The organism is Marinicella marina (assembly GCF_030065545.1).
Taxonomy (GTDB): Bacteria; Pseudomonadota; Gammaproteobacteria; order Xanthomonadales; family Marinicellaceae; genus Marinicella; species Marinicella marina.
In genome coordinates this window covers 1-54738 of sequence record NZ_JASJNC010000002.1, presented here as the reverse complement: position 1 = coordinate 54738, position 54738 = coordinate 1, and the positions used below count along the sequence as shown (strand labels likewise).

General features: G+C 44.1%; 72 protein-coding genes and 1 tRNA gene (1 of these 73 only partly in view). 24 read left to right on the top strand and 49 right to left on the bottom strand.

What is annotated here, in order from left to right:
* Both QNI24_RS02965 and QNI24_RS02960 read left to right on the top strand, forming a co-directional pair.
* Positions 1-43 carry the final stretch of a GspE/PulE family protein gene (locus QNI24_RS02965; protein ID WP_267174796.1) on the top strand. The gene continues 1727 nt to the left of window position 1, outside the view, so 43 of the gene's 1770 nt are visible here — the last part of the coding sequence; the start codon falls outside the window, past its left edge; it ends in the stop codon at positions 41-43.
* 3 nt (positions 44-46) lie between these two features.
* A complete protein-coding gene (locus QNI24_RS02960) occupies positions 47-775 on the top strand; it encodes a glutamine amidotransferase (protein ID WP_267174795.1) in 729 nt (242 codons plus the stop codon).
* 48 nt (positions 776-823) lie between these two features.
* Here QNI24_RS02960 and QNI24_RS02955 read toward each other — a convergent pair whose 3' ends face one another.
* From QNI24_RS02955 to QNI24_RS02930, 6 genes are all read right to left on the bottom strand, one after another.
* Positions 824-1540: a YebC/PmpR family DNA-binding transcriptional regulator gene (locus QNI24_RS02955; RefSeq protein ID WP_267174794.1), complete on the bottom strand. Its 717-nt coding sequence runs from the start codon at positions 1538-1540 to the stop codon at positions 824-826.
* A 79-nt stretch (positions 1541-1619) separates the two neighbouring features.
* Positions 1620-2390, bottom strand: a complete 771-nt coding sequence (locus QNI24_RS02950) for a hypothetical protein (protein ID WP_267174793.1) — start codon at positions 2388-2390, stop codon at positions 1620-1622.
* Between the two features lie 39 nt (positions 2391-2429).
* Positions 2430-2822, bottom strand: coding sequence for a RidA family protein (locus QNI24_RS02945; protein ID WP_267174792.1), 393 nt, complete (start codon positions 2820-2822; stop codon positions 2430-2432).
* Positions 2823-2887: 65 nt separating this feature from the next.
* Positions 2888-3754 carry a KPN_02809 family neutral zinc metallopeptidase gene (gene ypfJ, locus QNI24_RS02940; protein WP_267174791.1) on the bottom strand — a complete coding sequence of 289 codons (867 nt, stop codon included), beginning with the start codon at positions 3752-3754 and terminating at the stop codon, positions 2888-2890.
* 53 nt (positions 3755-3807) lie between these two features.
* On the bottom strand, positions 3808-4038 hold the full coding sequence (locus tag QNI24_RS02935) for a hypothetical protein (RefSeq protein ID WP_267174790.1): 231 nt from the start codon (positions 4036-4038) through the stop codon (positions 3808-3810).
* Positions 4039-4230, bottom strand: coding sequence for an ATP-binding cassette domain-containing protein (locus QNI24_RS02930; protein WP_267174789.1), 192 nt, complete (start codon positions 4228-4230; stop codon positions 4039-4041).
* A gap of 96 nt (positions 4231-4326) precedes the next feature.
* Here QNI24_RS02930 and QNI24_RS02925 point away from each other — a divergent pair, with 96 nt between their 5' ends.
* The 3 genes from QNI24_RS02925 to ispF are packed head-to-tail and all read left to right on the top strand — an operon-like array spanning position 4327 to position 5799.
* Positions 4327-4617, top strand: coding sequence for a septum formation initiator family protein (locus QNI24_RS02925; RefSeq protein WP_283708486.1), 291 nt, complete (start codon positions 4327-4329; stop codon positions 4615-4617).
* Positions 4607-5329, top strand: a complete 723-nt coding sequence (gene ispD, locus QNI24_RS02920; RefSeq protein ID WP_267174787.1) for a 2-C-methyl-D-erythritol 4-phosphate cytidylyltransferase — start codon at positions 4607-4609, stop codon at positions 5327-5329. Before QNI24_RS02925 ends, ispD begins: the two co-directional genes overlap by 11 nt.
* The gene (gene ispF, locus QNI24_RS02915; protein ID WP_267174786.1) at positions 5326-5799 is read left to right on the top strand and encodes a 2-C-methyl-D-erythritol 2,4-cyclodiphosphate synthase; all 474 of its coding nucleotides are present in this window, start codon (positions 5326-5328) and stop codon (positions 5797-5799) included. Before ispD ends, ispF begins: the two co-directional genes overlap by 4 nt.
* Here the strand turns inward: ispF and QNI24_RS02910 are convergent.
* On the bottom strand, positions 5785-6636 hold the full coding sequence (locus QNI24_RS02910; protein ID WP_267174785.1) for a hypothetical protein: 852 nt from the start codon (positions 6634-6636) through the stop codon (positions 5785-5787). The genes ispF and QNI24_RS02910 overlap by 15 nt on opposite strands.
* Positions 6637-6716: 80 nt before the next feature.
* Between QNI24_RS02910 and QNI24_RS02905 the strand changes: the two genes are divergently transcribed.
* Together QNI24_RS02905 and folK are read left to right on the top strand one after the other, a co-directional pair.
* Positions 6717-7085 (top strand): SirB2 family protein, encoded by a 369-nt coding sequence (locus tag QNI24_RS02905; RefSeq protein WP_267174784.1) that lies wholly within the window; start codon positions 6717-6719, stop codon positions 7083-7085.
* A complete protein-coding gene (gene folK, locus QNI24_RS02900; RefSeq protein WP_267174783.1) occupies positions 7082-7612 on the top strand; it encodes a 2-amino-4-hydroxy-6-hydroxymethyldihydropteridine diphosphokinase in 531 nt (176 codons plus the stop codon). The genes QNI24_RS02905 and folK overlap by 4 nt, the downstream gene beginning before the upstream one ends.
* On the opposite strand, the gene QNI24_RS02895 is transcribed toward folK, so the two are convergent.
* Both QNI24_RS02895 and QNI24_RS02890 read right to left on the bottom strand, forming a co-directional pair.
* The gene (locus tag QNI24_RS02895) at positions 7584-8252 is read right to left on the bottom strand and encodes a hypothetical protein (RefSeq protein ID WP_267174782.1); all 669 of its coding nucleotides are present in this window, start codon (positions 8250-8252) and stop codon (positions 7584-7586) included. The two genes, folK and QNI24_RS02895, sit on opposite strands and share 29 nt — an antisense overlap.
* A 52-nt stretch (positions 8253-8304) precedes the next feature.
* Positions 8305-8859, bottom strand: coding sequence for a pseudouridine synthase (locus QNI24_RS02890; RefSeq protein ID WP_267174781.1), 555 nt, complete (start codon positions 8857-8859; stop codon positions 8305-8307).
* Between the two features lie 129 nt (positions 8860-8988).
* Here QNI24_RS02890 and QNI24_RS02885 point away from each other — a divergent pair, with 129 nt between their 5' ends.
* From QNI24_RS02885 to QNI24_RS02875, 3 genes are all read left to right on the top strand, one after another.
* Positions 8989-9633, top strand: a complete 645-nt coding sequence (locus tag QNI24_RS02885) for a TonB family protein (protein ID WP_283708485.1) — start codon at positions 8989-8991, stop codon at positions 9631-9633.
* Positions 9634-9723: 90 nt separating this feature from the next.
* Positions 9724-10359, top strand: coding sequence for an energy transducer TonB (locus QNI24_RS02880; protein ID WP_267174778.1), 636 nt, complete (start codon positions 9724-9726; stop codon positions 10357-10359).
* Positions 10360-10476: 117 nt separating this feature from the next.
* Entirely contained in the window at positions 10477-10914 is a 438-nt protein-coding gene (locus QNI24_RS02875; protein ID WP_267174777.1) for an energy transducer TonB, read from the top strand.
* 61 nt (positions 10915-10975) lie between these two features.
* Here QNI24_RS02875 and QNI24_RS02870 read toward each other — a convergent pair whose 3' ends face one another.
* The 7 genes from QNI24_RS02870 to hutF all read right to left on the bottom strand — a co-directional run bounded on the left by QNI24_RS02870 (position 10976) and on the right by hutF (position 18259).
* Positions 10976-11200, bottom strand: coding sequence for a hypothetical protein (locus QNI24_RS02870; protein ID WP_267174776.1), 225 nt, complete (start codon positions 11198-11200; stop codon positions 10976-10978).
* A 66-nt stretch (positions 11201-11266) separates the two neighbouring features.
* Positions 11267-13774: a B12-binding domain-containing radical SAM protein gene (locus tag QNI24_RS02865; RefSeq protein ID WP_267174775.1), complete on the bottom strand. Its 2508-nt coding sequence runs from the start codon at positions 13772-13774 to the stop codon at positions 11267-11269.
* Between the two features lie 86 nt (positions 13775-13860).
* Complete coding sequence (locus QNI24_RS02860; RefSeq protein ID WP_267174774.1) at positions 13861-14406, bottom strand: isochorismatase family protein; 546 nt, start codon at positions 14404-14406, stop codon at positions 13861-13863.
* A 58-nt stretch (positions 14407-14464) separates the two neighbouring features.
* Positions 14465-15232 (bottom strand): SPOR domain-containing protein, encoded by a 768-nt coding sequence (locus tag QNI24_RS02855; protein ID WP_283708484.1) that lies wholly within the window; start codon positions 15230-15232, stop codon positions 14465-14467.
* A 65-nt stretch (positions 15233-15297) separates the two neighbouring features.
* On the bottom strand, positions 15298-16386 hold the full coding sequence (gene aroB, locus QNI24_RS02850; protein ID WP_267174772.1) for a 3-dehydroquinate synthase: 1089 nt from the start codon (positions 16384-16386) through the stop codon (positions 15298-15300).
* Positions 16383-16937 carry a shikimate kinase gene (locus QNI24_RS02845; RefSeq protein ID WP_267174771.1) on the bottom strand — a complete coding sequence of 185 codons (555 nt, stop codon included), beginning with the start codon at positions 16935-16937 and terminating at the stop codon, positions 16383-16385. The genes aroB and QNI24_RS02845 overlap by 4 nt, the downstream gene beginning before the upstream one ends.
* A gap of 74 nt (positions 16938-17011) precedes the next feature.
* Entirely contained in the window at positions 17012-18259 is a 1248-nt protein-coding gene (gene hutF / locus QNI24_RS02840) for a formimidoylglutamate deiminase (protein ID WP_267174770.1), read from the bottom strand.
* Positions 18260-18323: 64 nt separating this feature from the next.
* On the opposite strand from hutF, the gene hutI reads away from it, so the two are divergent.
* The 3 genes from hutI (at position 18324) to QNI24_RS02825 (ending at position 21675) form a co-directional block, all read left to right on the top strand.
* Positions 18324-19523: an imidazolonepropionase gene (gene hutI / locus QNI24_RS02835; RefSeq protein WP_267174769.1), complete on the top strand. Its 1200-nt coding sequence runs from the start codon at positions 18324-18326 to the stop codon at positions 19521-19523.
* 4 nt (positions 19524-19527) lie between these two features.
* Entirely contained in the window at positions 19528-20235 is a 708-nt protein-coding gene (locus QNI24_RS02830; protein WP_267174768.1) for a hypothetical protein, read from the top strand.
* A gap of 114 nt (positions 20236-20349) precedes the next feature.
* Positions 20350-21675: a NupC/NupG family nucleoside CNT transporter gene (locus QNI24_RS02825; RefSeq protein ID WP_267174767.1), complete on the top strand. Its 1326-nt coding sequence runs from the start codon at positions 20350-20352 to the stop codon at positions 21673-21675.
* Between the two features lie 288 nt (positions 21676-21963).
* On the opposite strand, the gene QNI24_RS02820 is transcribed toward QNI24_RS02825, so the two are convergent.
* Positions 21964-22311 (bottom strand): hypothetical protein, encoded by a 348-nt coding sequence (locus QNI24_RS02820; protein ID WP_267174766.1) that lies wholly within the window; start codon positions 22309-22311, stop codon positions 21964-21966.
* Between the two features lie 368 nt (positions 22312-22679).
* On the opposite strand from QNI24_RS02820, the gene QNI24_RS02815 reads away from it, so the two are divergent.
* Positions 22680-23228: an HNH endonuclease gene (locus tag QNI24_RS02815; protein WP_267174765.1), complete on the top strand. Its 549-nt coding sequence runs from the start codon at positions 22680-22682 to the stop codon at positions 23226-23228.
* Positions 23229-23263: 35 nt separating this feature from the next.
* On the opposite strand, the gene QNI24_RS02810 is transcribed toward QNI24_RS02815, so the two are convergent.
* The gene (locus QNI24_RS02810) at positions 23264-23587 is read right to left on the bottom strand and encodes a hypothetical protein (RefSeq protein WP_267174764.1); all 324 of its coding nucleotides are present in this window, start codon (positions 23585-23587) and stop codon (positions 23264-23266) included.
* A gap of 144 nt (positions 23588-23731) precedes the next feature.
* Here QNI24_RS02810 and QNI24_RS02805 point away from each other — a divergent pair, with 144 nt between their 5' ends.
* Entirely contained in the window at positions 23732-25369 is a 1638-nt protein-coding gene (locus QNI24_RS02805) for a DUF885 domain-containing protein (RefSeq protein WP_283708483.1), read from the top strand.
* 69 nt (positions 25370-25438) lie between these two features.
* Here the strand turns inward: QNI24_RS02805 and QNI24_RS02800 are convergent, their stop codons facing one another.
* Together QNI24_RS02800 and QNI24_RS02795 are read right to left on the bottom strand one after the other, a co-directional pair.
* The gene (locus QNI24_RS02800; RefSeq protein ID WP_267174762.1) at positions 25439-26257 is read right to left on the bottom strand and encodes an RICIN domain-containing protein; all 819 of its coding nucleotides are present in this window, start codon (positions 26255-26257) and stop codon (positions 25439-25441) included.
* 59 nt (positions 26258-26316) lie between these two features.
* Positions 26317-26865, bottom strand: a complete 549-nt coding sequence (locus QNI24_RS02795; protein ID WP_267174761.1) for a hypothetical protein — start codon at positions 26863-26865, stop codon at positions 26317-26319.
* 377 nt (positions 26866-27242) lie between these two features.
* Here QNI24_RS02795 and QNI24_RS02790 point away from each other — a divergent pair, with 377 nt between their 5' ends.
* Positions 27243-27788 (top strand): hypothetical protein, encoded by a 546-nt coding sequence (locus tag QNI24_RS02790; protein WP_283708482.1) that lies wholly within the window; start codon positions 27243-27245, stop codon positions 27786-27788.
* Positions 27789-27796: 8 nt separating this feature from the next.
* On the opposite strand, the gene QNI24_RS02785 is transcribed toward QNI24_RS02790, so the two are convergent.
* The 3 genes from QNI24_RS02785 to QNI24_RS02775 all read right to left on the bottom strand — a co-directional run bounded on the left by QNI24_RS02785 (position 27797) and on the right by QNI24_RS02775 (position 30633).
* Positions 27797-29644, bottom strand: a complete 1848-nt coding sequence (locus tag QNI24_RS02785) for a tetratricopeptide repeat protein (RefSeq protein WP_267174759.1) — start codon at positions 29642-29644, stop codon at positions 27797-27799.
* Positions 29645-29784: 140 nt separating this feature from the next.
* Complete coding sequence (locus QNI24_RS02780; RefSeq protein WP_267174758.1) at positions 29785-30210, bottom strand: VOC family protein; 426 nt, start codon at positions 30208-30210, stop codon at positions 29785-29787.
* 9 nt (positions 30211-30219) lie between these two features.
* The gene (locus QNI24_RS02775) at positions 30220-30633 is read right to left on the bottom strand and encodes a VOC family protein (RefSeq protein ID WP_267174757.1); all 414 of its coding nucleotides are present in this window, start codon (positions 30631-30633) and stop codon (positions 30220-30222) included.
* A gap of 78 nt (positions 30634-30711) precedes the next feature.
* Between QNI24_RS02775 and soxR the strand changes: the two genes are divergently transcribed.
* A complete protein-coding gene (gene soxR, locus QNI24_RS02770) occupies positions 30712-31185 on the top strand; it encodes a redox-sensitive transcriptional activator SoxR (protein WP_267174756.1) in 474 nt (157 codons plus the stop codon).
* A gap of 22 nt (positions 31186-31207) precedes the next feature.
* Here soxR and QNI24_RS02765 read toward each other — a convergent pair whose 3' ends face one another.
* The 9 genes from QNI24_RS02765 to QNI24_RS02725 form a co-directional block, all read right to left on the bottom strand.
* The gene (locus tag QNI24_RS02765; RefSeq protein ID WP_267174755.1) at positions 31208-31897 is read right to left on the bottom strand and encodes a hypothetical protein; all 690 of its coding nucleotides are present in this window, start codon (positions 31895-31897) and stop codon (positions 31208-31210) included.
* A 24-nt stretch (positions 31898-31921) separates the two neighbouring features.
* Positions 31922-32197, bottom strand: coding sequence for a hypothetical protein (locus tag QNI24_RS02760; RefSeq protein WP_267174754.1), 276 nt, complete (start codon positions 32195-32197; stop codon positions 31922-31924).
* A gap of 37 nt (positions 32198-32234) precedes the next feature.
* Positions 32235-33146: a subclass B3 metallo-beta-lactamase gene (bla, locus tag QNI24_RS02755; protein ID WP_267174753.1), complete on the bottom strand. Its 912-nt coding sequence runs from the start codon at positions 33144-33146 to the stop codon at positions 32235-32237.
* Positions 33147-33272: 126 nt separating this feature from the next.
* Entirely contained in the window at positions 33273-33632 is a 360-nt protein-coding gene (locus tag QNI24_RS02750) for a hypothetical protein (protein WP_267174752.1), read from the bottom strand.
* Between the two features lie 80 nt (positions 33633-33712).
* On the bottom strand, positions 33713-33931 hold the full coding sequence (locus tag QNI24_RS02745) for a hypervirulence associated TUDOR domain-containing protein (RefSeq protein WP_267174751.1): 219 nt from the start codon (positions 33929-33931) through the stop codon (positions 33713-33715).
* A gap of 38 nt (positions 33932-33969) precedes the next feature.
* Positions 33970-34632, bottom strand: coding sequence for an START domain-containing protein (locus QNI24_RS02740; RefSeq protein ID WP_267174750.1), 663 nt, complete (start codon positions 34630-34632; stop codon positions 33970-33972).
* 51 nt (positions 34633-34683) lie between these two features.
* Positions 34684-34899 (bottom strand): helix-turn-helix transcriptional regulator, encoded by a 216-nt coding sequence (locus QNI24_RS02735; RefSeq protein ID WP_267174749.1) that lies wholly within the window; start codon positions 34897-34899, stop codon positions 34684-34686.
* Positions 34899-35321, bottom strand: coding sequence for a hypothetical protein (locus QNI24_RS02730; protein ID WP_267174748.1), 423 nt, complete (start codon positions 35319-35321; stop codon positions 34899-34901). The genes QNI24_RS02735 and QNI24_RS02730 overlap by 1 nt, the downstream gene beginning before the upstream one ends.
* A 153-nt stretch (positions 35322-35474) precedes the next feature.
* Positions 35475-35942 (bottom strand): nuclear transport factor 2 family protein, encoded by a 468-nt coding sequence (locus tag QNI24_RS02725; protein WP_267174747.1) that lies wholly within the window; start codon positions 35940-35942, stop codon positions 35475-35477.
* 166 nt (positions 35943-36108) lie between these two features.
* Between QNI24_RS02725 and QNI24_RS02720 the strand changes: the two genes are divergently transcribed.
* Positions 36109-36381: a hypothetical protein gene (locus tag QNI24_RS02720; RefSeq protein ID WP_267174746.1), complete on the top strand. Its 273-nt coding sequence runs from the start codon at positions 36109-36111 to the stop codon at positions 36379-36381.
* A gap of 362 nt (positions 36382-36743) precedes the next feature.
* Here QNI24_RS02720 and QNI24_RS02715 read toward each other — a convergent pair whose 3' ends face one another.
* The 6 genes from QNI24_RS02715 to QNI24_RS02690 form a co-directional block, all read right to left on the bottom strand.
* Complete coding sequence (locus QNI24_RS02715; RefSeq protein ID WP_267174745.1) at positions 36744-37451, bottom strand: CPBP family intramembrane glutamic endopeptidase; 708 nt, start codon at positions 37449-37451, stop codon at positions 36744-36746.
* On the bottom strand, positions 37451-38005 hold the full coding sequence (locus QNI24_RS02710; protein WP_283708481.1) for a hypothetical protein: 555 nt from the start codon (positions 38003-38005) through the stop codon (positions 37451-37453). Before QNI24_RS02710 ends, QNI24_RS02715 begins: the two co-directional genes overlap by 1 nt.
* The gene (locus QNI24_RS02705; protein ID WP_267174743.1) at positions 38005-38367 is read right to left on the bottom strand and encodes a hypothetical protein; all 363 of its coding nucleotides are present in this window, start codon (positions 38365-38367) and stop codon (positions 38005-38007) included. Before QNI24_RS02705 ends, QNI24_RS02710 begins: the two co-directional genes overlap by 1 nt.
* A 119-nt stretch (positions 38368-38486) precedes the next feature.
* On the bottom strand, positions 38487-39281 hold the full coding sequence (locus QNI24_RS02700) for a VOC family protein (protein WP_267174742.1): 795 nt from the start codon (positions 39279-39281) through the stop codon (positions 38487-38489).
* A gap of 35 nt (positions 39282-39316) precedes the next feature.
* Positions 39317-39571: a hypothetical protein gene (locus QNI24_RS02695; RefSeq protein ID WP_267174741.1), complete on the bottom strand. Its 255-nt coding sequence runs from the start codon at positions 39569-39571 to the stop codon at positions 39317-39319.
* A 108-nt stretch (positions 39572-39679) separates the two neighbouring features.
* Positions 39680-40039: a DUF2200 domain-containing protein gene (locus tag QNI24_RS02690; RefSeq protein ID WP_267174740.1), complete on the bottom strand. Its 360-nt coding sequence runs from the start codon at positions 40037-40039 to the stop codon at positions 39680-39682.
* Between the two features lie 547 nt (positions 40040-40586).
* Between QNI24_RS02690 and QNI24_RS02685 the strand changes: the two genes are divergently transcribed.
* Positions 40587-40660, top strand: a tRNA-Gln gene (locus QNI24_RS02685).
* Positions 40661-40787: 127 nt separating this feature from the next.
* On the opposite strand, the gene QNI24_RS02680 is transcribed toward QNI24_RS02685, so the two are convergent.
* Positions 40788-41033, bottom strand: coding sequence for a hypothetical protein (locus tag QNI24_RS02680; RefSeq protein ID WP_267174739.1), 246 nt, complete (start codon positions 41031-41033; stop codon positions 40788-40790).
* A gap of 313 nt (positions 41034-41346) precedes the next feature.
* Here QNI24_RS02680 and QNI24_RS02675 point away from each other — a divergent pair, with 313 nt between their 5' ends.
* The 4 genes from QNI24_RS02675 (at position 41347) to QNI24_RS02660 (ending at position 45498) form a co-directional block, all read left to right on the top strand.
* A complete protein-coding gene (locus QNI24_RS02675; protein ID WP_267174738.1) occupies positions 41347-42480 on the top strand; it encodes a slipin family protein in 1134 nt (377 codons plus the stop codon).
* 124 nt (positions 42481-42604) lie between these two features.
* Complete coding sequence (locus QNI24_RS02670) at positions 42605-42832, top strand: hypothetical protein (RefSeq protein ID WP_267174737.1); 228 nt, start codon at positions 42605-42607, stop codon at positions 42830-42832.
* A 185-nt stretch (positions 42833-43017) separates the two neighbouring features.
* Complete coding sequence (locus tag QNI24_RS02665) at positions 43018-44751, top strand: autotransporter outer membrane beta-barrel domain-containing protein (RefSeq protein WP_267174736.1); 1734 nt, start codon at positions 43018-43020, stop codon at positions 44749-44751.
* Between the two features lie 147 nt (positions 44752-44898).
* A complete protein-coding gene (locus tag QNI24_RS02660) occupies positions 44899-45498 on the top strand; it encodes an ECF-type sigma factor (RefSeq protein ID WP_347177851.1) in 600 nt (199 codons plus the stop codon).
* A gap of 5 nt (positions 45499-45503) precedes the next feature.
* Here the strand turns inward: QNI24_RS02660 and QNI24_RS02655 are convergent, their stop codons facing one another.
* Positions 45504-48368, bottom strand: a complete 2865-nt coding sequence (locus tag QNI24_RS02655) for a serine/threonine-protein kinase (RefSeq protein ID WP_267174734.1) — start codon at positions 48366-48368, stop codon at positions 45504-45506.
* Positions 48369-48654: 286 nt separating this feature from the next.
* On the opposite strand from QNI24_RS02655, the gene QNI24_RS02650 reads away from it, so the two are divergent.
* A complete protein-coding gene (locus QNI24_RS02650) occupies positions 48655-48876 on the top strand; it encodes a hypothetical protein (RefSeq protein WP_267174733.1) in 222 nt (73 codons plus the stop codon).
* 444 nt (positions 48877-49320) lie between these two features.
* Here the strand turns inward: QNI24_RS02650 and QNI24_RS02645 are convergent, their stop codons facing one another.
* The 9 genes from QNI24_RS02645 to QNI24_RS02605 all read right to left on the bottom strand — a co-directional run.
* Positions 49321-49932: an HD domain-containing protein gene (locus QNI24_RS02645; RefSeq protein ID WP_283708480.1), complete on the bottom strand. Its 612-nt coding sequence runs from the start codon at positions 49930-49932 to the stop codon at positions 49321-49323.
* Between the two features lie 49 nt (positions 49933-49981).
* Complete coding sequence (locus tag QNI24_RS02640) at positions 49982-50341, bottom strand: hypothetical protein (RefSeq protein WP_267174731.1); 360 nt, start codon at positions 50339-50341, stop codon at positions 49982-49984.
* A gap of 104 nt (positions 50342-50445) precedes the next feature.
* Positions 50446-50796, bottom strand: a complete 351-nt coding sequence (locus QNI24_RS02635; protein ID WP_267174730.1) for a VOC family protein — start codon at positions 50794-50796, stop codon at positions 50446-50448.
* 58 nt (positions 50797-50854) lie between these two features.
* Positions 50855-51496, bottom strand: coding sequence for an NAD(P)H-binding protein (locus QNI24_RS02630; RefSeq protein WP_267174729.1), 642 nt, complete (start codon positions 51494-51496; stop codon positions 50855-50857).
* Positions 51497-51610: 114 nt separating this feature from the next.
* A complete protein-coding gene (locus tag QNI24_RS02625; RefSeq protein WP_267174728.1) occupies positions 51611-52012 on the bottom strand; it encodes a CPBP family intramembrane glutamic endopeptidase in 402 nt (133 codons plus the stop codon).
* A 429-nt stretch (positions 52013-52441) separates the two neighbouring features.
* Positions 52442-52741, bottom strand: a complete 300-nt coding sequence (locus QNI24_RS02620; RefSeq protein ID WP_267174727.1) for a DUF3817 domain-containing protein — start codon at positions 52739-52741, stop codon at positions 52442-52444.
* An 86-nt stretch (positions 52742-52827) separates the two neighbouring features.
* The gene (locus QNI24_RS02615) at positions 52828-53322 is read right to left on the bottom strand and encodes an anthrone oxygenase family protein (protein WP_267174726.1); all 495 of its coding nucleotides are present in this window, start codon (positions 53320-53322) and stop codon (positions 52828-52830) included.
* 102 nt (positions 53323-53424) lie between these two features.
* Positions 53425-54159 (bottom strand): penicillin-insensitive murein endopeptidase, encoded by a 735-nt coding sequence (locus QNI24_RS02610; RefSeq protein WP_267174725.1) that lies wholly within the window; start codon positions 54157-54159, stop codon positions 53425-53427.
* A 208-nt stretch (positions 54160-54367) separates the two neighbouring features.
* Positions 54368-54738, bottom strand: a 371-nt coding sequence (locus QNI24_RS02605; RefSeq protein WP_283708479.1) for a hypothetical protein, incomplete at its 5' end; no start/stop codon positions are given.

Here is a 54738-nt window from a genome sequence, read left to right as displayed (position 1 = left end):
CTTGGAAGAAGCCATCAGGCTGGCGCCACCAGACGCGCATTGATTGATGTTCCTGATCATTCAAACGGGTGACCCTGTTACCCCTGCGCTCAACCAATTTGGTCGCTTTGACCAATGGTTCACAACGGCAATGGAGTTAACTCATGAACAAGTTCAGGTGGTTAATGTCCATCGCGGAGCGCCGTTACCCAACGACCCAGAAGCTGCAAACTATACAGGAATCATCATTACAGGCTCACCAGCCATGGTCACTGATGGCGATGAATGGCTGTTGTCCACACAAAATTGGTTGGAGGGCACATTTAAAAATCGCATCCCAACTTTAGGTGTTTGTTTTGGTCATCAACTGTTGGTTGATTTATTGGGTGGAGAAGTGGGATACAACCCCAATGGCAGAAATTTAGGCTTAAGTGAATTTACGCTACAAGCTGCTGCTGATCAGGATGCTTTGTTAGGACATTTAAAACCAGCATCAACCATTGACACATATGCTTCCCACCTACAAAGCGTTAAGAAATTACCAGCATCAGCGGTTCGATTGGGACATTGTGACTTGGATAAAAACCATGCCTTCCGTTCGGATGACTTTATTTGGGGCTTGCAGTTCCACCCTGAATGGAATGCTGCCATCACTGCCACTTATATTGAAGCCCGCCATGAGGATTTATTGGCAGAGGGTCGAAAACCTGAGCATATGAAACAAGCACTGAAAGCTTGCCCAGATGCCTATGATTTGTTGCCTCGATTCAGAGATTTAGCAAAGTCTTTCAACTGAAGCTTTATAGACCATTGGGCGTTGAACTAAAAACCTGTTAACGGCCAATCAGACTTCGGCGTTGTGGTACACGTTTTGTACGTCATCCAATTCATCCAACATCTCTATGAATTTTTCAAAATTCGGCATGTCATCGGCTGAAATTGGCGTGGTGGTTTGTGGTACGAATTGGATTTCGTCAACATCAAAATCAATCTCAGGATAAGCTTCTTCCAACGCTTGTTTGGCTTTGAAGTATTCTGTGTGCGGGGTAAAAACAGTTAATTTGCCGTCCTCTGATTCAATGTCAGTGACATCCACATCGGCATCCATCAACACTTCCAAAGCAGCATCTTCATCATCACCTGAAAAAACCAAAATAGCGGCATGATCGAACATGTGCATGACCGTTCCTTGGGTACCAATTTTGCTGTCGGTTTTGGTAAAACATAAACGCACATCACCAAAAGTGCGGTTTGGGTTGTCGGTCAGACAATCAACAATCACCATACATCCCCCTGGACCGTAGCCCTCATACCTGGCCACTGCAAAATCTTCACCGCCGGCTCCTTGTGATTTGTCCAAGGCATTTTTAATCACATGTGCTGGTACTTGTGCTTTTTTAGCGCGATCTAATAAGCTGCGCAATGACAGGTTACCGTCCGGGTCAGGGCCACCAGCTTTGGCACAAACATAAATTTCTCGACTGAACTTACTGTATATCTTGGCGTTTTGATCTGATGTTTTCGCCATTGATTCTTTGCGGTTTTGAAATGCTCTGCCCATAGTGATGCCCTAGATTTGATGAATGTGTTGTATTTTAACGCGAACGCTGATTTTTGCAAAACCACGCTCGCAGTATTTTCTATTTCTTGATGTGTAAACCAGTGGTTACCCGATTCAAATCAAATGTAATTTGGTGTGGTTGTTCATTGTGGGTGTATTCAATCACCAACAACTGCGGTAAAGGCACAGCAGGGAAAAATAAATCTACCGCCGAACCACTTTGACTGACTGTCAGAGGTAAAATGGTTTTGCGTGCTTGGATGCGGTTATTGACCTTGGTGTTATAGACCAATTTGGTCATACCAGAAATAACCAATGCAGGTACTGCAACAGCCACCCCAACACCGACAGAAGTCAAAGTACCTATGGACCCTGTGGCAGTGACCGCACCGGCCAAATACCCACTGCCCAAAGCAATCGACACACCAGTCACTGAGGCATGGGTTGAACCCTGACCCAGCTTGACTTTATAGCCTGCTTTTTTGTATTTTTTCTTCAGCACTCTGGTGCTTCTATTTAAGGCTTTGCGGCTCTCTTCATGACCATGCCATTCACCCATTTTGTCTTCAATGTGAACTGACTGCAGCACGATTTCACCGCTTCCTGCTTGCGCCCTAATGGTCAACAAATACTCATCCCAATTGGCATCCTTAACCCATGCTGTGGGGTTGTTCCTGACCAAGATTTTATCCAATGAAACGATGACATGCGCATCAGCGAAAACATCCAAAGGATCTTCGCTTTTATCAACCGCGGGTTTGTTATTGATTCTGGGACCGCCACAGGCACAAAGCAACAACACCATGGTTGTTATCACTAAAGGTGAAGAATTCAGATTTTTCTGAGACATGAGCCGTTCCGTCGAAAATATCGCAGTGTATCACTTTTATCAGTTGTTGTTTGCTTTTGAGGTGGCCATGACCTCGATTTCTATCTTTATTTCATCATTCATTAAGTCAGCGATGATCAGTGTGGCAGCTGGTTTGGCTTGACCTAAGTACTGGCGCATGATGGGCCAACAAGCCTCAAAGTCATCGGCATCAGCTAAGATATACCGCACCCGCAAAACATCAATTAAATTAACCTCAACAGCTTTAAGGGCCAATTCGATATTTTTAAAACATTGGATGGTTTGTGCCTTAACACAAGACTCAATCTGCATTGATTGATAGTCATAACCAGTGGTGCCAGAAACAAACACATAGCGGCCATCATCCACCGCCCTGGAATATCCAATGCGGTTTTCAAACTCAGATCCGCTGTTGAATCTTTTGATATTCACAGGCTTATTTTATGGCAATTAAAGAAAAAAACCATTTCAGCCCAGCCAAACATGATCAGCTTTCATCATGCACCTTCGGAAAATACATTGCATGAATCATAGTTGCCGGTTTGTAGCCCGCGTTTTAACCACTTGACCCGTTGCGCTGAGGAACCGTGAGTAAAGTTTTCAACTTTAACTTCACGCCCAGCTCGAGATTGGATGGTGTCATCACCAATCGATGCAGCGGCGCGCAAACCTTCTTCTACATCGCCTGCTTCAAGCATATTTTGTTGTTTATTGGCATGATGCGCCCACACCCCAGCCAAACAATCAGCCTGCAATTCCATCATCACTGATAACTGATTCACTTTGGCTTTGCTGCCAGCTTGTTGTTGCCATTGACGCACTTGTCGCGCTGTGCCAGTGATGTTTTGAATGTGATGGCCCACTTCATGGCCGATGACATAGGCCCGGGCAAAGTCGCCGGGAGCACCCATGCGTTCTAACTGCCTGAAAAAATTCAAAGACAGGTAAACCTTGCTGTCAGCAGGACAATAAAACGGTCCAACGGCTTCAGAATTGATGCCACAACGTGATTGTACCTGGCCCTCATACAGCACCATGGATGGGGCTTGATACTGTTGATTAGAATGGCTGAAAATTTGATTCCAGATGTCTTCAGTGGAAGCGAAAATTACCGATGAAAATTCCGCTTGTTCCTGCTCAGCGGCAGACCTCTGTTTGGGGATTTGTACCTTTTGTTGACTGCTGCCACCGGTTTGTTGCATCATGCCACCCAACAGCGTCAATGGGTTCTGACCCGTGACAACAGCATAAATCAATGCCAAAACTATCATACCACCAGAAAGTTTTGCGCCGCCTTTAACCACACCACCGCGACCGCGTCGATCCTCAATTCGGGTACTTCTTCTGTTACCTTTCCAACGCATATTTAAATCCTAAATACTGAAAACCAAACAGTATAACTGATAAATCAGCTGGGTTATTTGACTTCATGGTTAAATTTTGTAAACGCGAAGTACAAAGCGATGATTGCCAGCGCATACAGTGCCAACTGGTGATTGATGACATCTTGGTAATTTCCACCAAAATACATCAATTTGTGTAACGCATCCATGACCCAGCCAGAGAGCAAGAACATGGCCAATGTTTGCATCCATTCAGGCGCCACCAAACCCAAGGACTTTTTGGCTTTTATCGGTTCACCAATCACTCAATGGTGGTTGATAGACACCTCACCCATTGTCGGTTTTAACAAACCTGATATGCAGTTGATGGTGGTTGATTTGCCGGCACCATTGGGTCCCAATAAACCGAATATTTCTCCCGACTCTACCGTAAAGTTTATGTCCTCAGCCGCTGTGAAATCGCCATAATTTTTAGATAATGACTGAATTTTGATCATTTTTTATTTGCCATGGTTTAGTGTTTACTCTCTATTAACTATTATAGAAGCAAAATGTTACAATGTGGATCACCTTATTTTTGAGCCTTATTTCCCTTGAAGTGGTTGAATATCATATTGGCAATCCTGATTGTTTGGGCCTTGTTCCAACAACAATTCGGTGATGGTGGCAGAAAAGAGCTCAAAGCCAAACAACTGTTGTTGGAATCACAACAAGTAGAAATTGAACAGCTGAAGCAGCGCAATGAACAACTGGCTGCTGAAGTTTCCAGCCTAAAAACCGGTTTAGATGCCATTGAAGAACGCGCCCGATCTGAGCTGGGCATGATCAAAGAAGGCGAGACCTTTATCCAAGTCATCAACCAATCAGATCAAGATGGCAACTGATAGACCCAAGCGACCGCACGTAATTATTGTTGCTGCAGGCACCGGTGATCGGTTCCAAAAAACAGCCGAACAACCAACCTCAACACCAAAACAATACGCATTGATTGATGACAAACCGGTACTTTGGCACACCATACAAGCATTCAATGAGATTGAGGTTGAAGCCATAACAGTGGTGCTACACCCCAAGGATGAACACTGGTCACAATTTGATTTCAGTGGTTTCAAACCACCTCTACAAACCTGTATCGGTGGCAATGAACGACACGATTCAGTGCGCAATGGCCTGTTATCAATTCCTGACTCCGATGACACATGGGTACTGGTCCATGATGCCGCCAGACCTTGCGTCAGCACAGCAGAGATCAAAGCTTTGATCCAAGCCTGTCAACAGCAGTCGAAAGGCGGTTTGCTGGTTAAACCATGCAGTGACACCATCAAAAAATCACGCAACGGTGAAACGGTCTACAAAACCATCAACCGCGATATGCTCTATGCGGCCCTGACGCCACAAATGTTTTTACGCAAAGACTTACTCCAAGCCCTGACACTATTTGAGGCCGACAGCATCACCGATGAGTCATCAGCTATAGAAGCACAAGGCCAACACCCCATCATGGTTCAAGGCCAAACCAGTAACATCAAAATAACCACTTATGAAGATTTGGCGCTGGCGAGGTTCATACTGCAACAACAAGGGAGAATTCAATGAGAATAGGCAACGGCTTTGATGTACATGCTTTTGGGCCTGGTGATTATGTAACATTGGGTAACATCAAAATCCCCCATGATCATGGTTTCATCGCACACTCTGATGGTGATGTATTGATCCATGCCATTTGTGATGCTTTACTCGGTGCTTGTGCACTGGGGGATATTGGTCAGCACTTCCCGCCTTCCGACCCTCAATGGAAAGGTTGTGACAGCGTGGTTTTTCTCAAGCACTGTCATGATTTAATTGGCAAACAAGGCTATCAAATTGGCAACATTGACTGCACCATTATCTGCGAAGCACCAAAAATCGGCCCACATGTAAAAACCATTCAAGCCCGACTGGCTGAAATATTAAATACTGAAACCAACCAAATCAGCATCAAAGCCACCACCACCGAAAAACTGGGCTTCACCGGTCGAGGTGAGGGCATTGCTGCTCAGGCGGTTTGTTTGTTACTCAAACAGTGATTTAAATAGGGTATCAAAGCGGTACCTGAAGTACTGATCAAAAGTATTCTGCACCAACACATCATAACCCTCGGCGCCTAAGTGGAAACAATCAACCACCACACCCGCATTCAAACGCATTGATTGCACGGGGCTGGGCAAACTCAAATCGCCGGGGGGCTGAATTTGTCCGGGTGGAATCACCGGATTGGCATCAGGGAAACCAAAATAATTTTGCATCAATCCTGAGTGACTCACTTGGAATACTTTGGGATTGGTGGTAGCTGAGGATGCAAAAGCTTGTTCGAATGAGACTGCGATGGTGTTCAATTCCAGTGGCGTGGGATTACCTAAATCATTGTGTAGGTTGGCACATATGATGCCTGTGAAACCACCGGTGGTGTCCTCAAAGTTGGGATAATCATAAAAACTCAAGACGATTTCCATGTTGATGTCTTGGGCCAAAATATGATCAACCACTATTTGTAAATCAATGATGATTTGGTTTTGAATCGCGGTCACTGCCATCGGTGTTAATGCCACGTTCCACTGGGCCAAGAAATCATTGCCTCCCAAGGTAAGTTGTACCGTGTCGATGCTGGGGTTGGCGGTCAAGGCGTCGGTGATTTTTTGTAATTCACTGGGCACCACCCAATCGGCTGCGGTTGAGCCACTGATGGCCACCACGTCACCCAATGCTGTGAACTCTGGGTAATTGCTGTCAGCAAAAACCACATTGTGAATGCCATCATTCCATTGTTGTTCGGCCCAGCTGTCGCCAACAATCAAAACCTTGGTGGTTTGCGCCATCAGCGCACAGGAAACCATCAACAAAAGCACTGCTGAAATCTTCTTCATCTTTATAAACCCTCTGTTTTTTGTGTTTTATAAACTGTTACAATGTGAGCTCAGTCAGTCACCTTGCCAGTCCTTTTTTTATGTACCTTATTGTAAAACAAATACACATCATTTTGGTTATTATCAGTGTGTCATTGTTTCAGCTGCGCTATTGGCGATTCAAATACCCCAACCACAAACCGAGTCGACTGTATAAAATTGCACCGCACCTGATTGATACTTTATTGCTGACCAGCGGTGTCTTTTTGGCTTGGTTGGCTGGATTTTCACCATTTCATGTTGGCTGGTTTGGGATCAAACTGTTGGCCGTGCTGAGCTACATCATACTGGGCTTTGTGGCCATGAAAACCACTGGCGTCAAACAATGGTTGGCCTATGTCCTAGCCAGCTTTACGGTCTTGTATGTGATGTTGGTGGCCCACTTCAAGACACCCACACCACTGCCATGACCACAGCCAGAAAACACAACTACTTCCTGGGCATCGGCAGCAACCTTAACCGACGTCATAACATCCAATCATGTTTGCACTTTTTTCGTGCGTCATTTGCCTTGACTGAAGTTTCACCAGTCTATCGTTCTGCTGCTTTCGGCTTTGAAGGGCATGATTTTTTTAATTTGGTGATTAAAGTCAGCTCCGCATTCAAACCACATCAACTCAAACTTTGGCTACAACAACTGGAAGACAGGCATGGCCGGGATCGTTCCAAACCCCGTTACTCTGATCGCCAACTAGACATTGATTTGTTGCTGTGTGATGACTTAATCATCGATGATGGATTGGTGCAAATTCCACGCCGCGAAATCATTCACCGCAAATACGTATTAAAACCACTACAGGACCTGGCTCCCAATTTACTTCATCCCCAGGCACAAAAAAGGCTCACCGATTTGTGGCAAGCCTTGAGTCAATCTGACCAGACCAAGCTGGAGTTGGTCGATGAAAGCTTTACATCTCAACCACATTATCGCCTTTGATTTCACCTACTTTGGCAGAATCAGCGATGTACAATTTCACTTTTTTCTTAAAAATAAGATCTCCCTTAACCACCACATTTTCCCCAATGTGAATTTCAGGGACTTTCTTGTTGCTGTTGAACCAGCCGGATGATTTTTCTACGATGATATCGCCGTTGACCACCGTGCCCTCATCTAACTTGATGTTGCCATTGACGGTTTCAATATTACCATCCACTTCGGTGCCCATCGCGGTGATTTTGCCGTTGACTGTTTCCATGTAACTTTCAAGCACACAACCGCTACCAGCCGTGATTGAACCATTAACCGTTTCCGCATGGCCTTTGATCATACAGCTCGCGCCCAAATCGATTGAACCATTAACGGTTTCGGCATGATCTGCCACCACACCATCTTTGAATTTGATGCTACCATTGACCGTCTCGGCTTGACCAACAATGGCATTTTCACCGACTTTAATGGAACCATTGACGGTGTCTAAATTATCAACATGGGCTTTTGCACCAACGGTGATGCTGCCATTAACAGAATCATAATCTTTTTCCGGCGAAACCGTGCCTGCCGCTACTTTCTCGCTGCCGAAAACCCCTGCATTGGCAGTGATGGTGATTGCCAGTAATATAATTATTAAGTATTTCATATTTATCCTCTGATCGGTTATTTGTAGTTATAACGAACTGACTTCACAAATGTTACTGCTTGCTTGGGTATTTTTCTATTTTGTATTCACCCGGTTGCATCTGGCCCAATTCATAGGGACCGATTTGGGTGCGAACCAAACGCAAAACCGGTAAACCCACCGCTGCGCTCATGCGTCTGACTTGGCGGTTTTTACCTTGGTTGATGGTCAACATCATCCAGCTGGTTGGGATGTTTTGTCTGACTCGGATGGGTGGATTGCGCTTCCATAACCAAGCTGGTTTTTTCGCCAGTGTCTCAGCATGAAGTGCTCTGGCCACGTAGTCTTTGACTTTCACCCCTTGGCGTAACTGCTGTAAATGTTTGGCTTGTACACGACCCTCAACCTGAATCAAATAGCTTTTGTGGGTGTCGCTGCCTGCGACATGGTGCTGTATTTTTCCATCATTTGTTAACAGCATCAGCCCCTCAGAATCGTAGTCTAAACGACCGGCTGCATAAAACCCGGGTTCGTTGATATAGTGACCCAAATGCTGCCGACTCGCCGTATCAGTGAATTGTGATAGCACGTGATAAGGCTTATTAAATAACAGGATATTCTGGCTCAATGTCAATGCTGGGATTGTGATGTGATTCCATTGTATCAAAGCAAAACGCAGTATTCAGATTGTATTCAGTTTTATCTGATTAATATAACTAAAAAAACAGAACGCGTTTCAGCTTTGGGATTCAATCGCATGGGCAAAGTCAAAAGATACATCGCAGCAGCCCTGGTCGGCTCAGTCATCACCCTATCACTGGTGTTCTTTATGATTGCCCTAATTACTTTAGATGATAAAGAAGAACCGATACATAACATACTAACCACCCAGGTGAAAGTCAGTTCACCACCAGGCCTGGCGCCATCCAAAAAAATCAATTCAGAAAGTAAGCGCAAACACAACCAACTGCCATCCAAGCGCAAAGTCAAACTACCAATTGACCATAAAAAGTTACTCAGTAACATCAAAGCACAAGAAGCTGATGGCAACCAATCAGACCGATTCGCAGCGGCGGCCAACCAACAAAAACTGCTTGAATTGGGTAGTCAATCTCAGGCCAAAGTGGTTTTGGCTGGGCAGTTTAATGTCATAGGTCCTGACCCACAGTATCCTTATGAAGCTTTGGTAGCTGGACAAGAAGGCTGGGTAGAGGCGATGATTAAGGTTAAACAAGACGGTTCTGTTGATGACATCGAAATCATCGGCGCTGGCCCTGCAGGTATTTTTGAGATGGCTGTGGTTACCGCAGTTTTTGATTGGCAAGTGCAATACGACCGCATTGACCAAGCCCAAGTACAAAATGAATACTTCCATCGCTTCGAATTCAAGATTGCTGATTGATCTTCTACGAATATATTAGTAAATAAATTTGAACTAATCATATAGGCCAGAAGTCACACTCCTTACTAATAATAAAAAAGGAGCAATCACATGACAGCCAAAATAAGATTTTCAGTTTCTGCCATCATCGGATTTTTTATCACAGCAACATTGTTCATTGGTATGTTGAGTTTATTAAAACAGTCCAAAGCAATGCCGGTTGGAACTGATGCCAACATTAAATTTTCATTCGTGCAAGACTACAAAGCACCCGCTGAAGAACCCAAGCCAACTAAGACGCTCCCCGAACCCCAAAAAGTCAAACAACCACCTGCCGCACCTTCCATTGCTGTAGATATTGATCGTGCACCCGTTGTTGCCTTACCGATTGATGGAATTGGCAAAGACACCCCTGATTTGTTACCCGGTATTGGAATGCCTGGTTTGCCAGGTGCTGGAGGGGTTTACCGTGAAAACCAATCAGGAGGCATCAAAGCAGCCATCGCCCCCATGTACCCTCCTAATGAATTGATGAAAAAAACCGAAGGCTGGGTCAAGCTACAAATCACTGTCAATGAATTCGGCGGCGTCAGTGCCGTCAGTGTGATTGATGCACAACCTAAAAGGGTGTTCAATGCAGCGGCCACGAAAGCCATCAAAAAGTGGAAGTTTCATCCCAAGATGGTGGACGGTCAAGCGGTCTCTTTTATTGCCACCCAAACCATTGAATTCACCATTGATGAGTAATTGATTATTTTTTATCTGATCTTAGGTTTGGCATTGAATACTAAAAACATTTATTCTCAATGCCAAACCAGCCACCAACCGGCATTCATTGCCAATACCTTATTCTGGAGCGTACACATGAAAAATACTGCAAAACTAATTGTTATCACCACCATTGGAATTATCAGCACAAGCGCTTATACCGCGCCCTTAGAACAGAAAGTCGACCCTCAGAAAATCATGATCAATCAGGACGGTGGTGTTTTATCAGCTGTCAAACCACACTACCCCAAAAAAGCCCAACGAGAAAGCATCGAAGGTTGGGTTAAACTGGTCGTTGATGTCAACACTGCTGGCGAACTGGCTGAAGTAACAGTGGTCAGCGCCTATCCCAAACGAATTTTTGAGAAAGCCGCCGAACAGAGTTTACATGAATGGCAGTTCAAACAAAAGATGGTGAACGGACAAGCCGTGCCTTACCAATTGACTCAAACAATCGATTTTAAATTAATCAACTACACCATGAAAGATGGTCAAATTGTGATTGATGAGGAAAACCACAAGGAAGACCTATGACACCATAATGGATTGTGTGTCAGGACAAGGATGTCCTTTTCTCATCTATGACCGAGGGCGCTTAAGAGACCCAGCAAAAGGGCAATAACAACAACAGCAACAAAGGCAACAACAACACTTTCAGCATCAACAGCAACACCCCACCAATCATCGCAAAGATAAATAAGGGTATTGATATCAACAAACCCAATATCAAAATAAATGGACTGAAGATTAACACCGCCAACCAAAACACCAGCTTGATAACCAGTAACAGTATTAAAATGCCTATAAAAGCTTCAATCAATGCCTTTTCCTCAATGAACCAATAACTAAAATAGCAAGTTTCAGTCGGAAAAGTGAGTGCCAGAAGTCAGGTTTCAGCAAACTCCGATACCGATTTGGGTCTGGCCACATCCGAATGCAGCTCCCAGAAAAACTGATGTGAATCATACTGTAGGTAGTCAAGGTCGACACTGACCATGGAATTGGGGTCAGAAACATGGAATTTAGCCGGCGGATAGTCAGACAAGGGTTTTTCCTTGTGCTTCGCCTGGCTGGATTTAGCGGCAAAATAAGCGGTAAAATCATGCGCCAAATCAACTTGCATGGGATAACTCAAACGGTCATCCGGCATACACAGTTGATTGACTTCTAAAATGGTTTGCAGCCCTGAATCAGCTTCAATACCATAAGCAGTTTTGATGAAGTCGGCCACTTGTTGGTAAAACAATGACCAACCACCTGGCATGCTTTTGTCTTGGTTAAAAAATTTTACCGCCCAAGCAATTTGAGGGTAAAGATTGGGCTCTCTTTTGATTGCTTTTAACAGTTTTTGCAGAAAATCGATGCCTCGAATGTCATGTTCCCATTGTAAATATCGAATCACATACCGCAACAAAGAATAACCATCTGCCATGGTATAAATTTGATACATGGCTTTCATCATTTGCAAATCTTTCTCGGTAAAGCTGTAAGAAGCAATCACAAAATCCTTCTCATCGGTCTTGATTTGATATTTTTCAATGTACTCTGGATCAGCCATGGGGCTGTTCGGTAATAACTGGGTTGGATAGGCTTTGACCGACACATCCATGTCGATGTATTTCTGTAAATCATTGTTAAAGGCTTCGACCGTGATGCCCGGTAATCCGATCATCAAATCAGTTGAAAGCGGTAATTTCAGGTCATAAAAAACTTTGGTCAACTCATCATACTTTTCAGTTTTGATGTTTTTTCGATTGATCACTTCAAGGGTTTTTTCATCGGTGGTTTGAATCGATATGATACCTTGAGAGATGATGCCACCGGCGGTAAATATTTTGATAATTTCAACCAAACGCCAAGTTGAGTTTTTGGTGTAATTGACCACCACCTCTTGCGGGAATCCGTATTTTTCTTTGGTATCGACAATGAACTGCGACAATTCGATATCACGGTCATACAAACCAAAATTGGCATCCGCAATCCAGATCACCCTGACTTTGTTTTTGCCAATCCATTCAATTTCCTTTTTGACCCTATCTAAGTCAAATTTTCTTACCTTTTGATTGGTGGCTGAACCCCAATCACAAAAAGTACAACCAAACGGACAGCCGCGATTCGACTCAATGATGGCTGCTTCAACCCGACCGTCATACACATCAAATATGCCATCCAGATAAGGCGAAGGCACCGAATCAGGCGCTGCCATTCGTTGTCTTTTTGCGGTGCGGGTGATTCCACCAAACAGCTTGTCTCTGAAACTGACGCCAGTCACTTCTGACATGGCCTCTTGCTGATAGGTAACGTCACCTTCGTTGGAACGGTAAATTTCAGCAAAAATTTCAGTGATCGCGACTTCACCCTCACCCATCACCGCAATATCCACCGAAGGATGTGCTTGCATAAAATCTTGATTGGCTTGTTTGTACTCAGGTGTGCTGGGGCCGCCATGGATAGTCAGGTTTCGTTTGTCATGTGTTTTAACCGCTTGACTGACCTGTAGGTTAACATCCATTGACCACATGTAATTTGAGAACAACCACACCCCAGTTTTGAACTTTCGGTAAGGTCCGTTCAATAAATCATTGGGGTTGAGAAATGTGATGGGAATCAACTGAAACTTTTCCAGCAGCTCGCCATCATTGTGATTGGCTAACGCACTGTAAATGACGCCCAACGCCATCGGAAAGTGGTTTTCCATATGCGGCACAAAATAAACCGGGATGCGACCATCTGGTTTCAGGTCCTGCCAGCGCATGGTGGGTTGGGTAGGCTTGACCTCAGCGAACTGATTCAACTCCTCAACTTTTTTTCCGGCTTGTTTTTGTGGAATCAAAAATCCATGATGCAACAAAGTCGCCAGCACTTGCTGCGGCTCAGCACCGTGTAAAAAACCGCGCTCAGTCATGATTTTTTCATGGGCCTGGCCATCACCAAAAGCCAACATCAATATGACCCAAGCAACGGGCAGTTGATAACATTGATTATCTATCGCTGAGTACGCAAAAAAACCATCATCATGAATTGATACCGCAGCATGACTGCTCAAAGCCAGATTTTCGGGCAACGGTTTTTCTAGCTGTGCTGGCAATAATTCGATGGATTTTAATTTAAGCGCTGAATTGGGTTTTAAGCTGCGGTTAAAAATTCCGGCTTGTTTGAATTGTTCAATGCGATGCAAAACTGCTTGGCTTGCTGCATGAGGCAACCATTTTTTTACCCACTCATTGTCTATGAATTGATCTGCAGCCAACTGTGCATCAACATCATTGAAAAACAAGGACAACAACAACACATCAGGTTCGTGAATCATAAAAGGTTGGCTCACCCCTGAAATCTGTGAAATCATGGATTGGCCTTTGCGATTCAATAACAGGAAGTCTTGGTTCAGTTGCATACTTATGGGTTGGGTCAAATCCAATATTATAGCGACAATCGCACTTTCATCCCAACTATTATGGGCAGGAAGCTCTCAAAATTACCTCATTTAAGCAGTTTTGATATGGCTTTGAACTGGGGGTGCTCGGCGCTGTGCATCAGTTCAAATAAAATCATTTCTGTGCTGGCAATCTCAGCGCCAGCTTGTTGCATGTTGCTCAGGCCCAAAGCTTTGTTACTGGCCAGTCTGGATGAAACGGCTTGTTGGTTGAGCTTCACTTGGTAGTTATTGGCCAATAAATCCAAGGTGGTTTGGTAAACACACACATGTGTTTCTATGCCAGTAATGATGCATTGGGTTTTGCCACTGGCTTTTAACGCATCCAGATAACCATCAGCGCCACAGCCACTGAAAGTCATTTTTTCAAAGTACTCGGCATCACCTAAAAGTGCTTTGATGCTGTCTTTGGTGCCGCCCAAGCCTTTGGGGTATTGTTCAAACCAATGAATCGGAATCTCGAGTAAGGCGGCGGCTTTGAGCATGATTTTGAGGTGGTCAAATAAATCCTCTTTCTGATGCATCAGTTCAGCCAAACGGCCTTGCACATCTATCACCAATAAAGCACATTTTTCAATTTCAAATCTGTTCATGGTTATTTACTCAGTCGTTAGATACAGCAGTTGAGGACATTACCAAAAAAAACATCACTTAATCAGCTTTGCCATCGATGCTTTTTATTTGTCGCACCCAAGCCTGACTGGCTAATTGACTGGGCAGGCTTTGGCGCTGTGCGAGCGCTGCATCGCGACTGTCATACAAACCAGCCAAAACCACCCACCAATCAGCGCCATTGGCTGAGGTTTTGACGATTACATGTGGTGAATTTTGTAGGCCATTGTCGCTGATGAATGCATCCAATTGGTGCCGGTTTGAGGTGCCGATCACTTGGAAAGACCATTGCTCAGCATGGTTAAGTTGCCAGTCATTGAAATTGTTTTTATTGCCAGCAACGGCTGTCGCTGCTGGGCTTGCAATGGGTTTTGTTTGTTGTTCAACAGCTGCGATTGTTGGTTCTGGCTGTTGTTCGACAACAGTTTCACTGACAGTGGCGGTTTCAACCGTCACATCGCTATTGGGTTCGTTAGCTTCTGCCCTTGGGATAAAATCTTTGATTTGTTCATTGATGTTGACTTGGTTGTCAACCACTGGCGTCACAGGCTGCGCTGCACCAGGCGTGGGATTGTTGTTAAATGCTGCGGGCTGAGTCACAACTGCGGTATCATCGTTTTCTGTCACATCTGGTGGTTGTTTATTAACCAGCTGCATGGCTTTTTCTTGCGCCTTTTCTTGCTCATCAGCAGGCGCACATACCCATTGTTTTTTGGCTGCGATACAAACAATTTTATTTTCTGGCGGTGGCGTCTCCTCTTCTTCTTGTGCCCATGCCATCGATGTGAGCATTAAACTGAACAGCATGACAAGTGCATTGAAATGTTGTGTTGAAACTTGAAGTCTGGGCTGCTTTAGAATCATCTCGGTTTTCAGGTGTGGGTTAAACAACATTTTAGCGCAGCTGTTATTTCGGAATCTTTGATGTCTTCCGCAATAAATGCAGCGCCTAAACCTTTCATTAATATCAAGCGATGCTGATTATTGATTACTTTTTTATCTGCCTTCATCAGCTGCAACATACCATCACTTGTGACATCAGCATCCAGCTTAATTGGCAAATCAAAGGCTTGCAACAAGTTTTCCAGCATTTTTCGTATATCTGAATCACAGTGTCCTAACTGTTGTGATAATTCAGCTGCCATGACCATGCCCAATCCCACAGCCTCACCATGCAAATATTGATAATCAGTGATGGTCTCGATGGCATGCCCAAAAGTATGCCCCAGATTCAATAAAGCCCGCACTCCCTGTTCTTTCTCATCCTGCTCAACAATGTCTGCTTTGAATTGACAACATTGTGCAATCAGCTCCTGCAAGATCAATGGGTCACGTTGTTTGATGGATTCAACATGCTCGCTCAGCCAGCCAAAGAAATCAGGCTGATTGATGCCACCATACTTTATCGCCTCACCGATGCCTGCATTGAATTCTCTGGCTGGCAGCGTGTTCAAGGTATCGACATTGATAATCACTGCTTTGGGCTGATGAAAGGCGCCGATGAGGTTTTTCCCTTGGGGGTGATTGATACCTGTTTTGCCGCCCACTGACGCATCAATTTGCGACAACAAGGTGGTTGGCATTTGAATAAAATCTATACCGCGCATCCAACTGGCAGCAGCAAAGCCGGTCATGTCACAAATCACCCCACCTCCCAATGAGACCAGTAAATCAGAGCGATTGAACTGATGGGCGGCCAATTGATCTAAAATGTGTTGCCAACTGTTGATATTTTTATGCACTTCACCATCCTCAAGCACACAGGAAAATACCTTGTTCTCAGGAAACAACGCAACAACCTGTTTCAAGTACAAGGGTGCGACAGTGGTGTTGCTGACCAGCATGATTTTTCGCTTGGACACAACATTAGTCAATGCCTCCAAATTGAAGCGGTTGGCATCAATGATGATGGGGTAACTGTTGTCATTTAAAGTTATTTTGAGTGTTTGTGGGTTATTCATGACTGTTGTTTACTTTGGGTTTTTTCTCGTAAATAAGCGACTATTTTATTCGCCATGCCGTAAGAACTGGTACGACCACTGGCAAATGCCAAATCAGAGACTTCGTCATACAATGGATTCCTGACGCGAGCCAAATTCAACAATTTCTCACGTCTGCCTTTACCCTGCAACAAAGGCCTTTGTTTGTCACGTTTGAGTCGTTTGAGCTGGTGCTTGACTTCGGTTTTCAAATAGACCACTAAATTATCTGTGGCTTTCAGAATATCTCGGTTCTCCGGCGTCACAATGATGCCACCACCGGTTGCAATCACGGCATTATCAAGTGCCATCAGCTCTGCCAACATGGCTGTTTCTCTGGCCCTGAAACCAGCCTCTTTTTCAATTTCAAAAATCAAATTGATTGAAACACCCGTGCGTTTTTCCAACTCTTGGTCGACATCAACAAAACGCTTACCCAGCTTTTGGGCAATCTGTTTGCCCACTGTGGTCTTGCCGGCGCCCATGGGGCCGACCAAAACGATGCTGTTAGGAATGTGGTTGATGTTGGTCATATGGCGGTCATTCTATCACGATGTTTTGGCCCAGCAGGTGAGATTATCACCGCAGTTGTCCACAGAACTTATTCTTACAACAAGTGAGCGATTGATTGGGTGCGATCAGAAAAAACCCAATCATCCAACGCCAATTCAGCTTGCTTCTCTGGGTCTTCAGGGAACAATTCAATCACCGCAGCACGGCTGCCTTTTGTGATGCCATGACCGATGCCACCGCTGGCTTGGCTGCCGGCACTGAGCGCTTGTAACCACATCCAGGTGCCCACGTGAGGTTGTTTTTCATCACAACACACATTACGCTGCTGGTATTTCAACCGTTGTGAGTATTCCAACATTTTAAATTCTTGCTGCGGCTTTATTTCAATGTGTGAATCTGAGCCTATGGCCCATCGCCCCTCAGCCGCTTGGTAGGCTGGCATCGGAAAAATGCCATCACCCAAATTGGCTTCGGTCAACGGACACAGCACCGCAACAGCACCAGATTTTGCCAGCATGGACACCTCTTGTTCATCCAAATGAGTGGCGTGCACCAGCGCCCACCGTTTATCTACTTTAAAATGCTCAAACAACCAGGCCACCGGGCGTTGGCCCAAGTGTTTTAAGGTTTGTTCAACTTCTGCTTGTTGTTCTGCAATGTGGATGTGAACCGGTGCATCGTTTGGCAAAGCCTTCAGCACCTGCTGCATTTGTTGTTGATTGACTGCCCGCAAAGAATGAAAACAAATACCTAGCTGTTGCTGTGGCTGCAATTCTTTCTGCAGTTGTTTAAACAGGTTGATGTATTCTTTGGTGGATAACTCAAAACGCTTCTGTTCAGCCGATAACGGCCTTTCCCCAGCGCCAGCATAGGCATATAAAACCGGTAAAAAGGTGATGGGTAACCCCACCTCATCGGCCGCTTTGAGCAATGTTTTTGAGTGGGTCAAGAAATCTTGTGCATCCTCACGCGATCGATGGACGTAGTGAAATTCACAGACTGAGGCGTAACCCGCCTGACGCATTTCGGTGTAACAGGCTTTGGCCACAGCGTATAAGGTACTGGTATCTAAGCGGTTTGCCAACCGATACATCAAATCGCGCCACGACCAAAAATCATCGCCCTCACTGCTCCTGAACTCTGACAAACCAGCCATGGCTCGCTGGAACACATGCGAATGGGCGTTGGGCATGGCAGGAATCACATGTGTCATGGATTGATCGTTGTCTTGCGGTTTTGCATTCAGTTCAATCCGCTCAAAAATACTGTCCTTTACGGTCACCCGAACATGGCGATGCCAACCATCTGATAGCAGAGCGCTTTGTAAAAAATAACTGTTCATTGCTGTTTAAATTTCAGATAATGATTTAATCATAAAACTGTAGGACAAAGCAGGCACCAACACAATGAAAAAAAACTGTGATTTGCTGATTCATAACGCCCAAGTGATTACTTGTGCAGAAAATGGCCAACCCTATGGCCTGCTCGAAAACGGCGTGGTGGCCTGTGCTGGTGGAAAAATCATCGCCGTTGAAGCTGCTGGCAGCAGCGATGATTTTACCGCAGCCCAATGCATTGATGCCAAAGGCCAGGTATTGACACCGGCTTTGATTGACTGTCACACCCATTTGGTCTTTGCTGGCTCCAGAGCAGGTGAATTTGCACAGCGCTTGGCCGGTGTCAGCTACGAAGAAATTGCCCGCTCTGGTGGTGGCATTTTATCTACCGTTAAGGCAACGCGAAAAGCCAGCATGGATGCTTTGGTGTCATCGGCTTGTGAGCGCTTGGCTCACCTGAAGTCACAAGGTGTGATGACTGTTGAAATTAAATCAGGCTATGGTTTGGATTTTGACAACGAGATCAAAATGCTACAAGCCGCCAAGAGGGCCGCTGAGAAAATGCAAATGACGGTCCAAACCACCTTATTGGCCGCACATGCTGTACCTACTGAATACCAAGATGACCGCGCAGCTTATCTTAAAATGATTTGCCAAGAACTGATTCCATACGTTGCCAAAGAACAGTTGGCAGATGCCGTTGATGCCTTTTGTGAGGGCATCGGTTTTTCACCGGAGGAAACCCGCTTGGTTTTTGATGCCGCGGCACGTTGGGGCTTACCGGTAAAACTACATGCCGACCAACTTTCTGATTTAGGCGGGGCAGGCATGGTTGCTGAGTACGGCGGTTTATCAGCCGATCACGTCGAATACACCTCCATCGACAGCATCAAAAAAATGGCTACATCTGACACCGTTGCCACCCTATTGCCTTATGCTTTTTATGCCTTAAGCGAAACTCAATTACCGCCGATTGCAGCCTTCAGGAAACACGGTGTTGGAATGGCCATTGCTACCGATTGCAACCCCGGCACAGCGCCTACCACCAACCTTTTACAGTGCCTCCACATGGCTTGTACCCAATTCGGTTTAACCGTGGAGGAAGCCATTTTAGCCGTCACCATCAACGCCGCCAAAGCCTTGGGGCTTGATCACAACAAGGGCAGTATTGAAGTAGGCAAAGATGCCGAACTGGTGTTGTGGAACACCACTGAAGTGGCTGATTTAGTTTACTGGCAAGGTCAGCGGCAAGCACAACATTACCCTTGATAGCATGAAAACAACGACTTTCAGTATGATTAAGAAAACAACAACACTCCTTTTACTTTTGTTTGTAGCCATAACAACCCTCGCTGAATCATCCGTCTCATTTGATCGCACCGGCCAACTGCGCCTGCCTGATGCCGAACTGCTGAATAAAGCCAGGCATGCACACCAAGACAATCGCCCAGATGAGGCACTTGGTTACCTGCTGCAAGCCGCTCGCTTTGGCAGCAATCAGGCCAAAGCATCCGTAGCCCAGCACCTGCTAGAAGACCAAACTAAAGAGCACGATCAATGGCTTGATGCGCTGGCTTGGTTGCTGTTATTGCAACAAGAGAACACCGGCTATGACCCAGCCACATGTCATCGCATCATTGATTCGCTGAAACAAAAGCTGAGCAGCGAGGAGCTGGCAGCAGCAGAGCAAAAAACAACACTACTGCATCACACTTATGGTGCAGCCGCAGCTTTGCAGTATCGCCAAGATTGGCGACAGAATCTGCGCTTCACGGGCAGCCGCATCGCTGGATACATCCCCAATAACTTAACAGTTATACCGGTCGAAGACGGTCGTCCCGGAACCCTTACCATCAACCTCACCGGTCAACAAATTCGTCAACAGTTGGACGCATTTGTTAATACCTATCCAAACCACAACCAAGTGAAAAAGCAGACAATGATGGCTTTGATGAAGTTGTCCCAAACAAGTAAAAAGTGAGTTTTGATAGCCACCCCCTGATTGCACCGCACGCTGTGTATAATAAAATTAAATGAACAGCCCAATACAATCCGCTATAATCAGCGCTTCCAAACAATAAAAAAAGGGTCATTCATGGAAATCATTCCTTCAGCGGGTTTTTCTCTCGAGTCTTTGATGCGCGGTGCCATTGGTATGATTACCTTGGTGGCGATTGCTTATGCTTTCAGTAACAACCGCAAAGCGGTCAGTTGGAAAGTAGTTGGCATTGGCTTGGGCATGCAGTTGATTCTGGCCATCGGTGTGTTGTACGTACCCTTTGTAGGTGCCATTTTTGATGCGGTCGGTAAATTCTTTATTTTGATCATGGACTTCACCAAAGAGGGCACCAACTTCCTGTTCCGCTCCTTTGGTAAAGGTGAAATCGAGTCACCATTGATAACTTTTGCGGTGATGATTCTGCCCACCATCGTGTTTTTCTCTGCATTAACCTCGGTATTGTTTTACCTTGGAATCATTCAAAAAATTGTCAAAGGCCTGGCATGGTTATTGACCAAGGCCTTAAAAATTTCAGGCGCTGAAAGTTTATCTGTGGCCGGTAACATTTTCTTGGGCCAAACCGAAGCACCGCTTATGATCAAGAAATACTTAGAGGCCATGAATAAATCTGAAATACTGCTGGTGATGATTGGGGGTATGGCCACCGTAGCCGGTGGTGTACTGGCGGCATATGTCGGTTTCCTCGGTGGCGAGGATGAAGTGATGCGACAGTTCTACGCCAAGCACTTGCTGGCAGCTTCAGTGATGGCCGCACCTGGCGCCATCGTGGTGGCCAAAATCTTGATGCCACAAACCGAAGAGATCAACTCAAACATTGAAATCAGTCACGATGAAGTGGGCTCCAACGTACTGGATGCCTTGACCAACGGCACCACCGAAGGTTTGAAATTGGCTTTGAATGTGGGTGCGATGTTACTGGTGTTTTTCGCATTCTTGGCGATGATTAATTATTTCCTCGGCGCCATCGGTGGCTGGGTTGGCTTGAATGAAATCATTGCTGCCAGCACTGATTATGATGGCCTGTCTTTGGAGTTTTTACTGGGTTATTTGTTTGCACCGTTGATGTGGTTGATAGGCGTGGCGACTGAAGACATCACTTTATTGGGTCAGCTGTTAGGCGTGAAGATCATAGCCTCTGAGTTTGTTGGTTATGAAAACCTCGCCAACATGAAAAACACCGCCCAAGACGTGCACCTGATGTATGACAAATCCATCTTGATGGCCACTTATATGCTGTGTGGTTTTGCTAACTTCGCCTCCATCGGCATCCAAGTCGGCGGCATCGGCTCACTCGCCCCTGGGCAACGAAAAACCTTGTCAGAGTTCGGCATGAAAGCCCTGCTCGGCGGCACCCTCGCCTCCCTGTTTTCAGCGACCATGGCTGGGATGTTGGTGGGTTAAGTTCAATATGGTTTATCAGCTGAATGCGTCATCCTCGGGCTCGTCCCGAGGGTCCGATTGAGACTTAAGTGCAAAGCCCACTGTCTCACGTCATTATCGGGCATGACCGGATAGTTCAAGGGTATGAGTTATAAATATAATTCAAAAGTAAGATGGGCTCCGCCCATCATGATGAACTTTAAATTGAGGAGGAATTTTCAATTTTCAAAAAATGTTGTCCAATTTAATCACTCTAAGCCTTACAGGCAGTAATGTGATGGGCGAAGCCCTTCCTACATGACTTGTTTTTTAGTACCGATTTACAAAATTTTCTACCCAACTACTTTCTGCTTTTTGTGGGTTATTTAAGTACTCACCTATATCAGATTTCATACTTTTAAATATGGCAACACCTTCGCAAAGACTACCCATATAAACGGTATGAAAAAAAGAGCCATAGACCCCAACGGTGATTGAGAATGGTGCAACATCACCATTTTTCTCTAATGTGACCCTAGCCCCTAGAGAGTGTTCATAATCGTTGATAATTTCTCCACCTTCGCTACCAATCCTATTTTCACCTTTAATTTCCGACCACATTTCTATTCTCATGAGAAGCTTAAAGTTTATTATTATTGCATCAATGCCATCTATCAAGGTATTGGCTTGAATTCGTGCACGCTCAATTCAACGAGTTCATTGTCAGTCATCACTTTCTACACTTTTTAAGAATTTACTCCCAGCATCGTTAACAGGAGATGAGACAATAGGAGTGCCTTAGTGCATTAATTTATCGCTATAGGCAATCAATTTAATATAAATGTAATCTACCCCCTCTGCACTCTAAAAAAACAGCGCACTTTATTAAAATTCTGTGAAATGGTTATGATATTTAGATGACAGCTTTCATAAATGCTTGCAATTTATGCTGAGGTGGTTTGTAATTATATAAACCACTTGAGGAGAATTTAGTTATTCATAACCACCTTGGGTCGCATCAAACCCTCAGAACTGATGCATCGGGCATGCCACTGGAGTGGCTGAACAGCGAACAAGTCGCTAAACTCATGGCCCTGGACATGGTTCAATACCAGTTCGGCGCCACCATCACCCGCCTCCACGGCGGTATCAATGCCTTATCAGGCGATCAAAGCTACTTTGACATTCCTGCCATCATTGGCACCAAAGGCTATAACAACCACATCCACAAACAACTGGCTCAATACATTCCACCATTGAACAACCAAACCTTGTTTAAACGCGATCAGAACTTGTGTATGTACTGTGGCCAGGTGTTTCACCGCCACCAGTTATCACGTGATCATGTAACACCGGTATCACAAGGCGGTAAAGATTTATGGACCAATGTGGTCACCGCATGTAAACGCTGTAACAACCACAAAGCAGACCGCACGCCATTGCAGGCCAACATGCGCTTACTGGCGATACCTTTTGCACCAAATTATGCCGAATACATTTTCTTGCAAAACAAAAACATCATTGCCGATCAAATGAATTTCTTGATGAACCACTTCCCCAAGAAGTCGCCATTCAGAAAAATGATGGGCCAATGAAATAGGGCTGAGTCAACTACCAATTCAGCAAAATGTTATTGCTGACAGCTGGCCACTGCATCAGTATAGGCTTGATAGAGCTTTTGGCTGTTTTCTTGTGCTTGGCCCGGCTCTAACTTCAGTTGGTTGATTTCACCCAACCCATAAACGCCATCCGCCGTTAATTCATCAACCACACACATCGCTTGGTCGCGGTTCATGCCAGCGTTATAAACCATTACTTTCTTGATTGCAGCATCTTTGAATTTATTACCAGTAGTTAGTTCTGTGACCTCTTGTGCCTCTGTAACCGCAGCTTGTTCACTGCCACAAGCCGTTAAAAGAATAAGGCCCATACAGATAAAAATGATATTTTTCATGACGCTTCCATAAACAAAAACAGTATTCTAGCAGGTCTTATGAAATAAGTTTATCCCAAGCTTTGAATCAACTTCAAAACAATAAAGCGCCCATAACAAGGTTCCCTCTGCTATATTAATGTAACTTAAAAACCAGGCCTGATGATGCTAAAAAAATCCTTATTCTTGATGTTGTTCAGTTTTGCGCTTAACTGTCATGCCAACAGCAATTTTGCTGATCTTGAAAAACTGTTCAGCCAATGGCGTGCTTTTGAACTGGCACCATTACATAATTCGGCACCCGATTACCGCCAAGAAACATTTGCCAAGCGGCGACCACAATGGGCTGAGTTCAAAGCCCAATTACTCAGCTTTGACAAGTCTGACTGGTCCACTCCACAGCAGGTTGATTGGTTTGTTTTTCTGGCAGAGCTCAATGGTTACGACTTCAATGAGCGCATCCTCAGGCCTTGGCAACGCGACCCAGCTTTCTACAGTCAAGTATGGACCTATAAAAGTGATGTACCGGCACACGAAGGACCCACGCCGCATTATGTGACCGAGTTATGGACCTATGAATTCCCCCTCAGTGATGCTGAACAACAGCGTCTGACTCAAGATTTAAGTCGCATCAAGCCCTTTCATGCCCAAGGCAAGATCAACTTAACCGGTAATGCCAAAGAGCTGTGGGTGGCAGGCATACGAGACATCAAAGCCCAACACCAAGTACTGCTCGAGCTGGCTCCCAAACTCAAAGACACGGGTAATAAAAAACTGCTCGATACCCTCCAGCAAGCCACCGAATCAACGGCTGAATTTGCCCAGTGGCTGGAACAACAAAGTACCTCGAAAACTGGCCCATCCGGCTTGGGCGCTGAACAATATACTTGGTACCAACAACACGTCCACTTGCTGCCGATGACCTGGGAAGATGAAGTTCGCCTGTTACAAAGAGAACTCGATCGGGCTTGGTCCTCACTGAAACTTGAGGAGCACCGCAACCGCGATTTACCGCAACAGGTGGCCGCCAAAAATGCCGAAGAATATGATGCCTTGGCCAACCGATCAGCGGCTTATTTCCTGCAATGGTTGGATGAAAAAGAAATCGTCACAGTGGCTGATTATTTCAAACCGGCCTTGTATGCCAGACTGGGCAGCTTTGTGCCTGAAGCAACCCGTAATTTTTTCTACATCGGATCCCACTTTGACCCCACGCCACTGTATTCACACTTTTACCACTGGTTTGAGTTGGCCATCATGGAAAACGACCCCAACCCCAGAGCGGTAAGAACAGGTGCTTTACTCTATAACATCTTTGACAGCCGCAACGAAGGTACGGCCACTGCAGTTGAAGAAATTTTCATGCATGCAGGTTTGTATGACAACAACCCCCGCAGTCGTGAAATTGTTTACATTATGTTGGCCCAAAGGGCGGCCAGAGGCTTGGGGTCTTTATATGCCCACGCCAATCAGATGACCATGGAAAAAGCCGGTGAAATTCATATGAACTACACCCCAAGAGGTTGGATGAAAACTGAAAAAGAACTGCTGATCTTTGAACAGCATTTGTATTTGCGCCAACCAGGATACGGCACCAGTTATGTCACTGGCAAGGCTCTACTCGATCATGCCATGGCTGAGAAAGCCAGAATCGATGAAGAACAAGGCAAAGCCTTCAAACTCAAAAATTTCTTCGATGAACTGAACCGCATCGGCAGTGTTCCAATTGCCATGGGTACTTGGGAAATGACCGGTATCAAACCAGCCTTTTTGGATCAAGTTGAGGCTGAAGCCAGAAAATAAGACCACCCAGCCCAAACACAAAAGCGCCGCTGTTTAAAGCAAACAGCGGCGCAATCAGTAAGCAGTGTATCAATACTCCTCAAACTCGAACAACATGTCCGGGTTATTCCAACAACCAAACTGGCGGATGAAGCCACCGTCATCTGGACTGCCATACAAACACATGTTATTGGATACATTGCGCAGTCTGAATTGATCACCGCCCATGTCCTGAATATCAAACAAGGTGTCACTGGCAGCGCAACTGCCCATGGTCACTGGGTGGTAATTAACACTGTTCATTGGTTTGATACACAAGCCGGTGGTGGCAGATTGTAAGCGCACCTCATCGGGAGCTGCGGTAGCAATCACTGTAAATGCCATATAGGGGTCATTCCAGCACACCCAGTTGTGCATGCGCAAACCAGCCAAACCAGACGCAGTATAGGGATACATACAGCGACCAAAAGAAACGCTCTTGATGCGCACGTATTCACTCAAGTCACCCTGCGGCGGGTTCAACACACCTTTGGGTTGGTAGGTGAACTCATCATCACCCAACAAACGCGATCTGACCATACCCCGACAACCTGGTCGTTTGCCATAATACCTGACCCTAACTTTGTAAGTTTCCCCAACCTCAAATTCGCTGCTTGCATAGGTGTAATTGGTGCCGCTGGTATATTTCGGATCGCTCCAAAATAAATCACCCACACGGCGGTATTTGACTTTATAAAAGTGACCATCCCAACTGTCTTTACCGCCGGCCCATTCAATGATGCATTGTGCATCCCAGGTGACTTTAACGTTGTCATTGGTTTGTACTGTAGCCAGCACACTGGCGTTGGCAGAAAAGTGCCAACACAACAGCAGACCAGTCAGCCACAACATGATTGTTTTGTGTTTCATTTTTTGCTCCTGAAAATCGCCCAAAGCCTGACTTTGGGCGAGTTGGTTTTAATGATGAATTAACGGCGAGGACTGGTTTTTTCCCAGTAAGCATCCAACTCTTGCAAGCGCTCAAGTGGTCTGACAGATACTGGATTGTCTTGTCCGCCTGGACTCCATGGGAGTTCTAACTCACGTAATTCTTTAACTGCCACCATGGGTGGAATGGTGTAGCATTTTTTCAGTTTGAATTGCACCCCCTGTGCGGTGCTGTAAAGACTGGGAGCGGTGATGTAGTTATAAGGCGCATAGGCGTATACTTTGACCTGACCAGAGCCCGGCACACTGTAGCCACCAAAACCACCGCCGCCGCCGGCGAAACCACTGGCATACGTATGGGTAGCCATGAATGTGATGTGCATGTCTACATTACCTGTGACCCATGGTGGGATGTCAGCTGGTATGCTGCCGGGGTAATTGGCGATGATGCTTGATTCGCCCCAATTGACATCAGCGATTTGTACAATGGTACCTTGATGACACCATGGCACTGCGTGCGCCAACGATGCTGATAAGCCGGTGATCACCAGTGCAGCGGTGATGGATTTTTTTAAGTTGAATTTTTTCATGTTTATCTCCTCTCGAAAATTGTTTAAAGCAATACATTTCAGGGCAAGTACCCCCATTTTTCGCACCGCAGCGTCCCAATGAGACACAGCAGTTGACCCGACCCAGTTTGTGCCACGAGACAGTAAAAACCCAGTCAATTACCGGCACAAAATGGTTCATTTCTATTTGTTCCAATTTGTTCCAAAGATAAAACTGCCAGTCACAACACCCTTTGCTACAATGCCAAGAGCACTTTTTATGACCTTTTAAGTATTCATTACAGAACAATGACTTACGTCACATTTTTCCAATTTGTTCCAAAATTTTGTGGCCAATGACCACCACCAAGCAACACCAACACTTAGAATTAAAACAATTCATAATTCCGAGAAACAACATGCAAACCAAAGCGCTTTTTACACCGATTATCAAACCGACTTTATTGGCTTTAACCTTGGCTTTTTCATTACCGATGAGTTCGGTAATGGCTCATGATTTGGCCAACACCTCAGGCGCCACATGGGTGGCCAGTTATGATTTATCAGGGACTGAAATTTGGAATGGGTATTTTTTACCTGAATACCGCTTGTTGGCAGTGCCACGCGGCGAGGATCAGAGACAATATAAGTTCATCAATCACCCACCTTACAACAAACAAAACTTACCAGCACACCGCCAGGTTTGTGAACTCAGTGGTCGGCCTGATAATGATGCGCAGGACCGCTGTAAGGACGAGTTCCCACATGTACACATTGATGATTTTAAAATGGCTTTGAATTTAGCCAATGACATATGTGCCAGCTACGGCGCCTCAGTGGTGCCTCAATTCACCGGCCCAGGCACATTTGCCGGTTTCGATAACACACCAGCTTTATCACACCACTACCATTATGCCTTGGCCCAAGGCATTCAATTTGATTGTGTGGCATTGGCGGTTGAATAGGTTTTAGCTTATTTGACTGAGGTGCCATAAAAGTCTTTGATCATCTGCATCAAAGCTTCCAGTTTTTGATTCAACTGTGCCCGCTCTGTTTCGTTTAAAGCGGGCTCAGCCAGAACAAAATGCCCGGTCCTCACCACATTCCGCCAACGTGGCTTGGCTGGCATTTTCTGCATCGACAGATAGCGATCCAATGACCTGGTCCTGAGGGTGCCATTGTCGTTGGTTATGGTCCATACTTTACTTCGATCAGCTAACTCCAACAGCGTTTCCCCAGTGGTTTTTAACCACAGTTCGGTGGCATCAATCATCAGCCTGACCAATGCCTCATTGATTTGTTCTTGGGTCAATTCACTGTGCTCATCGCTGACTGCTGGCTGACTCGACAAGGACAACACCGCCAATTGGTTTTTGTGGTAATTGATGGTGGCAGTCAATGCAGCCTGTTGCCGGCGTTTTTTAATCATCAGATAAACCACCCAAGTACCCAATAACAGCAGCACCAAAAGCGACCACAAATAGCGGTTGTTCAGTGTTTGGATTTGGGCTTTTTGTTGCAGGTTTTCCACTTCACTGCGCATCAATTTGTTGTGGTTTTTCTCCAGCTCAATTTGATGTTGGATGGTTTTTAAGTCGCTGTTGTACTTGTTGCGCAAAAAAGCTTCTCGGGATTGGTTGTATTGCTGGGTGTAGTACAAAGCTTTGGTGACATCTTCATCGGTGTACAGCTGGCTCAACAGCAGTTGATTTTGACTGATTATGAGCGAACCATTTGGCGTGTTTTCTAGGTTATGCTCAACTTGATGTGCATAACTTAATGCCAGTTGCTGTTGTTTCAATTGGGCATACGACTCTGCCAGCAATTGCAGTATCTCCAGCGGCTGTTCGACGCCACTGTGATGATACAGGTGTTTGGCCTCCAATAACTTTTCCACCGCCAAATCGTGGCGCTCTAACTCGTTGTGTTGCTTGGCTTCAGTGATCAAGGCATTGGCACGGTCATGGTCATTGACGGTATTTTTTCCGTTCTGCGCCATTAAGCTCTGGTAATGAGTCGCTGTGGTCTCATCATTCACCATGCGATGAACCTCCATCAAACCTTCGTATACACTGTGCATGCGATTAAACACCCGCTGATCAAAATCCGTTGTTTGGGTGTAGGCTTGATAGGCAGCCAACGCTTCATTCAAAAAGCGAATGGCAGCATCATACTCCTCCAACTTGACATAAACATTGGCCACACTTTTAAGTGACAAGCCGATGGCATACCAATCATTTTGTTCACGGGTCAAATCTAAACTGGTGCGGTAATGGCTTAAGGCTTTTTTGTAATTTTCTTGCGCCGAGGCCGATATGCCCAAATCAATGTTGCTGTCTGAAATTTTACCGCTGTCATTCATGTCAATGGCTAACCTCAGTGCGTCGGTGAATAACTGCTCTGATGCCACAAAGGATTTCTGGTGGTGTAGCTCAATGGCTTTCATGCGTAACAATTTATAGCGTGACTCAGGTGCCAAAGGCAGCATAGGATGGCTCTCAGCACGCAGTAAAAACTGTTGATACAAGTCACCTTTTTCGGCTTGTCGGTAGGTATCCACCAAAGCAATAATCAAGTGCAGGGCCAATTGTTGGTCATTGGCTTGCTCGGCTTGAATGAGCTGTTGTTGACAGATGACTGCCGCCAACTCAAAATCTTCAGACCGTACGGTGTGGGTACACGACTCCAATGCACTTAACTGGATATTAGCCACAACAGTTTTTGTGTTCAAAAACAACGCAGCCCATAGCAGCACATACAGCCAACAACCCATACGCTTACCTGTATTCAAAACCCTCATTTTACTAAAGTTGACTGACATCACCCCACCTTTATAACCCATCGACCCAATAAGCAAAGTTTGGGGCCTTCGTAAACACCATGAGTGATTATAGTCACAAACTGTCTTTCAGTCTGCCGAATGGTTCTCAATTCAGCAAACTGTAGCCTCTACAACTTGCTCTATTTCATCCAATTCACCCGACTTGTTGCCAAGCCCTCAAACCATTTGTTTTGCTTAACCCGCCAAGGTGGGAATTGACGGTTATTACCGGCTGTATAGATGACTAAGCGGTGCCCGTCAGGATCATACAATTCAGCTTCTCGCCACAGCCACTTTTGATCGGTGGCTGCTGCGGTGAACTGGATGCCTTTGTGCTTGAGTGTGGCACATGTTCTGTCGACATCATTGACTTCAAAGTAAACCGTGGTTGAACTGCTTGGAGCCTCATCACAGTGGCTGATTGAGAAGGTACTTGTGCCCACCGGACAAGCCAAGCGCACATAGCGAGGGGCGGCATCAACAATCAGCACTAAACCCAGTTTTTGATAAAAGTTGAGTGCGCGGTTGACATGGGTTGAATGTAAGGTGATTTGGTTCAAATCCATAGCGTACTCCTATGCGTTGCGTTGGTCAGGTAAATCAGAGGCGTACTCGGTGAATTCAACTTCAAATCCATCGGCATCAAGGAAGTAAATGTTTTTTCTAAAGTCAGCATCAGCGCCAGGTTTGTGCACAGCATAACCCGCAGCAACCAATCGATGTATCAAAGCTTCTAAGTTATCCACCGCAAAAGCGATGTGCGCCAAGCCCACACTGTGACCACTCAAATCACGGTTTTCACCCTCACCAAAATCGCTGATTGCCAGGTACTGATAATCATCACCAAAGTGCACCCAACGTCGTGATTTACCGTACCATTGGCCGCCGCCTTCTGCCCTGATTTTCCAATGAGGAAATGCCGCTTGATAAAAAGCCAATGACTTTTCGATGTTTTTGCCAACCAAGTTGACGTGCTCTAAACGAACCATATTTTTACTCCTGTGTGATTGCTTATTTCAATTCATGCACCGATAATAAAACCTCAGGTTAACTTGAGGTCAAGCACCATGACAAAGAAAGTAAAAACAAGGAAAATCAAACCAGCCAATCTGGCTGTTGGCGATGTCGCCAAACGCAGCGGGGTAAGTGTGGCAACTTTGCATTTCTATGAAGAGAAAGACTTGATTCACTCGGTTAGAAATGCGGGAAACCAAAGGCGCTATACCAAAGATGTGTTGCGGCGCATTGCGGTGATAAAAGCGGCACAACAAGTGGGCATCAGTTTAAAAAACATCAAACAAGCGATGTCTTTTCTGCCCACCAAACATGCCCCTGATAAAGGTGATTGGCAAAAACTATCTAAACAATGGAATGATGAACTGAACCAAAAAATTCAACAACTCTCGGCCCTGCGGGACCACTTAAGCAGCTGCATTGGCTGTGGCTGTTTATCACTCAAAGCCTGCCCGCTTTACAACCCCAATGACGAATTAGGCGAGCAACAAGCAGGTGCGGTTTTGTTGCAACAGAAAGCCCAGTGAACTGACATTAAACAATCAACTTTCAAGCAGTTTTTTTGCATTTCACATAAATTCGATAAAAATAAATAATCAAAGTTATCGGCAAAGTGATGTAAGCAAAAACACTCAAAAACAGCACCATGAAGTAGGCCTTGTCTGAGGCTGTTTCTGGAGATGTCGCGTTACCTGCCATGATTTCAAACACCGCGTGTTCAAGATTGAGCGCAGACAGCGCCACCAAAATAGCGCTCAATGGCAACAGCATCGCAACCACCCAATCCAGACCCTCCAAGCCGGCAACCGTGTGCAAGAAAAAACCATACAGCGCGACGCGCCAAGATGCCACCAAAGTCAAAGCCCATGCATTGATACTTTGGGCTTGTTCCATAGGCACATATTGTTCAAGTGGAATGGCATACAGGATGGCTGGTAATGAAGTCAAACCAACAAAAATCAAAACTGTTTGGTATGACCAATTGTTGGGTTTTAACGGCCAAATCAGAACAAACAACAGACTGGAAAGAAAGAACATGTAAAGCACCGAGCCCAAACCCAGAAGCTGCCACCAATCGGCAGATGGACTGTCCCAATAACGGCCCATACCCACCACCCAAGTGATGATCAGCACATAAATGAGGTAAGCATAAAAATCAGTGGCTAAGGTCGGCCTGATGCGATGGAATAACAGCAAGCGCATTTGTTCTTTGAGAATTGTGGTCAGCCGATTAACCATCAATTAAAACTCACTGTGAAAATTTCAATTGAATATCGAAGACAGCGCCTCAAGCACACCGCCTACAACCTCCATCAATCCATCAAAAAAGACCTCAAAAAAACCCACAACCATTTCTAAAAATCCATCGCCAGCAACCACCGCGGGAATGCCCAAGCCCAAAACAGCAGATGTCATCAACGCCGAGTTGTATAGATTAACTCCAGCAAAAAACATATAAATACCTGCACCCAAAAACACAAATGATGCCACCGCAGACAACAAGCGCAAACCTGCTGATCTTTCCTTTCTTCGACTCATAACTTGACTCCTGTTAAACGAATTATATTATACCAAATCAATTGGTATCCGACTGTTGCTCATCTACCAAACGCTGTTGCAAGCGTTTGGCAACGGTTTGGGCATATTGTTCACACCCAGCTGAATTCACTAAGCCGGTGCCACCCAATAACTTATCTCGCATGCCACTGGCAGATGGGTGGGGGGCTAAAATGATGTCACATTCAAGCTGACCCAATTGATGCAAGCCCTGTTGGTACGATTTAACGTATTCAGGATGGTCGCTGAAGCGGTAAGCATCAGCGCTGATGGGTGATAAACTATCGGCGTATACTATGTGCAGGCACTCACTTGCTTGACATGATTGCCATTGCCAGCTCAATGCCCCTGGGCTGTGTCCAGGCGTATCAATGGGAGTCAAGGTGATAGAACCCAAAACCAAATCCTTACCCGCTTGCACCTGCCCATCAACCTGCGCGGCAGGAAATGGTTGATGCATCCCAGACTGAGGGTCATTGTTTGCTGATATTCCGCTTTGTAATACCGGGGCTGCCGCTTGAGATGCCAGCAGTTTGGCGTTGGTTAGTTGTTGTAATTGAGCCATGCCACCGACATGATCAAAATGCTCATGACTGTGCAGTAACCATTTTATATCATTCAGTTTAAAGCCCAAACTTTGAATGTTATCAATCACCACATCAGCACCTGCTTGTGTTCCAGAATCAATCAAAATATGACCTGCATCAGCGGTAATTAGGATGGCTGAAATACCACATGTTCCAACATAATAGGTGTTGGCATGAACTTGAAATGGTGGACCTGGCTTATCCCAGTCATCCCACTTTGTGCAGGTCTCAGCCCACATTGCTTGAGCCATTTTTTGATGTTGATGCGGGGTACTGCTGCAAGCGAATAAAATCAATGAGCTGGTGATAAAAAGGAACAAGAACCTCAAGTGTTTGATTGACATGTGACTTTTGAATTAATCAGATGTATCGATTAAATCACAAGCACACCCCACGAGCAAATGAATTGTTGTGTTCACGCTTATATTGCATCATCGTTGTCTGTTGATGCAGGTATTTGTTTTACGACCTTAGTCGAATACGAACGGACAGCCACCGTATTCGTTGATGCTGTCATCCCATCGCCTGACGTCATTGGCTCGGCGCCAACGGCTGTGGAAAAATTCCATCAAACAAGGCCCTTGACTCAACTCAACCATAAAAGTGTCACCTTCCTTAACCAAGTTATATTCAGGGTATTGCGCCGAGCGACCCCAGGTCAAGCCACCTTTGGATTGGGTATATGCCATCCAAAAAACCTCCACATCGGTGTTGGGCTGCCATGTTGGGGGAGTTTGTTCTGCTCGGTTTGTGCTTTGAGCCGAGCCAAAGTTGCTCACCGTAAGCAACAAAACGAAGACTGCTGCCAGTGTTTTTTGATGTAACATCATTGATTTTCCTGATTGAAGTACTGATAAGACCGCAGCATGCCGTTTTCAGTGCAAAAAATGTAAAGCAATTTGACGTGAAATCAAGCTTTGCTCAACTCAGAATGGGATTTCAGTACTTCATCACCGTCTTCTTGTTCTAACAAATAAGCCGGTTCGTCATCACTGGCATCGCGTGTCACTTCGGTGCCTTTGAGGGTCAAAGTGACGGCTTCACGGTAGACTTTTCGCACGTATCCGGTAGCAGTGCCATCGCCCCAGTTCCACTGGACTTTGCTGTTGGTTTGGTATGCTTCTTTCACTGTGTTTTCCTCACTAAAATAAATCTAAATCTGGTTGCTTAATCCAATTCCACCAACATCTCTAGCTCAGATGCAGTGTACTTGGTTTGTGCATAAATTGGCTTTTCTACCAAATGACGCAATCCTTCGATGGTTTTAAAAATAGATCGTTTGATCATTTGGTGGTTGATGCTCTTGATGGGTAACTCAGGATCAATATAGACTTCATAGCTGACCGCGGTCAAACTTTCACCAATCGGGTGCAAACGCCAAATCATACTCACATCTGTTAACCTGACATGATTCTCCTGAAAACCCGCATGATTTGGAATTGAAACCAAAACAATCACAAATGAACGGGTTTTGGGATCGAAACTGACGTCTGATTGCAGATAAAAATCACGGCTTTTAAACCACAACGGCGAATCAATTGAGGTGTGATAAATCCTTTGTTTGACATCAATCATCTCAACCATTTTATTCGTGATGCATTGATACACCCACTCTGGACAGGCTGCCGTGTCTTGTAATGCCGCCAAAATCGTGTCTACGTCTTTATTGATTTCGGTTTCGGCTTTGTGGTGTTTGAGTTTGTGCCCAGTTTTTTGTGTCGCAAAAATTTGTATCTGGTCTTTGTCTTTGACCAACTGCCAGTTTTCTTCAGCACCTGCCGCAGCCATCACCAAGCAAGCCAGCATCAATGTCATAATCAACTTCATCATACATACAGCATACTGCACCTGGCATCAATTATTCGTGCAACATTAAGACCACTATTCGTCCCAATTGAAAACATCTTCGATGCCCACCTGAAAAAACAGGGCAATTCTGAAAGCAGTCTCTAAAGATGGCGAATAGCGTCTTTGTTCAATCGCAGCGATGGTCTGTCGGGTAACACCCACCGCCTCACCCAATTCGGTCTGTGTGATGTTGCCCTTATGTTCACGCAAGGCGCGCACTTGATTGGCGATGGGGAATTTTTTGGCCATTATATGGCTCGCCGTTGGTAGTAAATTTGTAGCATGTATTCCAATATTTGCGCCACAATTAAACTACCAAAAACGCCGTAGAACAGCAGCTCACCATTGTAAAAAAATAAATACACCATCAGCGATGTAATCACCCCAAAACCAAGGACATTACTCGATAGGTAACCTGATTTATCGATGATTCTTTGTTCCCTTTCATCCGCTCTGGCGTTGGCCTCTTTGGGTGAAAAAATGGCTATGACTATATGACCCACTACCGCTATCAAAGTGAGCACAACCGTGAAAGCAACCAGAACCGGAATATGAAGCGGTACCAACTGACCCGCGGCTGAGGACATCACGTATACGAGGAATGCATAGAGCACAGTGGAAACCACTAAACCGACCACCATAACCCACGCAGATTTTTCTTGAAAAGACATTGAACACCCATAATGTTAAAAATAATTAACATCAATGATAGCCATAACCGTCACTCATGTCAAATATTTTTAACATGTTAGCAACGCTATTTTTAGGCTTTGGTTGGAACTAATTGGTAATTTTGGCCCTGATATATAAGCGAAAAGCCACATTCAACAAGCCTCGCCCTCACAATACAGCGCGACAAAAAGCTCGGAATAAATCACCCAACCGTGTTCCGTTCGGCGCCAAGCTGCGGTGTACTCTCCGCCATTTTCTAAGGGGCCACTCTCGGTGGTTCGAGTACCAACCCAAGTGCCATGTTCAATGGCCAGTGGATAGGCTTCACTGGTTTGAATCCCAGTGGGGTTGCGGGTGTATTTCACATCTGGGTATTGTTTAAAGTGCGCTGCAAAGCTGTTGATATGCGCATCCCTGGAGCGCTCAATGCTGCCATCGCTGATGGTAATGACGTAATCTTCAGCGAGAAATTTTTTCATTGCCATCAAATCATGTTCGGCTATTGCTTTATTAAAAGCTTTGCGAGCTGCATTGATGGTTTTGACATCTTTTGGACTGGCCGCTGCCATCACCACCACCGCGGTGGTTAACAAAAGCATGGTTGTAAGCAATCGTTTCATAGTAATCTCATTGTCCGCAATTTAACCGTAAGTAATTATTATCAATGCATAATCCATATTTAATCAAGGCAATTTATCAGTATTATGCCGTGAACCTAAGGCACATTAGGTATAATCTTAATCAGCCTGAAAGCGGACTATTGATATCGCAGCAGTAATTGATGACATGAAATCACAACAAAAAACCACATTCAATAAACACTCATACCTCAACGCCCAGCACATGATGGTGTTAATTTTAATGCTGTTCTTGTGCTTTGGTGCCATCGCCCAAGTAGATGATAGGCTGTTTGAACTCAGTATAACGTCAGAGGCGTTCCAAGACGGCATTGCGCCAGGAGAGACCGGAGAGATCAACATCAACATCACCAACCTTGGGCCAAACGCCATTACCATGGAAGATAACCTGTTTGTTATTCTTGGTTTCAACACCACATAAGACATTGATTTATTTTTCAACATCGCAAATAGCCCAACCAATGACCCCAATTGCCGCATCCTATTAAGTGGTGATCCTCGCCCGCCTGTGGATGACTATTTATTTTTCTACGGTTACCGCATCTCAGCAGACATTGAGATCAACGAAACTTACACTTGTACAGTAACGACTACATTTGAACAGAGCGGGTACCTTGAAACTGTTTTGAGAATTGTACAAATTAACAATGGCAATATTGAGTTCATCGATATCCCCTTCTATTTCAGAGGCCAAGTGCTGCCGGTGCCCTTAAGCATCAATTTCCTTCTGATACTGTGCTTACTGATCTCCACGGCGATTTACATCAAAGGTAAAAAGCGACTTCACTGAACGGGTGCGTCAGTTTTGTTCATTTCTTGTGGAATGACAAACACCACAAACAACAAAGTGAAAATCGGTACCAGCACCATCGGCACCATAAAATTAAACAAAGCCCAATAGCCTGAAACATCAGCTGCTTCATTGGCGACCCAAACCACCGCGCCCAATGGCCCCTCTGAAAACAGGCTGTTATGGGTGAAATTCCAACCAAAATGCAAGGCCACTGGCAGCCACAAGGAACCTGACTTGGCATATGACAAAGCCCAAGCGGCACCCATGATGCCGGTGCCAAAGAACACCACCAGCATCGGCATCAACTGTCCAAAAATACCATAAGAAAACCAATGATAAATTCCAAAAGCTGCGGCAGAAATCACCACCCCTGGATAGATTCCTAACCACCTGATCAGCAAATACAACAAAGCCCCGCGAAAAATCAGTTCTTCAGTCAGCACCGACTTCAGGTCCCAAAAGACCGCATCCAACAGCAGCGAAAAGGTAAAAGATGGATTCAATCGCCAAGTAAACTGACCCAGTTCGGCATCCAGCCACTGACTCAAAACACAGGTGGTCATGGCGAAAACAAACGACAATAAAACATACAAAAGACGCCGCTTATTCATGCCCAAACCCAGAGCAGTCAAGTGCCGTTGGGTGGTCACATGCAACAAACCCCAAGAAACCAACAGGATAACAACAATACCAAGCATCAGTGGTGGGTGTCAGGATTCAACGAAGGGTAGTTGCCGGAACAATCACCGGAACCTTCATAATCAGTGCCGTTCTCTCTGACCGCAGCGAATCGCTGGGTGTTGGCAGGCTTGGCTTGTTGCACCAGGTAGTCGCGGCTGGTGTAATAGACGCCATTTTTTGATAGACAAAAACTCACCAAAAACGCATCTTTTTGCAGTTCATTGTGTAATTGGGAGAGCACCGAAACATAGACCAAAAGCTCAATCTCATCACCTACTTTCAAGGGGCCTTTGTACACATCCAAGACCTCAGCTTTGACCCGATAAGGCCACCAACCAAAAGGAATGTGGTCATGAATGTCATCTTCAGTAGGTACTTTTTTAACGCTGCTACTTTTCAGCAAGGCCGAGTAAGCGGTATCGACGTAATTCGGCTCAACCCACATCGAATAGTTGTCATCGCTGGATGCTGTCGCTGCCATCGATTGACTGCCCACAAACAGAGCCAGCAGAACGCTTGAATTGATGAATGTGTTCAACCAATCACCACCGTTTATATGCCAGTTAATCATCATGGGTAAAAGAAATAATCAGCCAGCACAGTCACCTCACCACCCTTACTTTGGGCAGGAATAAAAACATACCCTGATGACACCTTCTTGTGTTTGGCTAAACGGCAGATGTAATTATCCGCCATGTCGTTGTATTCACATGATTGGGTGTGATCACTGTCGCGGTAAAATGCCAAGATGTCTGCCAGCGAAGCCGAGGAAATATACTCAAACTGACGCATCATCACCTCTGGATTGCTGCTGGGATCCGCTTCATTGAAATTCATCTTCAGCATTTGATACAGTGGAATTTCTAAGTCATCTGCTGCTTTGGCTGGGTTCAAGTTGAGGCCAAAAACCAAGACCAATAAAAGTTTATTCATGTGTCTAATTTATGACTCCAGTGAAAGTTTGTTGAGATTTACTGCCAAAATGAAACCAATGACTGATCTGAATCGCTTATTACAATCTGACTGTTCAAGTGCCAGCATAATACCTGCCATCAACCCTGCACCAACACCAAACTGACCCCGTTTGGGTCCTTTATCAATGCCTGGGTTGGCTGGTTTTTGTTGTTGTTAGACTGATTGAGCACTTGTCCGCCCAACGACACAACCTGTTTTAAGCTGTCTGCCAAATCGCCCACTGGCAGATACATCAACCACACTTCTGGCAGCTCGGCATTGACCCCTTTGGCGTGACATATCCCAGCAGCAGGCTGGCCGTTGCTGTTGAGCATGTTGTAATCAGCATAAGCATTGCCTGCATCTTTCATCGCGACTTCTTCGGCTTGCCAACCCACCACCGCGCAATAAAAATCACGGGTCTTTGTGGCATCAGTAACGGTTAAATCTAGCCACGCAATGTTGCCCATGTGGGCCAATTCTGCATCGCTTTTATCATCAAGCTTTGGCAACATCGCATCTGCCACCAGCGGAATCAGACCAAATGCCGCACCATTTGGATCCTCCATCACCGCCCATTGGCTCCGACCTGCCTCATCTTTGCCATGAACCAGTTCACGACCGCCCAATGCCAGCGCTTGAGTCACGCTGTGGCCAACGTCAGCCACTTGCATGTGTGGCATCCACTGCAATGGCAATTCACCATATTCTGGGCTTTGTTTACCCAATCCTATGATCGGTATACCCAAGGAATTCATTAAGTCGGATTGCCAAAAAGCCTTGTCGCCCGTGGTCAAAATCGCCGCATAGAACTGTTTCATTTGCGCATGCTTTGGCACCGCTATATCAGCACTCATAACCACCCCGATGCTCGCTTGAAATGGATTATTCATGACCATTCACCTCCAGTATTGATATCACTATAAAACTAAAACTCAAAAATTCTAATAAAACCATCAATGCCCTCATTGATGAACACCTTAACAAGGAACGGCAACAACAAGCCGATAATCAAACCCCAGAACAATGAAAAAAGATAGGGGTTTTCAGTTTTTTCTGAAGATGGCCACGCCGCATGCGAATAAAAGCCAATCATTAAAAGGATAACCAAAGCAAGTGCATAACCAATGTATGGAGAAAAATGTGCGCCCCAAAAAGCAGCAACTGCGACTAAAACAGTCAAAAGCAGCGACTTATTTTGCGGTTTTATCAGCGCCATATCATCTAACAAAAGCCTGTGGACCGGTTACTAAAAATGTCCCATCTGATTCATTGTCAACAATGCTTTTCATCACCGCAATATATTTTGCATCTTCTTGCCTCGGGCTAGTTCATCAACCAACTTATCTAAATACCGCACTTGTTGGGTCAGGGTGTTGGTGATCTCCTCTACCCGATAACCACAAATCAAGCCTTTGATGAGGTGGGCATTCGGATGGATGGTCGCTTGGGCAAAGAAGCTTTCAAAGCTCACACCCTCATCAATAAGCTGTTTGATTTGTTCATCATCAAAACCCGTCAACCAAGTAATCAATTGGTGTAAGTCAGCAACAGTTTTACCTTTCTTTTCAACTTTGGTCACATAATGCGGGTAAATGTCCGCAAACTTCATCTGTGCCATTCTGGCATCGTGGTGGCTGGTATCTGTCATGAAAACGCTCTGTTATGGATCATTACAGATTATAGCACCTGAAAATATGAGTCCAGGTCTGGTTAAACGGCCTCACCCACAAGCAAAGGCGGTTCTGCCTCAAAGGCTCAAGGACACAACAGATCAGTAAAAAACATCAAAATGTTAAAAATATGTTAATAAATGCTTGACTCTGAAAATCACAGGCGTAGAATGCGCAGCCATTATGAAATTGGGCAGTGCCCACCAACGAAACAAATAACAATGATGAATACACTTTATTTCAACATAAGAAAACAAAACAGCCACCCGAGTTGTGACTCGCGTGCGCTCATGACGTTGATATAATGCCCTTCAAAAATCTTGAAAGGCATTGATTGGCCTTTCAGGAATCTTTTACGTAAAGCCTGTCTGGTCATTCAGACAGGCTTTTTTTTGCCTGAAAAATTTTAACTGCTTGTTCTGATGATCATCAGTTAACCCCGAATCCAAATGACTTTGTGGTCCTGTCTCTGTATGGCAGGCCGGTGCAGCCAACTGTGTTGGTGTGTATACCAAGTGATTGGATACTTAGATAGCTCAGTTGGTAGAGCAGCAGACTTTGATTTTGCTTGTCGAAGGTTCAATTCCTTCTCTAAAGTTTTGATAGCTCAGATTGGTTAGAGCAACAAATTATTAATTTGTAGGTCGCAGGTTCGACTCCTGTTCAAAAACCCAGCCGCAAGGCACCAAGGCGAGAGCCCTATCTAATGAGAGACGCGTGACGTCTTTAAACATCACAGGTCAGTTTCAGTGAAGTGGGCGAGAAGCCCATTGCTACCGACATGTAGCAACGACAAGGCCGTCGACTCACAACGGCCTCCCAGGAAAGCTTGGCTTGTGCAGCATGTTTTCGCGCCATGGGTGCATTGGTCTGCTTTTCGAGCCCTTGGGTTCGGATTGAGAAACCAGGATTGAAGTCAGGATACAAACCTTTTAGGACGTATCGAACACACAAGGATTTGACTGACTTCATGATCTGGTGGAACCAGAACAACCCACCCTTGACCACTGGGCGGTCGTGAGACTGACTTTTATTTGATGAGCTCAGATTTGGGTAAATCAAAGCCAACGCAGGATGGCTTGCGTTGGTGCGGAAGGCGAGAGAGCGAAGCATGGCCGCTATCAGGATGGCTTGATGAGGCAGTTGGCAGGTGATGAGGAAGTAATTTTAAGCGTCCATTTGGACATGATATTAACAACAACAACGAGGTTTTAATGACTGAGTTTTACTAGCAGTGTGAAGTTATCAACTTGGGTTGGTGATAAGTAGCACAGGATATAAGAAAATGATTTTTAGAAAAAGAATAGTGATTGCTGATAACGAACGTGGTTTGTTATTTCGTGATCGTCAATTAACTGCCGTTTTAACTGCGGGTGTACACCAGTTTTGGGATTTCGGTAACCGCATCAAAGTGCGCTTATTTGATATCACCGCCACTGAGATCACCCAGAAAGACGTCAAAGTGTTGTTGAGAAACAAAACTAACTTGTGCGAACAATTCTACACAGTCATCAGCACCGACGAAAATGAGGTGGCTTTGATTTATGTAGATGGCCAATTCAATGACTTGATTAAACCTCAGTCTGAGAAGTGGTTTTGGAACACCGCGGCTCAAGTGGAAGTCAGACGCATCAATGTCACCGAGCAGATTGAAGTGTCTGCCAAAGACATGAAAGTGTTGGCCAAAGCAGCCAAAGCCTCGGTGTTGTCTGCAGGCTTGGTGATCAAAGAAGTGACCAACCAACAAGTGGGTTTGTTATTCATCGATGGTCAGTTGGTGCGTACTTTGAAGGCCGGTAAATACGGTTTTTGGAACTACAACCAATCAGTCAACTTGGAGGTCGTGGAGACCCGCGCCCAGACCATAGAAGTGGCCGGTCAAGAAATCTTGACCAAAGACAAAGTGAGCTTAAGGGTTAATTTGTCTGCCACTTTTAAAGTCAACGATGCAGTGGTGGCCTTGACTGAATTGTCGAACTACAAAGAATTCTTGTACAACGCGTTGCAGTTGGCTTTGAGAAAAGCCATCGGTACCAAAGTCTTGGACAACTTGATAGCCGACAAAGAAGCCATTGATACTTTTGTCCAAGGCTTCGTGGCCAAAAAAGTGGCTGGCTACGGTTTGACCTTGGTTGAAGTGGGTGTCAAAGACATCATCTTGCCTGGCGAGATGAAAACCATCTTGAACCAAGTGGTTGAAGCGGAAAAAGCCGCCAAAGCCAACATCATCAAACGCCGTGAAGAAACTGCTGCGACCCGTTCTTTGTTGAACACCGCAAAGTTGATGGATCAAAGCGACACTTTGAGACGTTTGAAAGAGTTGGAAACTTTGGAAAAAATCGCCGACAAAGTCGAAACCTTAACTGTTTTCGGCGGCATGGAAGGCGTTATCAAAGAAGGCATCAAATTAAATGTTTGATGCCTGAAGGGTAAAACAGACCCACAGTGTCTCTGATGCTGTGGGTTTTTTATTGGGGATTTAGAATGTTAGTCATTTGCAGGAAAGGTGCGCTCTTTTAGTTTATTAACTGAAGGAGATCACAATGAAAAGAGAAAATTGCCTTATCAAGGCGTATGGAAAGAACGATGCTGGCTGGGCAGATTTACCCCATAAAGTATCAGGCGTATTCGTGCGCCGAATTACTCTGGGTGAAGAATCTGGTTGTTCATTCTGTTTCCCACATGGTTATGAGACCTACAACTGGAGGTTCTATAAAAATCAGCGTTGTTGGAAAAAACAACGCCTAAAACAGTGGAAAAGCCGATGGTGATATTGTTATGAGGTCTATTCAAAGGAATGGAATTTACCAGTAGTATGTCGATTTTTGTTAGAAATCAAATGTATTGTAGAGGTGTATTCCTATCCTTTTCTTTTAATCTTTTATAAAAAAATGTCACTTGGGTGATGTGGCTTTCGTATAGCTGTATGAACTTTAATTATTTTAGGAAATACAGCATGAAAAAAATGATTTATATGGCCACTTTGATCTTGTTGGGTCAAGGGTTGAATGCACAAACGGTAGATTTTGCTACGGTAGGAAACGACAACAACTGTGATTTTCAAGTGGGTACATCACGCATACAGGATGCCATTGATTCTGGCTTGTATGATGAAATCAGAATCAGTACTGGTGAATACAGAGAAAACCTAATTCTGAACGACATCGATATGCGGCTGGTGGGTGGTTTTACAAATTGCACCGATGCAATGAACAACATTAAGACCATAAGTGCACTCAATAAGGTAACAGTCTCAAATTTAAGTACTGACAGAGGTGACCTATTGACAATTTTAGGTGACCAAAATGAGAATACAATTTATTTGGAAGACATGCGCTTTTTCAGAGGACGCCATGGCATCCGTGTTGCTGATGCTCAAGCTGATATTGAGCTCAACAGGGTAGACATTGTAAGGAACTTTCTGAACGGTGAATTCAATGATGGAGCAGGCATCGGTATTAAAGATGGTGATGTTTCATTGGTTGGTTTTGAAGTTTTGATTAATGACAATGATTCATCTGCTGCCAATGGTGGCGGACTGTCTTGTGAGGGAGCCAACAATTTTGTCTACTTTGATGGTTCAACTCTTATAACTAACAATAAGGCCAGCAATGATGGGGGAGGGATTGCCTTGTATGATCAGTGCTCAATGATTATGGATGGTGGGACGCTATCAAATATTCAAGGCAACAATGCCAGGAATGGCGGTGGTGTTTTTGTAAACAATGCATATTTTACCTACAATTCGACTGTTGATGGACCTGCGCGAATTAGATTGAACCAAGCTTCTAATGATGGTGGGGCAGTTTATGCCACTGGTGCACAAAGCATTGTTTTAATAGGAAGTGGGATTTTTGAATCTAACAGCGCCACAGTCGATGGTGGTGGTTTTTATGTTGATAACCTAGCTGGTATGAATGTCGGTTTTCAAGTTCGTAATGGCTCACTACTGCCCGTGAACTGTTATTGGAGTGGAGGTAAATGTACCAGCATTATCAATAATAATTCTACATTTGGTGGTGCAATTTATGCAGAAACCAATGGCTCCTTATCGGTTCAACATGCTTACGTCGAGGGTAACCGTGCTGATTTTGGTGTAGTAGGATATGCTTTTAATACAGGTAGTTTAGATATCATTGGTTCTTACATTACCGCAAATGGTAACAGCGGTTTGAATGCTGGTGGTATCTCAAGTTCAGATTTTCATTTATTTATTGGCAGCAATGGTGGCACAGTCAGCAACTTAACCGAAATTAATATAATGGAATCCACTATTGCTGACAATGCAGTTGTTGATGAGATTCTGATAAGTTTTCAGAGTGATTTAACGGTCCAGGCATCTATTATTGATGAAACCAATTTAAACACAATTTACGATGACTCCAGTGGCAGAACAGAGTCTTTTCAGTGTTTGGTAGTTCATGATGCGACTGGTTTAGTTAACACGAATAATGTAGTGGTTGCGAACCCAAGATTTTTAAACCGATCAAATGGAGACTATCATTTAGCAGCAGACTCACCCGCCATTGATCTGTGTGATCAGATATTTGATGTGTCATCAGTCCGTGACATTGATGGGGATTTGCGGAGTTTTGATGACCCAACTGCTGCTAACCAGGCTGGTTTTGCAGATGCTGGTGCGGACGAAAGTATCCTTAATGACATCATCTTTAAAGATGGTTTTGATTAAATAACTATGAATTTTACGGTCTTAATAAGTCAGGCGCTATTTTGAATTTTCAGTGCCGCTCTATTTAAAAACACTCAAAAAAATGTGAACTGGTTTTAAAGTTTTCCTATCGGACAACAAAAAAGCCAGTTCTATTAAATAAAATGAATGGGTAATTGTTACAATCAAGTAATGACTGACTCATCCATTACATATTTGCTTCATGATAAAAACCTAAACCATACGCAGCGAATAAACAAGGTGTACGCTGCCTGTTATGGTGAGGTGAAAGTCATGGCACGTCGAGTTTTAGGGCAGCTTCCTAACAATGAAACCATCACACCAACCGTTTTGATGCATGAATGTTATTTAAAAATATTAAAACAGGAAAGCCTTAACCAAAGTAAAACGTTCAAAAATTCAAAACATTTTATCTTTTCTTTAGCTAAAAGCATGCGCTGTTATTTAATAGATGTGTACCGGTCTAAGCAAAGGGCACCAAAGAAATACTACAATCAAATGACCCAGGAAATAGGTGATAAAGATGTTCATATCGAACTGATGGATTTGGAGTATATCTTTGATCGAATCGAAAAGTTTAATGCTGAATACGCCCAATTAATTGATTTAAAAGTTTTTGCTGGCTTAGAGGTTAAAGAAATTTCAGGGTTAATGCGTTGTTCAGAACGGCAGGTCATTCGAAAATGGAAAGTGGTTAAAGCACTCATTCAAGGTGTTCAGCAACAATCCAGTCTCAGTAGTATATAAGTACGCTAATCATTGATTTTATTTTCGATTTCAACTATTACTTCTGACATTTCCTGGTTCTTGTTGGTAGTGAAGTATGATTTAATTTCTGGCCACAACCCCCTCGCTTTTTCTTTTTGTTTTGCTTTAAGAAGTTGCTCAACCAGGAAAATTCGGTTTTGAAAGTCTTGTTGGCTATTTATTCCGAAAATTGTTTTTGTTTGATCAACCATTTCCTCAGATAAAGTGATGGCTTGTTGATGCTGATTCAATTCTGACAAGGAACTCGCAAAACTTTTTTTAAATGGTACTTGCCGTTGGTCGTTTTCGTTCAGAAGTTCTTTGTCATAAATTTCCTGAAATATAACTACAGCTTGCTGGTGCAAATTGGCAGCTTGATAAGTCTTGCCAAGTCCAAAAAGGTGGCTGAGAAACAGTGGGTTGGATTCACCGAGCTGTTCTCTCGCTGATTCCAATGATCTTAACTGAACCGATATGGCATCATCGTGTTGTTTGAGGTTTGAAAGTATTAACCCAAGTTGAGATTCAGCTGCGAAAGTATCACGGTGGGACTTTCCCACCAATTTTAATTGTGTTGAATAAACTGCCTCGATGATTTTTTTGGCTTCTTGGTAATTACCCAAACGATTCAACATATTTGCTAAATCTGTTTGTGCAACCAGATAGCTCTGGTTCTCAACCCCGAAATTAATCTGATAAATTCTTGAAGCTTCTTTTAAAAACATGGCGGCCTGTGCAAAATCACCACGCATCATTGACAAAGTCGCCCTGATTTGAGCCAAGTTTCCGATGTTGAAGTGGTCAGCATCATACAGGTTGGTAATTATTGTTTGCGCTTTCACTGCCAACGCATCGGCTTCCTCAATTTGACCGATTCCTCGATTCACATTGATCCGGTTCATTAAAATGTTGGTGTATAGGGGGTGTTTCTCTCCCAAAAACTTTTTTGTTTTTTGTTGTAACGGTATAAAAATATCTTGAGCCAACTCAAATTGCCCCAATGCGGTTAATAAAAACCCTTTCAGATAAAGTGTTTTTAAATACACTGAGTGACTCTCCGGAATAATGCCCTCTATTTCTATCAGGATTTCATTGACCTCTTTCAGAGCTTCAGGGGTTTTGGCATGCAAATCCAGTACCGTCGCATACTCCCTTCTGGCTTGTGCAAGACCGTATATGTCATCCATTTTTCGCCAAAACTTTATGGCCTCTAAGTATAGTTTTTCAGCATCGTTAAACTTTTTATCAGATGAAGCCAAAGTGGCTTTGGCTTGCAGAAGTAAGGCCTTGTTAATTGGTGATAAACCATCATTTTTTTCGATTCTTTCTGTCAAACTTGCAACTTTTTCTAACTGTTGTTCTGCCAGAAGGTTTTTTAACAAGGCTGTTTGAATGTTAACGTCATTGCTGTCAATGTTGTTGGCTTCTGATAACACTTTCACTGCTTTTGGATAATTGCCCAGATTACCGTAAGCAGTCCCAATGGATTGCAGTAACTCTGCCTTCAGCTCATCATCTGTATCAGGATGAATTTCTCTCAGGGCCACGTTGAGTAATTCAGTGGCGGTTACCTCCTCACCTTGCTTTACATCAGGATCGGTAACCGAGAAGGTGTTCAGCATAAAGTTTTTTACTTGATTGACTTTTTCAGCCTCCTTTTGGGTCTTTTGTACTTGCCACATCATCGCTGTCAACGCCAAAAACAGACTGATGAACAGCGTCAGTGTTGAGGCCATGACAGCTGGCCGACGCTGACTGAATTTTTTTAAACGGTAGCCCAATGAATCTGGGGTGGCTGATACGGTCTTTTTATCCAGCCAGGCACTCAAATCATCTACCAATGCTTGCATGGTTAAGTAGCGCCTTTTGGGATCATTCTGTAGCGCTTTGTTGATGATGTTTTTCAAATCAGAATTGAGATTAAGCCTTTTTAATAACTGACCGATATAGGCATCGTCAGTTTGACAACCTTTGATCATGCGATCTGTCGGCAGGGGTGGTTGTTTTGCCAGCAAACTGAGTAATACAGCGCCTAATGAAAACACGTCTGATTGGACGTTGATGGATTGATTATTGATTTGTTCTGGGGCTGCATATCCAGGAGTCAAAGCGATCAATGTTGTTGTGCCTTGTTCTGTGCCTTTATTGTCTAAGGATTGAGCGATGCCAAAGTCAACTACCTGTAAAACGCCATTGGCATCAATCAATAAATTACTGGGCTTAATATCTCTGTGAACAACCAAATGTCCGTGAGCATATGCCAAAGCTTCGCTGACGCATTGAATAAGCTTGACTATAGCTTGCGTTTTAAGTTTATTGGCTGCGACATATTGGTCAATCGTGCTGGCACTCTCAACATAATCCATCACCATAAATGGCAGACCGTTTTGGTCGACACTGCCATAATGCATTGAGATAATATTGGGGTGATTCAGTTTCGATAAAATAGCCTGTTCTGCTTTGAAGTGGTTGATGAGTTTATTTGAAGCTCGAATGTTATCAAATACTTTAACAGCCACTGGCTTTTGTTCATTGGCGTCACTTCTTTCTGCTAGGTAAACCGATGACATGCCACCCTTACCAATTTGTTCAGTAATGGTGTATTGATCTAAAATGTCACCTGCTCTGAGGGCCGGTATATTAATTTCATCATTGAACGGACTATCGAAAATCGACTCAGGTGCTAATAAATGAGTGACCAATTCATCGTTACTGAACATCTGCTCAACCAGCTTAAACACATCTATTTTTGTCTTTTCAGAAGTTGATTGTTTTAACTTTTGAATCTTTTCCAGTGCGTGTTTTTTATCTAGCTCAGACAACCCCATGTATATTTCACAAGCTTGTTGCCAAAGTTCAGAAGTCTGCATAGTGGTTTTTGTAATGATTTATTCTAAGATCAAAAGTATACACCAGATAAATACACAAGTTTTATGGTAAGCGTTGAGAACTGATTGTCCCGAATGGTATGACTCAAATTCTACAATTTCCAGACTAAATAAATTTCTTCCAATGTCTTTGGCTTTCATTGATAAAAAGAAATATTTGAAGAATAGTTATTCAACTATTTACGACCCACCACGAACTTTTAAAATATTTCTTGAAGATTTTAAGAAAACAATCACTTAATTAGTCATCTCAATATATTATGAAAACATGAAAAAATATCAATTTTTACATGTCTCTTTCATATGGCTTTTTGTTTTTTATTCAGCGCATGCTGCAGTGAGCGATTTCGAAATTTCCGTTGACCAAACTCAATTCAGTGATTTAAATCTTGGTGAAGTTGGTCAATTCAGCATAACTCTGACAAATCATGGTCCTGATGTAGGGGGCAATGGCAGGCCATTATCGGCGCTTGCATCGTCTGCAGTTTGAAACGATACCGGTGTTGCGTTAGATTTTTTTCAGAACACCAATATTGATCAAGCATGTGATTTTAGAATCAGTGTTGTAGATCCTCGCCCCCCAAACCCAGTAGCTTTTGGTTATCAGTTTTTCTATCCACCAATGGCGCCTGGAGAGTCAATTACCTGCTATGGCTTATTTTTAGTTAACTTTGAAACAGGTGTAAGAGAAGTCGAGTGGACTTCAACCTTTGGTTTATTTAGTATAAATAATGAAGATGTTGACCCAAACCCTGATAACAATGTATCAACCATGGTTTTCGGGATTGAGCCTACTGCAGTTCCAACGCTTTCTGTAACTGGGCTGATGGCTTTGTTGATATTGACTTTACTCTCATGTTTTTTGGTTCATGGCCGCAAAGCTTTATAAAACAGTGATTGTCACCTAAAATAATCAAACAAAATTCCAGCTGTTTTACAATGTATTGATGGCTCTTTTGATGTTCGATCTGGCATTGTCCTCAAACTTTTCTCGAAAATAAGCCAAGTGATAAATGTTTTTATGCTGCAGGAATGAGTTGAGCAACTGCTTTCTTTTTTTTTGGTAGATAAAATAAGGCACCCACCTGTATTCTTTGCGCACATGCTTTTCAAAGGCATCATAAACAGGCGGCGGTGTGCCAAGAATGGTCAGATCAATGTCTACCATCAACTGCGCATCATTATTATATGTCACATCAACATCGTGCACGGTGGCCATGATCAAGTCATAAACCCGCTGCGCATTGGATTCATCTGCACCGTTGGCCAGCATAAAATCTCGGGCCCATACCGCGCTGTCCAGCTCATTGCTTTTTGAAAACGGTTTATAAATGGCATCGTGAAACCAGATGGCCAGTTCTAACTCATTGGGTCGCTGGGCCAGTTCTTTCACCTCATCAAAGTGTTTCAACATGGCATCAATGTGCTTGGCGGTGTGATAGAAACGATGTTTTTCTGAATAAGCAGCATAGAGAATATCATAACAATCAAGTGAGGGCTCAAACCCCATGACACCCATAAGGGCTTTCCATCTGTCTTTATTCATCATGCGGTGGTTGGTGCATCATTTTTCTCAGGTCATTATTTTAATTGTTTTACAACCCATGCGCTTCAAGTAAACACAAAGCCGCTACCACTAAAAATGCGATCCAAGAGAGGTGCTTGCCTTTGGTAAAGTAAAAAGAAAGTACCGCACTTGCCAAAAACACTGCAGCAATGACTTGAAGCACAAAAGCAGTGTGTGAGGGTTGGTGCATGAGAATGGCGGCAAAGCCAAATGCCGCCACCGACATGATGTGCCAACAAAACCTCAGGGTGCCTTTGGTAAAAAAGTCACTGCCAAATAAATGCGGAACCTGCCCTCTTTTAAACAGACGAATCAAGATATAGCGCTCACCCAGATAACTGTGTGCAATCCCGATTAAGATAAGAATCACTGCGGCTGTTGATGTCATTTACTTTCTCCTGAAAGCGGGTCTTGGGTGTAATCAAATTTTACTGCGTTTGCTTATGTCGCCACAAAACAGAATAACGTGAGGTGGTTATCGACCAAAACTTATCAGCTGTTGAGTTCAGTAACATGCCAAAGTTCTCCGGATGGCCCCCACAAATAAATCACTTGACCCCAATGCTCCTGTTTAATGGCGCTGTGTCTGGCATCACTGTCGTTAATTTGTGACACCACTGCATAGGTTTCATTTATGTCAGAGACAATTAATTGAAACATCTGGTTTTTTGAAAATGCTTCATCGTAAAAATTTTTCTGCAAAAAGAAGGTACACCCATCCCTCTCAAACATCATCATGTCTTCGCCAGCAGGCTCGCCTCTAAAACCCAGCGCGCGGTAGAACGATACGGATTGTTCGTAATCTTTGCATGGAATAAAGGCGCGAATTTCATTGAATTTCATCAATCAGTCCCCGTTCTTAACCGTTGAATTCATCATCTATTGTGGCCTGTTTTGAGCATCATTTGAATACCTCATCCAGTCGATAGACCTCCCTGGACTGGCCTGCCGATAAACCCAGTGTTACCATTTTTTCAGCCACTTGATCACCTGATATGGGGCGGTACTTTTTCAGCCCTGGCAGTTTGCATACCACAGGCAGCACCCAACTGCCGACCGTTTCTGCCAAACGAAAGGATTCGCGTTCTCCGATGAGCAGTGAGGGTTGTAGGATGCTGATTCGCTTGAATGGCAATGATGAAATGGCATCTTCCAGTTCACCTTTCATCTTTAAGTACGGACTCTTGCTGTTCGCATTGGCGCCGCTGGATGAAACCAGTAGGTAATGATTGACCTGGTTGTCAGCAGCCATCTTGGCAACGATATACTGATAATCGAAATCAACAACCCTTTGTGCTGCAATCGAACCGGCTTGTTTCAGCGTTGTCCCCAAGCATGAAAAAAGCACATCGCCGTTGAAAAGATCGCGGTGTTTTTCTAACCCATCAAAGTCAACCACTGCATTGATGATCTTTTCAGACTCATATGCAACAGGCCGCCTGGTCACAGCAACCACTTTCTCAATGGTTGGTTCCTTGGCTAAGTGTTCGATGAGCTTGCTGCCAACCAATCCCGTGGCTCCCAAAACTATGGCTTTCTTCATGAGTTTATTCTACCTTTTTATGCGATTGATTTTAGCGTAATTAACAGGATCTGTTGCGACTGAGGTCAATGGCTTCAGACTAACCGCTTCACTCGAGATGTCAGCAGCCTTAATCTAAACCCTTTCCAGCATAGACATGGTATTCAGTATGCAGTGCGCAATAATTAATGGCCACAGGTTCCGTCCAAACGCCACATAACCAATGCCCATAGCCAGGCCAATCAAAGCCACAGTGATTGAACGTTCTGAAATATCATAAGAATGCCTGAAACCAAAAATCATGGCCTGAACCAGCACCGCCATGATGGTGGCAAACCATGTACTGGCCAGTGCTCTTTCTATCCAATTGATCAGAAACCCTCTGTCCAATATTTCTTCCAATGCCGACTGCAGCCATATGAAAGGAATAAGGGTTAAAAAAAGTGCCCAATTACCAGCTAGCTCACCGAACTTAGAAGCAGCATTTTCATTCGACAAATCAGGTGCGACCTGCAGACCCAGCTGGTCTTTTATCATTTGAAAAACCACGATTGAAATAATTGTGAAGGCAAAAATAAAAACAGTGGCAAACAATGCTTTTTTAAAATTTTCTGGCTTGCATAACCCTATTTCTCTCCAAGAAACCTGTCTCATTCGCATCAAAACTGCTGCAGTAAGCAAGGTTGTCAATGACCAAAAAAGGCCGTTGGTTATAAAATTAAACTGAGCAAAATACAGTTCCCGTACAAGAAACATAATCGCAATATAAATCACCAGATCTAGCAAGAAAACAAAAGCTGACGGGGTATTTTCTGGTGTTGATGTGCGTATATTTGAGTCCATTTATAAATCCTTTATAAAGCTAACGCGCCAATAATAGGCCAGCAATTTGTTTCGAGACCTGCGTTTAAAACGAGATTGATAACTCTTGTTTCCATAGTTTATCGAACTATTTTGGGAACAAAATTAACTGACTTGGTTTGTGTTTTGTTGGCTTTTCCCCAGTTCTTTTTTAAGAAACAGCTCTACTGGAATAAAAGCAAAAGGGATAAAAGCGGCCAATAAAACCAATAACCAAACAGTCACAGACCAGTTTTGTTTGTGTGAGACAAGCAAAGAAAGTATGAAATACAGCAGAAATATAGCACCATGACTCATACCCAAAACAAAAACATACTCTCTGCTGATCAAGCCCAGTGTCACAGACAGTATCAGTAGAAATGAAATGCCTTCCATTAAACTGACCATTCGAAAAATTTTTAACATTGAATGTATTCCTATTAATTGATTTACGACAGGTAACCCCTTCAAGTCAGCGATTTGTTAGGTTTGCTGCTACAAGTATCGATGCGTCACAACCGCAACAAAAGTACGATTAACAATGCAGATACGCAAGCGGCAATGACCGTTCTGATCAAGTTGGACCTATTCCAGCGCGACTCGAAGTCATTACGAGCTGTCTTTATATCAGATTCGCTTAACGCGTCAATATCTATTGTTTGTAATTTATTATTCAGCGGTAGATTAACAACAATGGTCGGAACTTGCACGCCAACAACGTACGCAATTGCAGCAAAAGCCAAAAGATACAAATCCAAGCCCTCTAGTCTTGTTGTCCCATAATATGCCGAAACTATTAATGCGATTGCTGAGCCCAGCCAAACCAACATAAACACCGGGTGATTATTCTGGATGATGCGATCTGTGACCTGAAAAGCCCTGATAAATGCCCTATCGCTCAAATGTTTGATCCCCGGCATCACCACTATCGCATACGCAAACAAAAAACCTGCTACCAAAGAACACAGAAAAGTGGATAAGATTAATGCTATTTGAAATAAATTCATAACTGAAACACCTCTTCTTTGTTGTGTGAACACCTTAAAACTAACACATATTTGCTGTGTCCTAGCCGGCTTGCCTGAAACTTGAACACTTTGTTAGCACTTTTATTTGCACGGTATTGAAAAATCAACATGGTAATGCTCATCATGCCGCACCCACGATCTCTTTTTTGAAAATTGAATATGCTCTTTCAAATAAGCACCATACTTTGTTTTAAACAAACTGGGCTGAAGCTTTGGATTGAAAATCACACGCCACAAATCATAACCCAGTTTTTTTGAGTTTTTATGAAGTAAAACGATGTGAGCAGCTAAGGCTTCGTAATCAATGACTAAACCATCGTAAACCCCAGCTTTATCAAACTCTATATCGTAACCCAAACGATTCAGAAGGTTTGTTCGGAGATGAACAGACTCACCTTTCTCATTAAGGACCGGCGTCATAAAATCCACCGATAGCCCGTTCATATGAGTTTTATGAGGTTTGAACTCACCACCTTCCCGTAAACCAGTCTCTGCGTACTTAAATACTTTGTCAGGTTGTTCTGTTTCTAAATCTTTATAGGAAGTAACAATTATATCTCTTACAACTGAATGAACATAGGTACGCCCAGCTATTCTTGCCATGGCACTGTAGCCTATGAAGTTTTTTCCTTCAGAAGGTAAGCGAACACCATTTTCAAGCCTACCACTTGAGGATGTTCCGAAGCAGGTACTCTCAATTGAGAATGAATCTACAGAAGCAAAGGTAAGTAAAATTAGAAATATAGTTCTCATTTTTCCTTGAGTGCTAACACCCAGCTCACCGAGCAAATTTCTGGTGTCGGCTTTGTACGTCATTTTGCACAAAAGTTTACAGCGGAAATTTGTCTGGTGCAACCGCTTGTTAAGTGTTGGCACTTGATATTGAACCATTTACTCAATCAACCACATACACATCGCCATTGATTAGAGGAGAGCGAATAAACAGCTCTCCTCTCATACCAGGTCAGTTCATTATTTTTTACCTCACAAGCCTATAATCCTTATTTAGTGATGAAACCAAATATCATTCAAAACCGTTGGCAAAAATCACATCAGATAAGTACGACTCATCAGCTCCCGCATCATAAGGGCCTGATACATCAGGAAAAGCAACGTCATCAAAACCCAGGAAATCACCCTCAAAGTCCACAGGCGACGAATTGAAATTCACTTCAGCACATAAATCAACCGCTGCTGATGGCTGTCCGATGCGGTAGTTTCCATTGGCAGGATCAATAAAATTCAATGCCAAACGGTTGGTGATGAAGCTTAGACCATTGGCCGATGACAAACTGTCAGTTTCATTGACCAGATTACAATCAAACTCTAAATTAACAGACGTGCCGTTCACATCAAATGATTCCATCACATCAACATCCTCCATGATGATGCTAT

Excerpts from the sequence above, each read along its gene's own strand:
- QNI24_RS02960 (WP_267174795.1), top strand. The coding sequence starts at position 47 with ATGTTCCTGATCATTCAAACGGGTGACCCTGTTACCCCTGCGCTCAAC.
- ypfJ (WP_267174791.1), bottom strand. The coding sequence starts at position 3,754 with ATGCGTTGGAAAGGTAACAGAAGAAGTACCCGAATTGAGGATCGACGC.
- QNI24_RS02845 (WP_267174771.1), bottom strand. The coding sequence starts at position 16,937 with ATGACCAACATCAACCACATTCCTAACAGCATCGTTTTGGTCGGCCCC.
- QNI24_RS02815 (WP_267174765.1), top strand. The coding sequence starts at position 22,680 with ATGCCACTGGAGTGGCTGAACAGCGAACAAGTCGCTAAACTCATGGCC.
- bla (WP_267174753.1), bottom strand. The coding sequence starts at position 33,146 with ATGTCAATCAAACACTTGAGGTTCTTGTTCCTTTTTATCACCAGCTCA.
- QNI24_RS02725 (WP_267174747.1), bottom strand. The coding sequence starts at position 35,942 with ATGAAACGATTGCTTACAACCATGCTTTTGTTAACCACCGCGGTGGTG.
- QNI24_RS02660 (WP_347177851.1), top strand. The coding sequence starts at position 44,899 with ATGGGTAATTGTTACAATCAAGTAATGACTGACTCATCCATTACATAT.
- ispF (WP_267174786.1), top strand. The coding sequence starts at position 5,326 with ATGAGAATAGGCAACGGCTTTGATGTACATGCTTTTGGGCCTGGTGAT.
- QNI24_RS02930 (WP_267174789.1), bottom strand. The coding sequence starts at position 4,230 with ATGATCAAAATTCAGTCATTATCTAAAAATTATGGCGATTTCACAGCG.
- QNI24_RS02710 (WP_283708481.1), bottom strand. The coding sequence starts at position 38,005 with ATGATTAACTGGCATATAAACGGTGGTGATTGGTTGAACACATTCATC.
- QNI24_RS02630 (WP_267174729.1), bottom strand. The coding sequence starts at position 51,496 with ATGAAGAAAGCCATAGTTTTGGGAGCCACGGGATTGGTTGGCAGCAAG.
- QNI24_RS02855 (WP_283708484.1), bottom strand. The coding sequence starts at position 15,232 with ATGCTGTTCAGTTTAATGCTCACATCGATGGCATGGGCACAAGAAGAA.
- QNI24_RS02675 (WP_267174738.1), top strand. The coding sequence starts at position 41,347 with ATGATTTTTAGAAAAAGAATAGTGATTGCTGATAACGAACGTGGTTTG.
- QNI24_RS02615 (WP_267174726.1), bottom strand. The coding sequence starts at position 53,322 with ATGAATTTATTTCAAATAGCATTAATCTTATCCACTTTTCTGTGTTCT.
- QNI24_RS02635 (WP_267174730.1), bottom strand. The coding sequence starts at position 50,796 with ATGAAATTCAATGAAATTCGCGCCTTTATTCCATGCAAAGATTACGAA.
- QNI24_RS02950 (WP_267174793.1), bottom strand. The coding sequence starts at position 2,390 with ATGTCTCAGAAAAATCTGAATTCTTCACCTTTAGTGATAACAACCATG.
- QNI24_RS02910 (WP_267174785.1), bottom strand. The coding sequence starts at position 6,636 with ATGAAGAAGATTTCAGCAGTGCTTTTGTTGATGGTTTCCTGTGCGCTG.
- QNI24_RS02625 (WP_267174728.1), bottom strand. The coding sequence starts at position 52,012 with ATGATAAAAGACCAGCTGGGTCTGCAGGTCGCACCTGATTTGTCGAAT.
- QNI24_RS02705 (WP_267174743.1), bottom strand. The coding sequence starts at position 38,367 with ATGAATAAACTTTTATTGGTCTTGGTTTTTGGCCTCAACTTGAACCCA.
- QNI24_RS02735 (WP_267174749.1), bottom strand. The coding sequence starts at position 34,899 with ATGGCCAAAAAATTCCCCATCGCCAATCAAGTGCGCGCCTTGCGTGAA.
- QNI24_RS02670 (WP_267174737.1), top strand. The coding sequence starts at position 42,605 with ATGAAAAGAGAAAATTGCCTTATCAAGGCGTATGGAAAGAACGATGCT.
- QNI24_RS02715 (WP_267174745.1), bottom strand. The coding sequence starts at position 37,451 with ATGCTTGGTATTGTTGTTATCCTGTTGGTTTCTTGGGGTTTGTTGCAT.
- QNI24_RS02640 (WP_267174731.1), bottom strand. The coding sequence starts at position 50,341 with ATGACATCAACAGCCGCAGTGATTCTTATCTTAATCGGGATTGCACAC.
- QNI24_RS02800 (WP_267174762.1), bottom strand. The coding sequence starts at position 26,257 with ATGAAACACAAAACAATCATGTTGTGGCTGACTGGTCTGCTGTTGTGT.
- QNI24_RS02730 (WP_267174748.1), bottom strand. The coding sequence starts at position 35,321 with ATGTCTTTTCAAGAAAAATCTGCGTGGGTTATGGTGGTCGGTTTAGTG.
- QNI24_RS02760 (WP_267174754.1), bottom strand. The coding sequence starts at position 32,197 with ATGAGTCGAAGAAAGGAAAGATCAGCAGGTTTGCGCTTGTTGTCTGCG.
- QNI24_RS02825 (WP_267174767.1), top strand. The coding sequence starts at position 20,350 with ATGGAAATCATTCCTTCAGCGGGTTTTTCTCTCGAGTCTTTGATGCGC.
- QNI24_RS02650 (WP_267174733.1), top strand. The coding sequence starts at position 48,655 with ATGAAAAAATATCAATTTTTACATGTCTCTTTCATATGGCTTTTTGTT.
- QNI24_RS02785 (WP_267174759.1), bottom strand. The coding sequence starts at position 29,644 with ATGTCAGTCAACTTTAGTAAAATGAGGGTTTTGAATACAGGTAAGCGT.
- folK (WP_267174783.1), top strand. The coding sequence starts at position 7,082 with ATGACCACAGCCAGAAAACACAACTACTTCCTGGGCATCGGCAGCAAC.
- ispD (WP_267174787.1), top strand. The coding sequence starts at position 4,607 with ATGGCAACTGATAGACCCAAGCGACCGCACGTAATTATTGTTGCTGCA.
- hutF (WP_267174770.1), bottom strand. The coding sequence starts at position 18,259 with ATGAACAGTTATTTTTTACAAAGCGCTCTGCTATCAGATGGTTGGCAT.
- QNI24_RS02860 (WP_267174774.1), bottom strand. The coding sequence starts at position 14,406 with ATGAACAGATTTGAAATTGAAAAATGTGCTTTATTGGTGATAGATGTG.
- QNI24_RS02880 (WP_267174778.1), top strand. The coding sequence starts at position 9,724 with ATGACAGCCAAAATAAGATTTTCAGTTTCTGCCATCATCGGATTTTTT.
- QNI24_RS02750 (WP_267174752.1), bottom strand. The coding sequence starts at position 33,632 with ATGATGTTACATCAAAAAACACTGGCAGCAGTCTTCGTTTTGTTGCTT.
- QNI24_RS02955 (WP_267174794.1), bottom strand. The coding sequence starts at position 1,540 with ATGGGCAGAGCATTTCAAAACCGCAAAGAATCAATGGCGAAAACATCA.
- QNI24_RS02775 (WP_267174757.1), bottom strand. The coding sequence starts at position 30,633 with ATGGTTCGTTTAGAGCACGTCAACTTGGTTGGCAAAAACATCGAAAAG.
- QNI24_RS02765 (WP_267174755.1), bottom strand. The coding sequence starts at position 31,897 with ATGGTTAATCGGCTGACCACAATTCTCAAAGAACAAATGCGCTTGCTG.
- QNI24_RS02865 (WP_267174775.1), bottom strand. The coding sequence starts at position 13,774 with ATGCAACTGAACCAAGACTTCCTGTTATTGAATCGCAAAGGCCAATCC.
- QNI24_RS02790 (WP_283708482.1), top strand. The coding sequence starts at position 27,243 with ATGCAAACCAAAGCGCTTTTTACACCGATTATCAAACCGACTTTATTG.
- QNI24_RS02875 (WP_267174777.1), top strand. The coding sequence starts at position 10,477 with ATGAAAAATACTGCAAAACTAATTGTTATCACCACCATTGGAATTATC.
- QNI24_RS02895 (WP_267174782.1), bottom strand. The coding sequence starts at position 8,252 with ATGAAATACTTAATAATTATATTACTGGCAATCACCATCACTGCCAAT.
- QNI24_RS02620 (WP_267174727.1), bottom strand. The coding sequence starts at position 52,741 with ATGTTAAAAATTTTTCGAATGGTCAGTTTAATGGAAGGCATTTCATTT.
- QNI24_RS02700 (WP_267174742.1), bottom strand. The coding sequence starts at position 39,281 with ATGAATAATCCATTTCAAGCGAGCATCGGGGTGGTTATGAGTGCTGAT.
- QNI24_RS02610 (WP_267174725.1), bottom strand. The coding sequence starts at position 54,159 with ATGACGTACAAAGCCGACACCAGAAATTTGCTCGGTGAGCTGGGTGTT.
- QNI24_RS02795 (WP_267174761.1), bottom strand. The coding sequence starts at position 26,865 with ATGAAAAAATTCAACTTAAAAAAATCCATCACCGCTGCACTGGTGATC.
- QNI24_RS02905 (WP_267174784.1), top strand. The coding sequence starts at position 6,717 with ATGTACCTTATTGTAAAACAAATACACATCATTTTGGTTATTATCAGT.
- QNI24_RS02655 (WP_267174734.1), bottom strand. The coding sequence starts at position 48,368 with ATGCAGACTTCTGAACTTTGGCAACAAGCTTGTGAAATATACATGGGG.
- hutI (WP_267174769.1), top strand. The coding sequence starts at position 18,324 with ATGAAAAAAAACTGTGATTTGCTGATTCATAACGCCCAAGTGATTACT.
- QNI24_RS02805 (WP_283708483.1), top strand. The coding sequence starts at position 23,732 with ATGCTAAAAAAATCCTTATTCTTGATGTTGTTCAGTTTTGCGCTTAAC.
- QNI24_RS02830 (WP_267174768.1), top strand. The coding sequence starts at position 19,528 with ATGAAAACAACGACTTTCAGTATGATTAAGAAAACAACAACACTCCTT.
- QNI24_RS02665 (WP_267174736.1), top strand. The coding sequence starts at position 43,018 with ATGAAAAAAATGATTTATATGGCCACTTTGATCTTGTTGGGTCAAGGG.
- QNI24_RS02780 (WP_267174758.1), bottom strand. The coding sequence starts at position 30,210 with ATGGATTTGAACCAAATCACCTTACATTCAACCCATGTCAACCGCGCA.
- aroB (WP_267174772.1), bottom strand. The coding sequence starts at position 16,386 with ATGAATAACCCACAAACACTCAAAATAACTTTAAATGACAACAGTTAC.
- QNI24_RS02810 (WP_267174764.1), bottom strand. The coding sequence starts at position 23,587 with ATGAAAAATATCATTTTTATCTGTATGGGCCTTATTCTTTTAACGGCT.
- QNI24_RS02680 (WP_267174739.1), bottom strand. The coding sequence starts at position 41,033 with ATGAAGTCAGTCAAATCCTTGTGTGTTCGATACGTCCTAAAAGGTTTG.
- QNI24_RS02885 (WP_283708485.1), top strand. The coding sequence starts at position 8,989 with ATGGGCAAAGTCAAAAGATACATCGCAGCAGCCCTGGTCGGCTCAGTC.
- QNI24_RS02720 (WP_267174746.1), top strand. The coding sequence starts at position 36,109 with ATGAAATCACAACAAAAAACCACATTCAATAAACACTCATACCTCAAC.
- soxR (WP_267174756.1), top strand. The coding sequence starts at position 30,712 with ATGACAAAGAAAGTAAAAACAAGGAAAATCAAACCAGCCAATCTGGCT.
- QNI24_RS02740 (WP_267174750.1), bottom strand. The coding sequence starts at position 34,632 with ATGATGAAGTTGATTATGACATTGATGCTGGCTTGCTTGGTGATGGCT.
- QNI24_RS02645 (WP_283708480.1), bottom strand. The coding sequence starts at position 49,932 with ATGAATAAAGACAGATGGAAAGCCCTTATGGGTGTCATGGGGTTTGAG.
- QNI24_RS02690 (WP_267174740.1), bottom strand. The coding sequence starts at position 40,039 with ATGACAGATACCAGCCACCACGATGCCAGAATGGCACAGATGAAGTTT.